The following is a 57,671-nucleotide window of genomic DNA, read 5'->3' on the forward strand; positions in this document are numbered from 1 at the left end:
TTTTTCTTTGGAAAAACAACTCGCTTCGCTCAGACATCTTTTTCCGGCAGAAAAAGACATCCCCACCCCGCACCGGCATAACAATTTTGCTGACGCCCGTCAGGACTCGTTTGCTTCTGTGTTTTCTGGTTGGTCGTCCCATCTGGGGCGATTGGCCCTTATTTTTCTGACTTCCTGCATCCAGCCTACCCCGTCGATCAGTTCGCCGGTTTCGTGGTCGATGGGCGGATACGGCAGGTTGCGGTCGTCGCAGTAGCGCTTAACCGTCGGCTGACACCAGCAAAACAGCAGACGGTTGTATTCGTCATCCGGCATCCGCCGCTGATCAAACATACCCGCCAGCTTCCGCTGACGCTGGGCTTCAGAAAGGATAATCGAACAGGCTGAAGACACATTCAGCGATTCCACCATGCCCATCATCGGAATCACAATATGCTCATCCGCCTGCTCGGAGGTGACCGGGTTCACGCCATCCACCTCGTTACCCATGATAATCGTGCAGGGCACCGTAAAATCCACTTCCCGAAAATCCACCGCCCGGTCCGACAACTGCGCGGCATAGAGCTTGTGGCCCTGCGCTTTCAGCTCGGTGACGGCATTATCCATGGTGGGATGGGTGTGGGTTGTTACCCAGTGAAAGCTACCCCCGGCGGTCTTACGAAACGCCCGAAAACCCTCCTTCGGCCACACCACGTGCATGTTCGCCACACCGAAAGCGTCACAGGAGCGGATGATGGCGGAAAGGTTTCGGGGTTTATGCACCTGATCCGTCAGCACCCGCAGGTCGGGTTGGCGGGTGTTAAGGACTTGTTTGATTCGGGCGAGGCGTTCGGGAGTCATAGGTATATTGGCTAGCGATGATTTTCCGGTTCCCACAAACCAACAATCCAGCTTGTAGAATCCAGTACAGGTGTCTGGGAAGGGTTTTGGGGTGGGCTTTCCAAAAATTTCGAAGGCCATGGATGGCCTGAGAGAAGCGCACATGGATGTGCTCGTAGCGGTTTTTGGAAAGCCCACCCCAAAAGCCTTCATGCACACAAGCGGCGAATAATAGCACAAGGGCAAATGAGGAATACCGAGACAACGGTGGTTGATGTTTAAGCACCCCGTTATAATGTGCAGTCCATTTTTGCCAGCGCCCCACACCACCCCGGCGCCAACACACCAAACTACGTGAGACCCATGGCCAAGAAGCTGTTCATCAAAACCCACGGCTGCCAAATGAACGAGTACGACTCTGCCCGCATGGCAGACCTGCTCAAAACCGGCGAAGCGGTTGAAGTGACCGACAACCCGGATGACGCCGACATCCTCCTGCTGAACACCTGCTCCATCCGCGAAAAAGCCCAGGAGAAAGTGTTCCACCAGCTCGGCCGCTGGAAAAACCTGAAATCCAAAAAGCCCGACCTCATCATCGGCGTCGGCGGCTGCGTTGCCAGCCAGGAAGGCCAGGCCATCATCGACCGGGCTCCTTACGTAGACATGGTGTTCGGTCCGCAAACACTGCACCGCCTGCCAGACATGATTACCGAAGTGCGCACCAAGGGTAACGGCGTAGGCGTGGTAGACGTCAGCTTCCCGGAAATCGAAAAATTCGACAACCTGCCCGAGCCCGGCGCCGACGGCCCCTCTGCGTTTGTCTCCATCATGGAAGGCTGCAGCAAGTACTGCACCTTCTGCGTGGTGCCCTACACCCGCGGCGAAGAAGTCAGCCGCCCGGTGGACGACGTCATTGCCGAGGTGGCCCACCTGGCCGCCCAGGGCGTTCGGGAAGTGAACCTGCTGGGCCAGAACGTCAACGCCTACCGTGGCGACACCCACGACGGCGACCAGATGGACCTGGCGGAACTGATCGAAGTCATCGCCACCATCGACGGCATCGACCGCATCCGTTACACCACCTCTCACCCGGTGGAATTCAGTGATGCATTGATAGACGTCTACGAGCGGGTTCCTGAACTGGTCAGCCACCTGCATCTGCCGGTGCAAAGCGGCTCCGACCGCATCCTGGCGGCCATGAAGCGTGGCCATACTGCGCTGGAGTACAAATCCAAGCTCCGCCGCCTGCGCAAGATCCGCCCGGACATCAGCTTCTCCTCCGATTTCATCATCGGCTTCCCGGGTGAAACCGATAAAGATTTCGAAGACACCATGAAGCTGATCAACGACATCGGCTTTGATATGTCCTTCAGCTTCGTCTACAGCGCCCGCCCGGGCACACCGGCCTCAGACCTGCCGGACGATACGCCGATGGAGGTCAAGAAACAGCGCCTGAGTATTCTGCAGGACCGCCTGAATCAGAATGTGATGGATATCAGCCGGAAAATGGTGGGCTCTACCCAGCGGATTCTAGTGACTGGCCTGTCCAAGAAGGACCCGGGCGAGTATGCAGGTCGTACTGAGAACAACCGCATCGTAAACTTCCGCCACGAAAACCCTGAAGTGGTTGGCCATTTTATCGATGTGGAGATTGTTGAGGCCTATGCCAACTCTCTTCGCGGCGTGCCTGTTGGTTCTGAGTTTTACTGAGCTTTGGCTCCCATGGTTTCTGGTTTTGGGGGCTTGGTGACAGGGTGAGGGTGCCTCCCAAAAAACGCCCGCAAGTACGTCCCTGTAGGGCTTCGTCGCGCCTTCCCTGGCGCTCCAGATTTTTGGGAGGCACCCTCACCCTGTCACCGGCAGACTTCACAATGGCATGCCGTACAAATTGCTAACCAAACCCCGCCACAGACCAGTGATTACGGAATTGGCTCATCCAAACCACTTGTTTTTCGCCCTTTCGGCCTGCACATTGTTTAAACAGGTACGGGGCGGGCAGGGCCGTCAAAAAATCTGGAGCGCCAGGGAAGGCGCGACGAAGCCCTACAGGGATGTATTCACGGGCGTTTTTTTGACGGCCCTGCCCGCCCTGTACCGATAACTTCGCAGCCTGAAAAGCCTACTCCCCCACAGCAGAACCCCGGGGAGTAAAACGAAACGGAGCAAGATTGAACACTCACGATACCAGACAATTTGACCTGCACCCAGTCAACCAGCGCCGCCTGGCCACCCTCTGCGGCCAGTTCGACGAACACCTGAAGATGATCGAAAAACGTCTGCAGGTGAAAGTCGGCCGCCGGGGCCACCACTTCCGGGTGGAAGGCCACACCGAAAATGTAGCCGCAGCCACCGAAGTCATTCGGCACCTGTACCGGGAAACCGAAGCCAGCGAAGATATTCCGCCGGACACCGTACATCTGTTTATCCGTGAGACCGGCCTTGAACGCCTGCCGGATGATGTGCCCTACGACGAAGGCCAGGTCACGGTTATCAAAACCCCGAAGCTGACCGCCAAACCCCGTGGTCAGAACCAACAAAAGTACGTGCACAACATCCGCACTTACGACATCAACTTCGGCATCGGGCCTGCAGGCACCGGCAAAACCTGGCTGGCCGTAGCTTGCGCGGTCGAGGCGTTGAAAGACGAGCAGGTTAAACGGATTCTGCTGGTCCGGCCTGCGGTGGAAGCCGGCGAAAAGCTGGGTTTTCTGCCCGGCGACCTGGCCCAGAAGGTGGACCCCTACCTGCGGCCACTGTACGACGCCCTCTATGAAATGCTCGGCTTTGATCAGGTTACCCGCCTGATCGAGAAAAGCGTGATCGAGATTGCACCACTGGCGTTCATGCGTGGCCGCACCCTGAATAACTCGTTCATTATTCTGGATGAAAGCCAGAACACTACCCGGGAGCAAATGAAGATGTTCCTCACCCGGATTGGCTTTGGTTCAACGGCGGTGATCACCGGCGACACCACCCAGGTGGACCTGCCGCGCGGGCAGAACTCCGGGCTGATTCACGCCGCCAGCGTGCTCAGCAAGGTCCCCGGTATCGGCTTTACCCGATTTGAATCAAAAGATGTGGTTCGCCATCCTCTGGTTCAGCGCATTGTGGAAGCCTACGACTCGTTCGGTGATGGGGGCTCAACCAGCCCATGAGCAAACTGACCGTGGATTTCCAGGTAGTTTATGAGGGCACCGGTGTACCCGACGAAACACAGTTCCAGGTTTGGGCTGAAAAGGCATGGCTGGGCGAGGATCCGTCTGAAGTGACGATCCGTATTGTCGGTAACGACGAAAGTCAGAACCTGAATCACCAGTACCGGGGCAAGGACAAGCCCACCAATGTTTTGTCCTTCCCATTTGAAGCACCACCGGGTATAACGGTGCCATTGGCCGGAGATCTGGTGATTTGCGCGCCGGTTGTTGAAAAAGAGGCGCAGGAACAGCATAAAGATTCTGTTGCCCACTGGGCCCATATGGTGGTGCACGGTATGTTGCATCTCCAGGGCTACGACCATATTGAAGATAACGAAGCCGAGGCCATGGAAGCCCTCGAAGTCCGGCTGCTCTCGCAGCTTGGATTTGCTAACCCTTACGAAGCAGAGGAAACGGAACCAGACTCATGAGCGACGATCAGTCGAGTCGCAGCCAGGGCGGCAAGTCCTGGCTGGAGCGTATATCACAGGCCTTCTCCAGCGGGCCTGAGTCCGTCGAGGACGTGCTGGAGATTCTTCGGGATGCCGAATCTGAGAACATCATTGATGCAGATTCCATGAGCATTATCGAAGGCGCCATGCAAGTGATCGACATGCGGGTGGACGAGATCATGATCCCCCGCTCACAGATGATCACTGTCAAAGCCTCCCAGGAGCCGAAAGAATTCCTGCCGGAAATCATGTCGTCTGCCCATAGCCGCTTCCCGGTGATCGGCGAGAGCCAGGATGACGTTATTGGTGTGCTACTGGCCAAAGATCTGCTGCCTCTGGCGATCAACAACGAACTGAACTGGAACGGTATCCGGGAGATTCTCCGGCCACCCACGTTCGTGCCGGAGAGCAAGCGGCTGAACCAGCTGCTTAAAGAGTTTAAGGAAAACCGCAACCACATGGCCATTGTGGTCGATGAGTACGGCGGCACCGCCGGCCTGATTACCATCGAAGACGTGCTTGAGCAGATCGTCGGTGAGATCGAAGACGAACACGACTTCGACGAGGAAACCCACATCAAGGCTCGCGGCGATGGCACCTATGCCGTCAAAGCCGTCACCCCCATTGAAGACTTCAACGAATTTTTCGAGACCATGATGGACGAGGAAGAGTTCGACACCATTGGCGGCCTGGTTCTCAAAGAATTTGGTCACCTGCCCAGACGGGGAGAAACGGTTGAATTCGGCGGCTTGCAGTTTACTATTGCCAACGCCGATAACCGAGTCATCCGTTTGTTGCAGGTAACGCGAAGTGAATCATGAACCTGGCCTTGGTCGCCCTCTGAATCTGCGGTTTATTGACCACCCCTGGTTTGGCCCGGCAATCCTGCTGATTGCCGGTGCACTCCAGACCCTCACCTTTTCACCTTTTCATTTGTGGTGGCTTGGCCCCCTCTCGGTTTTTCTGATTGTCCTGGTAACACTCCACCAGGCCTCGGAAAAACTGTTTCGCGCCGGTTGGTTTATCGGCCTTGGCCTGTTCGGTTCTGGCGCAAGCTGGATTTACATCAGCATCAGCGAGCACGGGAACACCCCAGTGCCGGTGGCCGTCCTGCTGATGGTCCTTTTTATAGCAGGGCTGGCGCTGTTCCACGGCCTTGCCTTCTGGTTCTGGGGCAAACTGGCCAAAGAAAGCATGATCCGGCGCCTGCTCCTGTTCCCGGCTATCTGGATATTGGGGGACTGGCTGCGGGGCTGGCTGCTCACAGGCTTTCCCTGGCTGTACCTGGGTACTGCACACACGGATGGACCACTTGGCGGCCTTGCACCGCTCACCGGCGTACATGGCATCACGTTCTGGATCACGGTCACGGGTGCGGCCGCCTACGCCATCTGGTGGCTCTTGTTGTCGGGTCGGCGAAAATCAGCCGGGGTAGCCGCAGTCCTCACCCTGCTGCCCTGGTTCATTGCGCCTGCCATGAAACAGGCCGACTGGACAGACCTCAGCAGTGAGCCGGTCACTTTTGCTGCCATGCAGGGTAACATTCCCCAACAGATCAAGTGGGACCCGGACTTCCTCCGGGACCAGATTGTCGCCTACCTGGGTATGACCGAAGCCCACTGGCAACGTGACCTCATTCTATGGCCGGAAACCGCAATACCGATTCCCCAGGACCAAGCAGGCAAGGTGCTTGACCATATCCATGAGGAACTCGGTGACAAAAGCACTCTCATCACGGGTATTCCCTGGTACGGATACAGCGATCGTATCGACGACTTCACCTTCCACAACAGCATCATGACCATTGGCAACGGTGAAGGCATCTACCACAAGCAGAAGTTAGTGCCGTTTGGCGAATATGTACCGTTGCAGGGCATTCTGCGGGGACTGATCGGCTTTTTCGACCTGCCCATGAGCAGCTTCACCCCCGGGCCAAAGTACCAGTCTCCGCTGGTGGCCAACGGCATCAACATCATGCCGTACATCTGCTACGAAGTAGCCTACCCGGACTTTGTCGCCTTCAATGCCCGTAACTCCGGCTTGCTGTTAACCATCAGCAATGATGGCTGGTTCGGTGATTCCATTGGCCCGTTGCAGCACCTTCAACTGGCCCGCATGCGCGCCCTGGAAACCGGCCGCTATATGCTCAGGGGCACCAATAACGGCGTTACCGCGATCATCAACGAAAAGGGCGAGATCACCGAACGGATTCCGCAGTTCCAACGGGCAGTACTGACCGGTGAGGTCTTCCCCGCCACCGGCAGCACGCCCTACATGCAGACCGGTTCATGGCCGGTGCTGACCCTGGCGGTGATCCTGATCGTGTTTGTGCGGGAGCGGGTGATCCCGAAAAACCCTACTCCTTAGGCGGCCAGCGGCTGGTTACCCGCTCGAAGTAATGGGACCCGCAGGCCTCGCACGGGTGCAAGTGGCTGGTTTTGGTCAGGCACACCATATGGTTGCAATTCATGCACCGGAACATACCGGCGGTGGCCACCTCGCCCGATATGTAGTGGCTGACGTCCTGGTTCTCCAGTTTCTGTTTGAGTTCCAGGGTGTCCACCAGGGTTTTGTCGGCTACCGAAAGCAGTCGATCCGCCAGGGTGTGCTCCAGTAACGAGATATCCAGCTGCAACCATTCTCTCAGGCCCTCACCGGTTTCCTCGACAAAGTTCAGCAGGTGCTCCAGGTCCCGCTCAAGGTAGGCGCCGAGCAGGTCGGCTTCCTCACGGGTCATTTCTTCCAGTTCGTATTCAAACTCAACCGCTTTCTGAACTTCTTCCTCCAGAGTCTGAAGTGAGGTTTCCTGGAGCTCATGCAAACGGGTTTGTACCCGCTCCAGCATTCTGTCGTAAGCCTCGAGGGCCTTGCCTGAAAGGTGATTGCGTTCTGGTTCCGTCATAGTCTTCCCGCCTGTTTTCTAGTTTTGGTGCAAGGGTCAGGATGTGGTACCTCTTTCCGGGACACGCTGTAAATACGTCCCTGTACGCTTGACTGCAGCATCCATGCTGCAGTCAGTCCCGGAAAGAGGTACCACATCCTGCCCCCCGGACATTCTCCCTGCCTTTAGCTAATCGCAGTGGAGCAAGCGCTTCTCTCCAAGAGTACCCTTCGCAAGTTTGGGGTGCTGCCGGGGATGGCTTCCCGGGACTATGCGCAGCATGGATGCTGCGCTCAAGCCCCCAGGGATGGGTTCACGGCGTGTCCCGGGAAGCCATCCCCGGCAGCAACCTGCACCAAACCCACGAATAACCTCCATACGGGAAGTCTGGCACAAGTCTGCGAAATTGGCAGACTACCTGTTAAGCCTTGGGTGCGTTAGAATGTTCGGCCCTTTCGAACCTCATTTTCACACAGGGTAATTTTGGTAATGGCAGGAATGGACGAACAATACAACCCACGTGATGTAGAGCAGACCGCCCGCGACTTCTGGGAAACCAACGAAACCTTCAAAGTGAAGGAAGAACCCGGCAAGCCCAAGTACTACTGCCTGTCCATGTTCCCCTATCCCAGCGGCAAGCTGCACATGGGCCACGTTCGCAACTACACCATCGGCGACGTGATTTCCCGCTACCAGCGCATGCAAGGCAAGAATGTCATGCAACCCATGGGCTGGGACGCCTTCGGTCTGCCCGCCGAGAACGCCGCCATTGCCAACAAATCCGCCCCCGCCAAGTGGACCCGGGCGAACATCGAATACATGAAGAAACAGCTCAAGCAGTTGGGCTTCGGTTACGACTGGGGCCGTGAGTTGGCCACCTGTGATCCCGAATACTACCGCTGGGAACAATGGTTCTTTGCCCGTCTTTACGAAAAGGGCCTGGTATACAAGAAAATGTCCACCGTAAACTGGGACCCGGTCGACCAGACGGTTCTGGCTAACGAGCAGGTGGTGGATGGCCGGGGCTGGCGCTCTGGTGCGCTGGTTGAGCAGAAGAAGATTCCCCAGTGGTTTATCCGCATCACCGATTACGCCGAAGAACTGCTGAACGACCTGGACCAGCTCGAAGACTGGCCCGAGCAGGTCAAGACCATGCAGCGGAACTGGATCGGCAAGTCTGTAGGTACTGAGCTGACGTTCCCGCTGAAAGACCGGGAAGACGGCCTGACCGTTTACACCACCCGTCCGGACACCCTGATGGGAGTCAGTTACATGGCGGTTGCTGCGGAACACCCGCTCGCCAAGGCCGCGGCTGAACGGCACCGGGATGTCGCTGAGTTTGTCGAGCAGTGCCGCAACAGCAAGGTGGCGGAAGCCGAAGTGGCCACCATGGAAAAGAAGGGCATCGACACCGGGTTCAAAGCCATTCATCCGCTGACCCAGGAAGAAGTGCCGGTATGGGTCGCCAACTTTGTATTGATGGACTACGGCACGGGCGCACTGATGGCCGTTCCCGGCCACGATGACCGCGACCACGAGTTTGCCCTGAAGTACAAGCTGGCCATCAAGCAGGTCATTGCGCCCAATGACAGCCGTGATATCGACGTTCAGGAAAAAGCCTTTACCGAGAAAGGTGTACTTGTATCATCCGGCAAATACAGTGGACTGACCAGCGAGGAAGCCTTCGACGAGATCGCGCAATACCTTGAAGACAACGGTATCGGCACGCGCACCGTCAACTACCGCCTGCGTGACTGGGGTGTTTCTCGTCAACGGTACTGGGGCGCTCCCATTCCCATGATGACTCTGGAAGACGGCACTGAAATGCCGGTGCCGGATGACCAGCTACCGGTTCGCCTGCCGGAAGATGTCGAGATGGACGGCGTTCAGTCACCGATCAAGGCCGATCCGGAGTGGTGCAAAACCGAATTTAACGGTCAGGCGGCTACTCTTGAGACCGATACCTTCGACACCTTCATGGAGTCATCCTGGTATTACGCGCGCTTCTGCAGCCCTAATTACGACAAGGGCATGCTGGACCCGGCAGCGGCCAATTACTGGCTGCCGGTGGATCAGTACATCGGCGGTATCGAGCACGCGATCCTGCATCTATTGTACGCCCGTTTCTTCCACAAACTGCTGCGGGACGTTGGCCTGGTCAACAGTTCGGAGCCGTTCAATCGCCTGCTCTGTCAGGGCATGGTGCTGGCTGAGACCTACTATCGGGAAGATGAGTCCGGCAAGATCACCTGGATTGCCCCGGCCGATGTCACGGTCGAACGGGACAACAAAGGGCAAGTGGTGAAAGCGGTCCACAATGAAGACGGCCAGCCGGTTCAGATCGGCGGTGTCACCAAGATGTCCAAGTCCAAGAACAACGGCATAGACCCTCAGGCGATCATTGACCAGCATGGCGCCGACACCGTTCGTCTGTTCATGATGTTTGCTGCGCCGCCAGAACAGTCCCTCGAATGGTCTGACAGCGGCGTGGAAGGCGCACACCGCTTCCTCAAGCGGCTGTGGCGCCTGGTCAATGAGCAGACCGCCGGTGGCCAGGTGCCTACCCTTGAGGCTGGCAGCCTGAACAGCGCCCAGAAGGATCTGCGCCGCAAGACCCACGAAACCATTGCCAAGGTCAGTGACGACATCAGTCGTCGCCTCACCTTCAATACGGCTATCGCCGCTGTGATGGAACTGCTGAACGAAGTCAGCCGACTGACAGACAACGAGCCCCAGAGCCTCGCAGTTCGCCAGGAAGCACTGGAGGTGGCGGTTCTGGTGCTGTCGCCCATCGTGCCGCACATCAGCCATACTCTCTGGCAAGCTCTTGGCCACGCAGAACCCGTGGTTGATGCCAGCTGGCCGGTTGCCGACGAAAGTGCCATGGTCCGCAGTGAGATTGAGGTTGTGCTGCAGGTCAACGGTAAAGTACGGGCAAAAGAAAGCGTGCCCGCGGACATCGGCAAGGCGGACCTGGAAAAACTGGCTCTGGAGAACGAAAACGTTATGCGCTTCACTGATGGCAAAACCGTGCGCAAAGTCATCGTTGTACCCGGAAAGCTGGTTAACGTGGTGGCTAACTGATATGGCTTCGGTGCCTTTTTTTCTGAAAGCCCTCCGGCTACTGTTACTGGCAATACTGGCTACCGCCACGCTTGCCGGGTGCGGCTTTCAGTTACGGGGCACCTCACCGGTGCCGGCTTCTCTGCAACCCCTGGCAGTAGACTGCCCCGAGTCCTTGCCCGGGCGTTTCTGCCAGTCGGTGCGGGATCAACTCAGGCTGGGGGGCATTGATCTGCAGGATGCTTCATCTGCGGACTACGTGCTTCGGCTGAGAAGCTACCAGCAGGACCGCCGGGCATCCGCCATTACCGCTCAGGCCGCCGCGGCAGAGTACATACTGCGACATCAAGTCACTATGGAGTTGCTGACCGCAGACCGGATCCCGCTGATTGCCGCAACCGATCTGACCACCAACGAGACCTATCGTTACGATGAAACCAATGTGCTGGCCAAGCAGCGGGAAGAAGAGGAACTGAGGCAACAGCTGGGAGACCGGCTGGCGCAACAGGTACTCTTCAGGCTGGCGCCGATGACCCGGGAGCGGATTGACGCGGCCATCGCAGAGTACGAAACAAGCCAGAAACAAGCCGATGCGCCATGAAGACCCAACCCGGCCAGCTCCCCCAGTTGCTCAAGAAAGGTCTGGCTCCGGTCTACCTGATTTCCGGTGACGAGCCCCTGCTGGTGCAGGAATGCTGTGACCTGATCCGAAAGACGGCCCGGGACTCGGGGTATCAGGACCGCCTGACCTACCACGCCGACCATCAACTGGACTGGAATGCCGTTGCCGATGAATGCAACGCCATGTCCCTGTTTGCCGAGAAGCGGCGTATCGAGATTCACCTGCCAACGGGCAAGCTCGGGGATGGCCGAAAGGTTCTTGAACAGGTTCTTGAGGCACCACCCGAAGACGTTATCCTGCTACTCATCAGCGCCAAACTCGACGCCGCAGAAACCAAACGCAAGTGGTACAAGGCTCTACAAGGCTGCGGTGTCCATGTACCGGTCTGGCCGGTTGAGCCCGATAAATTTGCAGGCTGGCTGCAACAGCGGGCCAGCGGGCAAGGCCTGAGTCTTACCCGCGGGGCCCTGGGCATGCTCACGGAGCGGCTTGAGGGGAATCTTCTGGCTGCCAGCCAGGAACTGGACAGATTGGCGTTACTGACGGCTGGCAAAACCATCGACGAAGAGACCATCGAGCAAGCGGTCCAGGACAGCGCCCGCTTCAATGGCTTTGAGTTGGTCACCGAGTTACTCGCCGGTAAAGCTGCCCATGCGGGAAAGATCATCGGAATCCTTCAGCAGGAAGGTGAAAACCCGCTGGGTTTGTTGAGTGTGCTGGTGCGAGACCTGCACATCATCATCGAACTGAAAACCGCTTTGCCCCCGGGGGACAGTCCAGCAGGTTTCCTGAAAAAACGCGGAGTGTTCCAGCCCCGGCGAGCGTCCGCTATCCAGCAGGCAGCCCGTCGGCTGAATATGCATCAACTGCACCGCGCCATCAGTCTGTGCAACGCCACAGACCGATCCGCCAAGGGGTTTGATAGCCTTACCCCCTGGCATCACCTCAGGGATTTGTCGGCGGTTCTTGCCGGTGCTCGCCCTAACTGATCCAGGTCAATCCAGTACGAACCTTCGCAAAACCCTGACTTTCACCCTCTTGACAGTTTTTTACATTCCGGCGCATTGTAGACTTCCCAACTCATCAGGGAAGGAGAATCGCTATGAGCCTGCAAGACGAATTCAACAAACTGTCGGAAAAAATCAAGCAGTACCGTGACGAAGCCCGTGTGCAACTGCATCTGGCCAAGGAAGATGTAAAAGATGAATGGGACGACCTGGAACAGGAATGGGATCGCTTCCGCCAGAAGCTGGATCAGGTTGTCCATGATGCGGAGAATGCCAGCCATGAGGCGAGAGACACGGCTCGCCAATGGGGAGAAGACCTCAGGACCCGCTATCAGGACATCCGCAACAAAATGAAATAGATTGTTAACGCGTTAACAATTTACAACATGAACGAGCCGCACAGGGGCTTCTCTATTTGAGCCTCTGTGCCATACTTCACAGAAAAGAGTGAACACTCCGTCATACTTTTGTCAGATTGTTCATTTTGCCATCAATCGCTCGTCGCGATGGCGACGGTATGTGCCGTGCAATGTGAGGTACAGCGGCCCTATGAAAAAAATAACGTTAGTTCCCATCACACTTACACTCGCCCTCTCAACCACCTTGGTTATTGGCCAGAATACCCGTTTCAGTGATCCAGAGACGGTCGTGAAAGATCAGTTCTGGGGCAATCTCTATGCAAACGGCGGAACGTCGTTTTTCTGTGATGCGCCGTTCACCAGCAAGGGGTTTGTGATGACGGATGGCTATGTCTATCCGCCGGCCGATATCCGTAGCGCGCTGACTTGCGGCACTACGAGTCAATGCAAGCAGGATAATCAGTACCGTCAGATTACGTCGGATCTTCACAATATGGTGCCGGTGCGTTCGCGGGTTGAGATGCGCAGGCGGAACGCCCGCTATGAGAATCTGGGCGATGCGACGCGGGCGGATGACTGTGGTATTCGGGAGAGTGCACAATTTTTTGAGCCGCCGGAGCATGTGAAGGGGGATGTTGCCCGCACGATGGCTTATATGGTGGATACCTATGGGTTGCCGTGGCTTGGGGCGACTTCGGTGTTCCAGGGCTGGAGTGAACTGGATCCACCGGATGATCGGGAGTTGGCGCGGCACCAGCGTATTGCCGAGATTCAGGGTAACGAGAACCCGTTTGTGGTTAATCCTGGGCTGATTAATCGCCTTTGAGGTTTTGATCTCGCTTTGGTGCAAGCGCCGGTCAGGGTATAGCTATCCAAAACACGCTGTGAATACTTCCCTGTACGCTCTGCTCCGCCATCCCTGGCTCCGCAAGGTTTTGAATAGCTATACCCTGACCGGCGCCCATAATTTTTTATTAGCTCTCTCCGATGTCTCAGTAAGAGCTAATTAAACACGCCGATAGACTTCAGTTCGCTAGCAACAAAAAAGCAGGCCCCTTGGGCCTGCTTTTTTGCTATCTGGAGTAACAAATCTGAATCAGATTTCGTTAGCCGCCAGAGCCATCATCGCATCGCTGCCACTGCGGATACCTTCGGCCAGAGACACGGTCTTTGGCAGCAGGCGGTCGAAGTAGAAGCGTGCTGTTTTCAGCTTGCCGGTGTAGAAGCCGGAGGTATCGCCCTCGGCTTTCGGAGCGGCGGCTTTGACGGTTTTGGCCCACATGTACGCCAGGGCGGTGTAGCCAAACATGTCGAGGTAGTCGACAGCAGCGGCGCCGATGGCGTTGGGGTTGTCGCCGGCTTGCTTGATGACGTGCTCGGTGACGTCAGACAAGCGCTCCAGGGAGGCGGCCAGCGGCTCGAGGTAGGGCTTCAGCGCGGCATCGCCGGTGTTCTGTTCGATGAACGAAGCGACGTCCTGCACGAACAGTTCGTACAACTTGCCCTGGCTGGCAACGACCTTGCGGCCCATCAGGTCCATGGCCTGGATGCCGTTGGTGCCTTCGTAGATCTGGGTGATACGGCAGTCACGTACCAGCTGCTCCTGGCCCCACTCGCGGATGAAGCCGTGGCCGCCAAAGACTTGTTGGCCAATGATGGTGGTGTCCAGGCCACGGTCGGTCAGGAAGGCTTTGGCGACGGGGGTCAGCAGGGCAACCATGCCTTCGGCGTGTTTGCGCTGTTCGTCGTTGTCAGAGTATTTGGAGATATCCAGCCACTGGGCAACGTAGGTGGAGAATGCACGGCCACCCTCTACGTAGCTCTTCATGGTCAGCAGCATGCGACGGACGTCTGGATGTACCAGGATCGGGTCGGCGGCTTTTTCGGGCTGCTGGGCACCGGTGGGGGCGCGGCTCTGGATACGCTCGTTGGCGTATTCGCGGGCGCTCTGGAGGGAGGCTTCGGCGGCGCCGATGCCCTGGATACCCACACCCAGGCGCTCGTAGTTCATCATGGTGAACATGGCGGCCAGGCCTTTGTTCTCTTCACCAACCAACCAGCCTTTGGCGCCGTCGAAGTTCATCACACAGGTAGCGGAGGCCTTGATACCCATCTTTTTCTCGATGGAACCACAGCTGAACTGGTTGCGCTCGCCCAGGGAACCATCGTCGTTCACCATGAACTTGGGCACCAGGAACAGGGAAATACCCTTCGGTCCTTTGGGAGCGTCCGGGAGCTTGGCCAGCACCAGATGGATGATGTTCTCAGCCATGTCGTGCTCGCCCCAGGTAATGAAGATCTTGGTGCCAGTTACGTTGAAGGAGCCGTCGTCGTTCGGCTCGGCCTTGGTACGGATAATGCCCAGGTCGGTGCCAGCGTGGGGCTCGGTCAGGTCCATGGCGCCAGACCAAACGCCGGAGTACATGTTCGGCAGGTATTTCTCTTTCAGCTCCTGGCTGCCGTGAGCGTCCAGGGCCAGGCAGGCACCGGCGGTCAGCATCGGAGCCAGGCCGAAGGCCATGTTGGCGCCCTGCATCATTTCTTCAAACTGGGCCACCAGCGTTTTCGGCATGCCCATACCGCCAAAATCGGGGTTGCCGCCGAGGCCGTTCCAGCCACCTTCCACGATGGTCTGGTAGGCTTCTTTGAAACCTTCCGGAGTGGAAACTTCGCCTTCGTTCCACTTACAGCCCTGCTCGTCCGCTTCGCGGTTCAGGGGTGCCAACACGCCACTGGTGATCTTGCCCGCTTCCTCAAGGATCGCATCTGCGGTGTCGGGATCTACGTTTTCTGCAATCTTAGGCAGTGATGCCCAAAGCGCCGGGGCATCAAATACTTCGTTCAGAACGAAACGCATGTCACGAAGGGGTGCCTGATAATCAGCCATGTAAAACTCTCCAGAAATTCAGTCAGTCACTTGGGGGATGTGGAAAACGCCTTCTCGATGAAGGTCTGATAATCCCCCGCTCGGCTATGTGTCCGAAACAAGGTTGTTGTTCTATAGCGCGCTATTCTACCTCAAAACACGCCCGGGACTCATGAAAAAAGCCCGCCTCCGGACGGAGAACGGGCTTTTTCTGTGCCATCAACCAGATAGCAACCCCGCCTTAAATAGCGAAGGCTTCTTCCGGCATATCCAGCAGGCTGTCAGAGCCGGCCAGCATGGTTTCTGCGTGGGTCTTGGTGCGAGGCAGCAGACGCTTGAAGTAGAAGCGTGCAGACTGAACCTTGGCGTTGTAGAACATCTCTTCGGAGGTGCCGTTAGCCATCTTGTCCAGTGCCACTTTGGCCATTCGGGCCCACAGGTAGGCGAATACCGCGTAACCGGAGTACATCAGGTAGTCCACCGCAGCGGCACCGACTTCTTCACGGTTCTTCATGGCGGTCATACCAACCTTCATGGTCAGGTCGCCCCACTCCTTGTTGATCGCAGCCAGCGGCTCGATGAACTCTTTCAACTGCTCGTTGTCGGCGTTCTCTTTGCAGAATACGTGAACCTGCTTGGTGAACACTTTCAGCGCTTCGCCCTGGGTCATCAGGACCTTACGGCCTAGCAGATCCAGTGCCTGGATACCGGTAGTACCCTCGTAGATCATGCCGATGCGGGAGTCACGTACGTTCTGTTCCATGCCCCACTCAGTGATGAAACCGTGGCCGCCGAATACCTGCATACCCAGGTTGGCAGACTCGTAACCGATTTCGGTCAGGAACGCCTTGGCGATCGGGGTCAGGAAGCCCAGCAGCGCGTCAGCGTGCTTACGCTCTTCTTCAGTCTTGCCACTGTGAACTACGTCCACTTGCTGGCCAGCCAGGTAAATCAGGGCGCGGGCGCCTTCAGCGACAACCTTCTGGGTCAGCAGCATGCGGCGTACGTCCGGGTGCACGATGATCGGATCAGCGATGCCGTCCGGGTTCTTCGGACCGCTCAGGGAGCGCATAGCCAGGCGATCCTTGGCGTAGGCCAGGGAACCCTGGAAGCCAAGCTCAGCGGCACCCAGACCCTGGATGGCGGTACCGATACGGGCAGTGTTCATAAAGGTGAACATGCAGTTCAGGCCCTTGTTCTCAGGCCCGATCAGCCAGCCCTTGGCGCCGTCGAAGTTCATGACGCAGGTAGCGTTGCCGTGGATACCCATCTTGTGCTCCAGGGAACCACAGGATACCGCGTTGCGCTCGCCGGCAGAGCCGTCTTCGTTCGGCAGCTGCTTAGGCACGATGAACAGGGAGATGCCCTTGGTGCCTTCCGGTGCGCCCGGCAGACGTGCCAGTACGATGTGGACGATGTTCTCGGCCATGTCGTGCTCGCCGGCAGAGATAAAGATCTTGGTGCCAGTGATGCTGTAGGTACCGTCAGCGTTCGGCTCGGCCTTGGTGCGCAGGGTGCCCAGGTCAGAACCACAGTGCGGCTCGGTCAGACACATGGTGCCGGTCCACTCGCCGCTGATCAGCTTGGTCAGGTAGGTCTGCTTCTGCTCTTCGGTACCGTGCTCTTCGATGGTGTTGGTGGCACCGTGGCTCAGGCCAGGGTACATGCCCCAGGACCAGTTGGAAGTCCCTACCATCTCACTGACCACCAGGCCGATGGAGTGTGGCAGGCCCTGGCCACCGTAGTTGGGGTCGGCAGTCATGGACGGCCAGCCACCTTCAACGTACTGCTGGTAAGCCTCTTTGAAGCCGGTCGGGGTTTTTACACCGTCTTCGCTCCAGGTACAGCCTTCCTGGTCACCCACCTGGTTCAGCGGAGACAATACCTGCTCACAGAACTTTGCACCTTCCTGGATGATGGCATCGACCATATCCGGAGTTGCATCTTCGGCACCTTCCAGATTGGCGTAGTGCTGCTCGCTGTTCAGCAGCTCGTTCATTACGAATTTGATATCACGCAGGGGCGCTTTGTACTCAGGCATGGAATCCACCTCGGTTTTCGGACTCGGCTGAAACAGATAACAGCCTTTGGCCTTGGGTTTGCTCAGACACTGTGACACATCGCATCACAGCCTTAATTAAACACTTGTTTGAAACATACGTTTTGCGACACAGAATTGTCAATAGCCTCGGCTAAAAATTGTGTTGCATTGTGTGTTCACCAATGCGGAAAACACCGCCACAACAACGATAGGAAACCGCCGGAGCTGACGGATTGAGAGAAGGAACAGTCAGGTAATTCAGGCAAATAAAGACGTTGGCTCGCCGAACACGCCTTCGGCACCCTGCATGGCAGAGACGCTGCGGTAGGTTTCGTCTGCCTGGCGGGCAAAGCCGGACTGGCCCTGGGCTGTCTCGTCCGGTGCCGTTTCGGAACCAGGCGCTGGCTCAGGCTCGCCTTCACCGACCGCCAGTTCAGACTGCGCCTGCAACATGGTCTGCATGGCCTGGGCTGCTACCGCACGATCCTGCGCTGAGGGTTGTGCCGGCGCCATGGCGGCCGCCCGCACTACACGCATTTTCTCGATAGTTGCCTGCGGATCGCCGGCGACCGGGGAGACATCGATGGGGACTTCACCGCCCACGGCGTACTGGGCACCGTCAGGGCCCCGCTGATAGGTAAACGACATGGCTCCGGCGTACTGACCGCCGACTGCCTGGTGCGCCGCCTCATGAGCCCGAACCTCTCGGTCCCTGGCTTTCAGCTCGCTCAGCTGTTTGAGCTCGGCTTCGGTCAGCCCCTGCAGGTCAGCCTTCGCATCCGCTTCACCATCGACAAATCGGGAGGTTGATCTGGCGTCGGAGGACTGCTCAACACCCCGGGTACGATCATCAGCATCGGTAGAGAAGCCTTCACCAGGCGCTGCCGAGGAAACGCCACTCGGCGGAATGCTGCCGGTCGCGGACGCAGCACCGGAAGCCACCGGATAAACAGGGGGGATCGAAGAGAGGATATTCACCGCTTAATGGCCAGTGTCAGGCGCGGATGTCCAGAAGTGTTCCCAGTGTTTCGTCAGCCGTCTTCACAACCTGCGCGGACGCCTCAACACTGCGCTCGTAGAGCGTCATTTCAATGATTGGCTCAGCCAGGTTACCCGCACCCTCAGCAGAACCCTGCGGGCCGTCAACACCGCCACGGGCGATTTTGCGAGCCGCATTTTCCATGCCCGCCATACCATCCTGAATACCTTGAATACCAAGAGAGAGGGTGTTGTTAATCATATCCAAGCCACCTGTGACGACCCATTGGCTCTATTTACTCACATAACTGGTCAAATTTCAATCAGTGGACGGATATTCAGAAATCTCGCCAGCACTTTCGGCAACTGATCGGTCGGGGTGTCGTCCAACCAGGGCAAGACACCCAGACATGGCGCCCCGAGGTGCGTGGTCAGGTAGTTGAGAGTCTCCTGTTCGCAGCTCATCACATTCCCGTCAGGATGATTGGCAACCCATCCTGCCACAAACAAACCATCGGCCCTGATGGCTTCAGCGCTGAGCATGGCATGGTTAATACAGCCAAGTTTCAGAGGCACAACCAGAACAACATCCAGCCCTAGCTCCCGAGGCACCGCGGCGTAGGTTTCCCGATCGTTTAGGGGAACCCGCCAGCCACCTGCACCCTCGATCAGCATCAAATCAGCAGGCCGGATCTGCAGGCCGCGACAAAACCCAACAAGACGCTGGGCAGTCAGGTGTTTGTCAGCCTGTTGCGCCGCAACGTGGGGGGCAATTGCCGGCTCAAGGGCAATGGGGTTAATCGCATCGTAGGCAAGCTCTTCGGTCATGGCCGCCTGCAGCATCAAGGCGTCTTCATTACGCAGCCCCTCAGGGGTCTGCTCACATCCGGACGCTATCGGCTTCATCGCCAGTGTACGTTTGCCTAACTGCCGGGCGGCTTCCAGAATGGACGCTGCCACCACAGTCTTGCCAACCTCGGTATCCGTGCCGGTAACGAAATAGGTTTTCTTTGCCATTTCCTGAGATTCCTGCTGCATCTGCTTTAAATATGTTTTTCCCAATACAACCATCCAGCATGGTAGCTGGCAATGACCTCGCCGTTTTCCGCGCTCGGATAAGCAGCACACATTGCCTTGAATCTGCCCGGGGCGGTGATGGTTCTGCGGCGCTCTTCGCCTTTGAACACGGCGCCGAGGTGTTTGAGCTCCCGGTTCAGGGCCATGGGAGAATCATAAGGCAAAGTCAGGATTGCCGTGTCCACGATGGAGCCGGGTAGCTGCTCGCCGGACAATCGCTTCCAGTCGGCAGGGTGGGTAAAGCGGTTAACATGAGGCTGGCCGGGGTCGGCGGAGGCCCAGGCTTGCTTAAGTTCTGCCAGAGTGCCATCCAACAAGGTTGAGATTGCAAGGATGCCACCGGGTTTGAGGATTCTTTGGCATTCGGCCAGGACAAGTTCCGGGCGGGTGCTCCATTGGATCATCAGGTTGCTGAAGATCAGGTCAGCGCTGTTGTCCGCCAGCGGGAGCTGTTCGGCGTCTGCGTTGAGCCAGCGAATGGTCTCGGAGCTGCGGTCTTTGGCCTCTTGCAGCATACCGGGAGCCAGGTCTGCACCGGTGATGGCGGCGTTCGGAAATCGACTCGCCAGTTTGCGGGTGAACCAGCCAGTACCGCAGCCAAGGTCCAGTATACTCACCGGCTCCAGGTTTTCCGGTAGGCGGCCGAGCATGGTGTCGCCCATGACCTTTTGCAGGCGAGATGCACTGTCGTAGGTCTGGCTGGCGCCCCCGAACCCCCGGGCAATGCAGCCTTTGCTACCGGTTCCGCCTTCGGCCCGGGTTATTGCCGCCAGATCGCTGTAGGCGCTCATACCGCAACAGGCTCCCGGGCGGCCTGCTCCGGTAACAGGGAACGGCACTGGGCCAAAGCTTGCAACAACCGATCAAGCTGCGCTTCGGAATGCGCCGCGCTCAGCGTTACCCGCAACCGGGCCTCACCTTCCGGCACCGTGGGCGGGCGGATGGCCGTGACCAGTATGCCCTGCTCCTCCAACGCCCGGCTTAACGCCAAAGCTGCATGGTTATCCCCCACCATAATGGGCTGGATGGGCGTGTGCGACGGCATCAGTTGATAGCCCAGCTGCTGCGCCCCCGAACGGAACCGAGCAATCAGGGCCTCCAGGTGCACCCGGCGCTGGTCATCCCGTTCGATCAAATCAATGCTGGCGCAACTTGCCAGCGCCACCGCCGGCGGCATGGCAGTCGTGTAAATATAGGTTCGAGCCTTCTGTACCAGATAATCCATCAGCACCTCCGGCCCGGCCACAAACGCACCACTGGTGCCCACCGCCTTGCCAAGAGTACCAATCAAAACCGGCACCTCATCCTCCGACAACTCGGCCTCCAGCACACTGCCCCGCCCCTGGGGGCCAAGCACGCCGATACCATGGGCATCATCCACCACCAGCAGGGCATCATGGGCCTTACACACCCGGGCAAGCTCTCTCAGCGGCGCGATATCACCGTCCATACTGAACACACCATCGGTCACCACCAGCTTATGCCCGGATGTCTCCGCCAGCATCCGCTCCAGGGCTGCGACATCCCCGTGCCCATAACGCCGAACCCGAGCCCGGCTGAGAATGCAGCCATCAATAATCGACGCGTGATTCAAGCGATCCGAAAAAATCGTATCCCCACGGCCAGCCAACGCCGAAATCACACCCATGTTCGCCATGTACCCGGTGGAGAAAAACAACGCCGAACTGCGCCGGGAAAACGCCGCCAGCCGCTGCTCCAGCTGATGATGGGCGTCATGGTGACCACACACCAGATGAGAAGCCGCCCCACCCAGCCCGGTCACCGGCAACGCATCACGCAGCGCCTTCATATTGCCTGCGTGATTGGCCAGCCCAAGATAATCGTTGCTACAGAACGACAACAGCTCCGCCCCGTCCGCCACCAGCTCCGGCTTCTGCGGCCCGGAAACCAGGCGACGGGACCGGTACAAACCGTCCCGTTTACGCTGTTCAATCTCCAGGGCGAAATCACGCATTGAAAAGGTACCTAAATCAGCTGTTGTTGTACGGAATCCACGAACGGCATTTGGCGTAAAGGTCGGGTAAGGCTTTCCGGAACTATAAAGGGCCAGGGATGGCCCGTCCTAAGCGCACATGGACGTCTTGAGCGTGTTTCGGAAAGTCTTACCCGACCTTCACCCGCTCCGCACAAAACGCCCAAAACCAGAAACCTTAGGCAGACTCCCGAGTAGCGTCATAAAACATATGCCGAGTAGCCTCATACTCCACCGCCTCGGCCAATGCCTCAGTCTCCTGCTCCTCGGTAGCACGCTGCTCCCGCTGCTCCGGCCGAATACCCAGCTTGCGGAACAACTGCATATCCGCATCCGCCTCAGGATTGGACGTGGTCAGCAACTTCTCGCCATAGAAAATGGAATTGGCACCCGCCATGAAACACAACGCCTGCATCTGCTCATTCATCTGCTCCCGACCTGCAGACAACCGAACGTGGGACGCCGGCATCATAATCCGCGCCACCGCAATCATCCGGATGAAATCAAACGGTTCCAGATCCTCCACATCCTCCAGCGGCGTACCCTTAACCTTCACCAGCATGTTCACCGGCACACTCTCCGGGTGCTGCGGCAGGTTCGCCAGCTGAACCAGCAAACCGACCCGGTCATCTTCGTCTTCACCCATACCCATGATGCCGCCACAGCAGACCTTCATGCCGGCCTTGCGAACATTATCCAGGGTATCCAGACGGTCCTGGTAGGTGCGGGTTGTGATGATGTGGTTGTAATACTTCTCGGAGGTATCCAGGTTGTGGTTGTAGTAATCCAGCCCGGCATCGGCCAGTTCACGGGCCTCTTCTTCCTTCAGCATGCCCAGGGTCATACAGGTTTCCATGCCCAGGGATTTCACCTGCTTCACCATATCCAGAACATAGGGCATGTCCTTTTTGGAAGGACTACGCCAGGCCGCCCCCATACAGAACCGGGATGCGCCCTTCTCTTTCGCCGCCCGGGCCTCCGCCACCACCTTCTCGATTTCCAGCAGCTTTTCTTTTTCCAGCCCGGTGTTGTAATGGCCACTCTGGGGGCAATACTTGCAGTCTTCCGGGCAGGCGCCGGTCTTGATGGACAACAGGGTGCTCACCTGCACTTCGTTCGGGTCAAAGTGCTCGCGGTGCACAGTCTGGGCCCGGAACAGCAAATCGTTGAACGGCAGATTGAAAAGATCCCGGGCTTCCTGCAGCGTCCAGTCGTGACGCAGTGCTGTGGCGGTCATGGCAAAGTCCTGTTAACCTTCAGAAGGTTGTTGGTTTACGGATAAACCGAGATGATAAACGGACTGAAAACGCTGTCAACCTTCATTGAACGAAAGGTTAACAGCGCAAGCAGTGGAGGCCACTGCGTCACCTGCCTGTCACCCTTCGCATACCATGGTCTATGCCACGGCTGCCGGGAAGACCTCCCTGCCAATCGCTGGCACTGCCACAGTTGCGCCCTGCCCCTGGCCTTTGCCACACCGGGCATGCTCTGCGGCGAATGCCAGACACTGCCCCCGCCCTTTTCCCGATCGCTGATTCCCTGGCGCTACCAGTATCCGGTGGATGGCATGATTGGCCGTTACAAGTATCAGGGTCACCGCAAGTTCGCCCGCCCGCTGTTAACCGGTTTCGCCAGCTTTCTGGAACAACACCTTGAGCCGGAGCAGAGACCGGATGCGCTGATTCCCGCCCCGATGCACTGGCTCAGGCGCTGGCAACGGGGTTTTAATCAGGCCCAGGATATTGCCGAGTTTGTTGGCCCCCGGCTGGACATTCCGGTCGCCGCCGGGGTGGTGCGCCGGTCGCGACGGGTGAAGGCTCAGCGGAGTCTGAACAGGGCTGCGCGACTGCAGAATCTGCGGGATGTGTTTGAGGTGCGAGGGGCGGTGCCGGAGCGGGTGGCGATTGTTGATGACGTGGTTACCACGGGGGCTACGGTCAGGGCTCTCGCGGATACCCTAAAGAAAGCTGGCGCCCAAGAAATTCAGGTTTGGGCTTTGGCTCGGACTCCTGGCTAGGAGGTCCGGGAAACTGGTCGGGGACCTTTGTCTGGTGTCAGCAGCGATGAGGTCGCCCTCTCCGGGACACGCTCAAGGCATCCTGCTCGCTTAGGACGGGCCATCCATGGCCCTTTATAGTCCCGGAAAGGGCGACCTCACCGCTGCACTAACGGCTGTGCTGGTTTCCCCGACCACCAAATGCAGCTCTCCCCTACACCCTACTTTTGGCCGCCTAATAGCAGTTTCACCTCTTCGGCTATTGCCAAGCAGGACGTTAACCCCGGAGATTCAATTCCAAACAGGTTAACCAGGCCGGGCAGTCCATGTTGTTCCGGGCCATCAATGCGGAAGTCGAAGAAATCGCCATCGGGGCCAGTGAGCTTCGGGCGAATACCGGCATAGGCTGGCTGAAGCCGGTCTGCATCCAGGCCTGGCCACCATTGCCGGATGCCTTCGGCAAAGGCGTGAACCCGGTCGGGATTCACCGTGTAGTCTTCCTCGGGAATCCATTCCACATCAGGGCCGAAGCGGGCCTGGTTAGCCAGATCCAAAGTCAGGTGCACGCCCAGGCCGCCAGGTTCGGGCAAGGGGTAGATCAGGGTGTTGAAGGGGTGTTTGCCGGCATAGCTGAAATAAACACCCCGGGCCAGCCATTGTTCCGGGCGGGCGGCTGCGGGTAGGCCCTGCCAGTGTTGGGCAAGCCGGGGGGCGCCCAAACCGGCGGCGTTGATGACTTCGGAAGCCTCGAGTACCACTCGCTGGTTGCCACCCAGGGTCAGGGTATGCTGTCGGCCGTCGGATTCAGCGGCCAGCACCGGGCTGTTTAACACCAACTGCCCACCCGCGTCTTCCAGCTCCCCCAGCAGCGACAGCATCAGGCCGTGGCTGTCGATAATCCCGGTTTCCGGGGACCAGAGACCGGCCCGGGCGTTGATGGCGGGAATGCCTCCGGTGATGTCTGCGCCGTCGCGAAGCTGCAACTCGACCCCATTGCCCGCCGCCTGTGCCTGGATGCTGGCAAGCCGTTCTGCCTGGGCAAGATCCGCTGCGATGATCCACTTGCCGCATTTGCGATGGCCCACCTTGCGGCTGTCGCAGTAGTCATACAACAGTTCGCGGCCACGGACGCAACAACGGGCTTTCAGGGAGCCTTGCGGGTAGTAGATTCCGGCGTGGATGACTTCGCTGTTGCGGGATGAGATGCCCTCGCCAAAACGGGAGGCCGCCTCCAGCACCAGGACTTCCCGGCCAGTCCTGGCCAGTTGCCGGGCAATGGCCAGGCCGATCACGCCGGCACCAATGACCACGGTCTGTACGCTAAAACGTTCTTCACTCACGGTTACGGGCCATTTATCAATTTCAAACGGGGAAATTACCGCAGATAGCCGCTGACTGCATTACCTCTACCCCCAGAACCGTTATACTTTACCCTATGGGTATCAGGATGCACGGAGCAGGGATTATGTCAGACAGGAAGCAGTTCATTACCGTTATGGTGGTTGCCGCGCTGTTCGTTAGCTGGATTGGCTGGCGAGGCTTTGAAGTCATTAGCCTGAACAACCAATTGATGGCCGATAAAACCGTGGCCAGTTACCCGTACCAGCACAGGGTGCTTCGGGTGGAAGGGGATACAGCAGTGATCAGTTCACTTCGCTCCCATTCCGTCTCTACTCAGCAGGCATTATCTGCTGTTTTCCCGAACATGCGCCATCTGGCGGACACCCATCGGGAATGGCAGAGGGCCGAACGGGAGTTGGCGCAAGTACAGGCTCGGGTCGGTGACATGGTTCTGGCAACGTCCGGCGTCAATCGTGTTCGTTGGGAACTGGACGAAAACTGGTACCATCTGCAATCCATGAAATCGCGATACAACACGGCCTTCTGAATTTTATGCAACATGAGCCTCCGGAACTGACAACCTCCACGCACCCCTACGATAGCCTTACCCCGGAAGTGATCCTGGACGCTCTTGAGGAAGCAGGCTTTGCTGTCAGTGGCCGGCTGTTTGCCCTCAACAGTTACGAGAACCGGGTTTACCAGATCGGGCTGGACGACGGCCCGCCGGTAATTGCCAAGTTCTACCGCCCGGGTCGCTGGAGCGAAGCCGCCATCCGGGAGGAGCACGAATTCTCTCTGGCCCTGCAGCAAGCCGATATTCCGGTGGTCGCACCCCTGGTTATGCCCGCGGGCGATACCTTGGGTCAGCACCAGGCGTTTCTGTTTGCCGTATTCCCACAACGGGGCGGGCAGGCGCCGGATACCAGCGTAACCGACACGCTTTACCGACTGGGCCAGTGGCTGGGGCAGATCCATAACCTTGGGGCGCTGAAACCGTTCAGGCACCGGCCGGGGTTTGACCTGATCCAGGGGCTGGAAGAGCACAATGCGCTTTTGGTCAATGGAGGCTGGGTGCCGGACGACCTGCGCCCGGCCTGGGACAGCCTCATTCCGGATCTGATGGCAGGCTGCCGCCAGCGAATGGCAGACGCAGGAGACGTCGACACCCTGCGCATTCACGGCGACTGTCATGCCGGCAACATTCTGTGCCGGGATGAATCCATGCTGTTTGTAGACCTGGATGACTGCCGCACAGGGCCGGCCGTACAGGACATGTGGTTGCTGCTTAACGGCGAGGCCTCCGAACGCGGTGCCCAGCTTGGCGAGCTGATCGAAGGCTATGAGATGTTCCGGGAGTTCAACCGGCGGGAGCGCCATCTGATCGAGCCCCTGCGGTGTTATCGGCAAATCGCCCATTGCGCCTGGCTTGCCCGGCGCTGGGAAGATCCGGCCTTTCCACGATTCTTCCCCTGGTTTGCCCAGCCCAGATTCTGGTCAGACCAGATTCTGGCTTTGCGCGAACAACTTTCCGCACTTCAGGAACCGGCCATCAGCCTGCCCGGGCAATTCTGATCATCATTCAAAGAGGTATCCATGAGCGATAACGACGAAGCCCGCTATACCGTACGTAGTCTGATTGTGACCGGCATAGCATCGATCATTGGCACGGTGCTGGTGCTTGAGGCCTCCGGCCGGATTGACCACACCGAGCACAAAGACCATGTGCCGGTAGGTGACTTCAAAGCGATCCATATCCAGCCTGGTGACAGTTTCCGGATGTCCAGAAAATCCTCGGAGCTGCACGCTGTGTGCGAAAACGGCTATCTGGCTATCGCCGCCGACATTGACCCATCATTCAGAGGCATTCTGGTGGACTACAAGAATCGGGGCGTTCGCTGCCAACGGCCTTCGCCAACCGACCTTGACCCGGCTTCCGGTGCCCAAGAGCAAAGCGATGACTGACGATAAATCCCGAGCGCCAGAACAGCTGACTGACCGCCTGTTTGCCACCGAACGCAATCCGGAGGATTTCCGGTTTGACGCCTCGGTGGCCCGGGTATTTCCAGACATGATCCGCCGTTCTGTGCCTGGCTACACCACCATCATTCCGATGATCGAGGTGATCACCGAGCAATATGTGCAACCTGGCTCGCACTGTTATGACCTGGGCTGTTCCCTGGGGGCTTCTACCCTGGCCATGCGCCACGGCATTCCCCACCAGGACTGCACACTGGTGGGTGTGGACAACTCCAGCGCCATGATCGAGCGCTGTGAACACTATATTGCACTGGATGACCACGAGCTGCCGGTTACCCTGCGCTGTGAGGACATTCTGGAGACAGAGCTGAGCCGGGCGTCAGTAACCACATTGAACTTTACCCTGCAGTTCGTGCCCCCGGTGCACCGGCTGGCACTGCTGACACGAATTGCCAACGCCACTCTGCCAGGCGGCGTACTGATCCTGTCTGAAAAAATCCGCTTTGAATCGCAAACAGAGCAGGATATCCAGACCCGCCTGCATCAAGAGTTCAAGCGGGCCAACGGCTACTCCGACCTGGAAATCAGCCAGAAACGGGCTGCAATCGAGAAGGTCTTGATTCCGGAAACCCTGGCAGCCCACCATGACCGGCTTATGCAGGCCGGTTTTGATCAGGTACTGGTGTGGTATCAGTGCTTCAACTTTGTTTCCATACTGGCCCTCAAGAACCGCTGATTCCAGGACACCACGGACCCATGGCACTTTTCGACTGGCGCGCACACTATCTTCCGTTTATCGACTCCCTGCAGCAGACCGGGCATGGACCCTGGGCCGAGCTGCTCACCCGCCAATTGATTACCCGATTTGAAGACAACCCCCACGGCGATTTGCCACGCTGGCAGGGCGCGCTGGATCTACTACCGGAGGTGCCGGGCGCCGTCGGCGACCTGAACAAGTCCGCCGTCACCCTGTTCTCGAGCGAACCGCTGGCTCCGGAGCAGATCGCCAACCTCGAGCAGGGACTGCGGGGCCTGATGCCCTGGCGAAAGGGCCCGTTTGACTTCTTCGGCACCCACATCGACACCGAATGGCGGTCAGACTGGAAATGGGACCGGGTGGCTCCCCACCTGTCGGACCTGAAGGGCAGAACCATACTGGACGTTGGCTGTGGCTCCGGTTACCACTGCTGGCGCATGGCGGGGGCTGGCGCGGGGCGGGTTGTGGGTATCGACCCGGGCCTGTTGTTCATGTTCCAGTTTCTGGCGGTCAAGGGCTACCTGGGCGAGGTGCCGGTTGACCTGCTACCAGTGCGCATGGAAGATTTACCGGACAACCTGCAGATGTTCGACACCACATTTTCCATGGGCGTTCTATACCACCGTCGGTCACCCCTGGATCACCTTCTGGAACTGAAGGGCACGCTCCGCCCGGGCGGCGAACTGGTACTGGAAACTCTGGTAGTGGATGGGCCGGAAGGGTTCAGCCTGATGCCGGAAGATCGCTATGGCCAGATGCGCAATGTCTGGTTCCTGCCCAGTTGCCCTACTCTGCTGCGCTGGCTGGACCGTACCGGGTTCCGCAATACCCGGGTGGTGGATGTCAGCGACACCACCACCGAGGAACAACGGCAGACGGACTGGATGCGTTTCAACTCTCTGGCCGATTTTCTCGACCCAAATGATTCGAGCAAAACCATCGAAGGCTATCCGGGACCCAAGCGCGCAACCATCATCGCCGAGAAGCCCTGACGTAATACCCGAACATAAAAAAACCGCCTGAGGCGTGACAGCCAAAGGCGGTTTTTTGTTCTTGGAGCTTACTCTCCGAACGGATGGCGCAGAGTAATGGTCTCCACACGGTCTGGGCCAGTGGAGATAATATCGATCGGCGCTTCAATCTGCTCCTCCAGGAAGCGGATGTACGCCTTGGCGTTCTCCGGCAGCTGATCGACGGTGGTCAGGCCAACCGTGTTCTCGCTCCAGCCTGGCAGCTCCTCATAGACCGGCTCAATGTCCTTGTAGCTGTCGCAACCAATCGGCGGACGGGTAATCTCGCCATTCGGTGTCTTGTAGCCAACGCACACCTTCACCGTTTTCAGGCCGTCCAGCACGTCCAGTTTGGTCAGGCAGATACCAGACACGCTGTTGATCTGAATGGCGTGGCGCAGGGCCACCGCATCAAACCAGCCACAACGGCGGGCGCGACCAGTGGTGGTGCCGACTTCGTTACCTTTGACCGCCAGGTGCTGGCCCATGTCGTCAAACAGTTCGGTCGGGAACGGACCAGAACCTACGCGGGTGGTGTAAGCCTTGGTAATGCCCAGCACGTAGTCCAGGAACATCGGACCAAATCCGGAGCCGGTGGCGGTACCGCCGGCGGTGGTGTTGGACGAGGTCACGTACGGGTAGGTACCCAGGTCGATATCCAGCAGCGAGCCCTGAGCACCCTCAAACAGGATGTTTTCGCCGCGCTTGCGGTAGTCGTGCAGAAGATCGGTGACATCCGCCGCCATGGGCAGGATTTCCTCACCCATTTTCTTCAGTTCGGCCAGGGCCGCGTCAATATCTTCCGCCTCTTCCTTGAAGTACTCGGTCAGCACGAAGTTGTGATACGACATGATTTCCCGCAACTTCACTTCAAAGTCTGCCAGGTTGCACAGGTCGCCCAGACGCACGCCACGGCGAGATACCTTGTCCTCATAGGCAGGACCAATACCACGACCGGTGGTACCGATCTTGTCGTTACCCTTGGCGCGCTCGCGGGCCTGGTCAATGCGCACGTGAGTACGCAGGATGATCGGACAGGCCAGGCTGATCTTCAGGCGGTCGCGTACTGCCACCCCGTTGGATTCCAGTTCACGGACTTCCTTCAACAGAGCTTCCGGCGACAGAACCACGCCATTACCAATCATGCACTGGACATTCTTCCTGAGGATACCCGAGGGAATCAGGTGCAGTGCTGTTTTCTTGCCCTCGATCACCAGTGTGTGTCCGGCATTATGGCCACCCTGAAAGCGCACCACCGCAGCGACTTTGTCTGTCAGCAGGTCAACAATCTTGCCCTTGCCTTCATCACCCCATTGGGTGCCCAGCACAACAACGTTTTTACCCATGATTCTCTCTCAATTCAGACGAGCCGTAGGCTCAAGTCCTGCACATTAATTCGTTAAACCGACAACTAGCGATTCAGGCCAGTGCCTCGACAACCCACTTACCATCCTTTTTGACCATCTGACGATCGCAGCCACGCTCAGCCGGATTGCTGTCCGTGTCATCGGGCAGAGCCCGTACCACGGTTTCCGTCATTCTCAGGCCGGAGATCACACCTTCGAGGGCCGGGTCCGGGTCCGCAGGCGCCCAGATGGCCCCGGACCTATTGGATGGGCGCTCTCCCAGAGACACCAATGCCCGGATATCGAGACTGAACCCGGTGGCGGGGCGAGCCCGGCCAAAATCACTGCCGATGGCATCGTAACGGCCGCCTTTGCCCACGGCATCACCATGACCGGGCACATAGGCTGCGAACACCAGCCCGGTGTGGTAGTTGTAACCACGCAGTTCACAGAAATCGAAACCCAGACTCACTTCCGGAAAGTCCCTGGCCAGCATCTCCGCCACCCGGCCCAACTGGTCGAGGGCAGCGTCCAGGGCAGTTGAGGCACCACTGAGGATCCCACGGGCCTCGTCAAGTGCTTCAACACCGCCGTTGACCCGGGCAAGCTCACGCAGGCGCGCACCACCGGAGCCAGCGGGGCAATCACCCAGGAGCCGGTCAAGCTCAGGCACGGATTTGCGTGCCATGGCATCAAAAACAGCCGCTTCGGTATCCCGGTCAAAACCTGCATCGGTGATCAGGCTCTCGTATATCGAGACATGGGCCAGATCCATATGCACACGGCGCAGGCCGGCAACCCTGAGCGCCTCCAGCATCAGGCTGATCACTTCAAGATCGGCGGCTTCCGAGGCACTGCCAAACAACTCGCAACCTGCCTGAATCGGCGTTCGGCCAGTCAGCATATGACGCGGACGGGTATGCAAGACATGCCCGGCATAGCAAAGACGGGTGATTCCTTCCTGGCCCAGGGTGTGGGCATCAATGCGCGCCGCCTGGGGCGTCATGTCTGCGCGCACGCCCATCATGCGGCCGGTCAACTGATCCGTGAGCTTGAACGTCTGCAGCTCCAGGTCGTGACCGGTGCCGGTAAAGAGTGATTCAAGGTATTCAATGAGCGGCGGAATGACCAGCTGGTAACCCCAGCGTTGGCAGGTATCCATTACATCCCGTCGCAGGGATTCGATCTGTCCGGCCAGCGGCGGCAAAATGTCTTCCACCCCGTCAGGCAGTAACCAGCGATCAGATACAGTCATGAGATTCTGTTGTCCGTTTTTCCCGCACCGGCCAGTACTCCGGGGGAATGACTCAGGATTTAGGATGCCCGGGCCTGAAAAACCCAAAGCAAAACCGGCGAAATTCTACACCGTTGGCAGACACAAAAAAACCGGAATACCGAGGTATTCCGGTTTTTTGATCTTCAGGGCCGATCAGTTGGCGCCCATCGGGTCCTTCAGGAAGCGCATGAAAGCGCTGTCTGAGTCGATCACCATGATGTCATCTTTACCCGAGAAGGTTTTCTGGTAAGCCTGCAGGCTACGGTAGAAGCTGTAGAATTCCTCATTGGAACCATACGCATCTGCATAAATCTGCGCAGCTTCACGGTCACCGGCACCCCGGGTCTGCTCAGCTTCAGCAAACGCAGTGGCCAGGATGACCGTCTGCTGGCGATCTGCATCAGCCCGGATACCTTCGGCCAGCTCCTGACCGCGCGAACGGAATTCCTGAGCCAGCTTCTGGCGCTCTGCAGCCATCCGGCGGAACACGTTCTCACTGACCTGACCCGGCAGCTCAATGGCTTTGACACGGATATCAAGCACTTCGATACCGAATTCCCCCACCACATTGGAGTTGACCCGCTCACGGAGCTTGTTCATCAGCTCGTCACGCTGACCGGACACCACCTCATGCATAGTGCGAACACCGAATTCGTCTCGCAGGCCGTTATCAACCCGGGACAGAATCAGGGAACGGGCCCGGAATTCATCGCCACCGGTAGAACGGTAAAACTGGTCGACATTACGGATACGCCAGGCAACGTAGGAGTTTACATCCAATGGCTTTTTTTCCACCGTCAGATACTGCCGGGACGGCAGATCCATCGTCAGAACACGGATATCAAACTCACGAATCTGGTCGATGACCGGCACCTTGAAGTGCAGGCCTGCCGGAATGTCGGTCTGCACCAACTCGCCGAACCGCAGCTTAACACCCCGGTGGGTTTCCGGGATGATGTAAACACTAGACAGCACGAGCAGGACAACAATCAGAGCGCCTGCAAGGCCCACAACAGCTTTGGGTCCCATAACTTATCTGCTCCTCCGAATGTTGGTTTCCTGGCGCGAGCGTAACTCCTGCAGCACCTGGTCGGTCAGCATGCCGACATCAGCCTGGCTGCTGTTACTGGATGACCGGGAATTGCTGGATGCGCTTCCGGTGCTCTGCATCAGTCGATCCAGAGGCAGGAACATCATGTTGCCGCTGCTTTCGGTATCGATGAAGATCTTGCTGCTGTTCTCCAGCACCTGCTCCACCGCCTGAATGTACATACGCTCACGAGTTACAGCCGGCGCGATTTCGTACACCTCCAGCAACTGCGTGAAACGGGCGCTCTCACCGCGGGCACGCTCAACCACCTCTTCGAGATAGGCATTGGCCTCTTCAATCAGGCGCTGGGCCTGACCGCGGGCCTCTGGCACGATCCGGTTCCGATAGGTTTCTGCTTCTTCCTTCAGACGCTGTTCATCTTCCCGGGCACGCTGCACTTCGCGGAAGGCATCTTGCACGGCTGAGGGCGGCTGGGTGCTTTCCACGTTGACGCGCACGACCTCAAGGCCGGCACCGTATTCACGGAGGAAGCTCTGCAGGCGCTGCTCTACGCGAATGGCCAGCTCAGCACGGCCTTCGGTCAGAACCTCATCCAGCGTGGAGCTACCCACTTCGTGACGCAAGGCACTGTCAGTGGCAAACGAGAGGGCTTCATTCGAATCCCGGACGTTCAGGACGTAGTCTCGGGCATTGCTTACCCGGTACTGAACCTGCAGGTCAACTGTTACCAGGTTTTCGTCCATGGTCAGCATCTGGCCACTGGACTGGGCGGTACGAACGTTGGTTACCCCAACTTTGTACACCCGATCAATCAACGGCACCTTGAACCTCAAGCCTGGGTTCTCAGTGGTGCTGTACTCACCAAACCGGAGCACAACGGCCCGTTCCTGTTCGTCTACGGTGTAGAACGACTGGAACACCACATAGCCAAGCGCCAGGATGGCTGCCAGCGCAATGACCGCACCAAAACCACCGGCACTGCCGCCGGAGCTGCTGCCACCGGAATTACCTGAGTTGCCGCCTTTGCCACCCAGCATCCTGTTGAGCTTTTCGAGACCCTTTTTCAGCGCCTCGTCCAGGTCTGGTGGCCCCTGATCATTGCCGCGACGACCACCACCGGTTCCCCAGGGGTCGTTGTCGTTACGGTTTCCACCCGGTTCATTCCAGGCCATAGTTCTCTCCGTTCATGTATTATCGAATGGCTGCAAATACTAGGGATTTATCAACGCCCCGGCAATAGCTTGCAGCTTTCATGCTTATCGAATCTCCAGCCGGAGCGCCTCTTCCCTGACACCCGCCCGGCTCAGTAACTGCTTCCAGTCACGGTTTTGCAACCGCACCTCCAACACGGTATCACCGGTTTCCCGGTGTTCTTCACTCAGCACGGAACCTGCCTCGTGCAACAGGGCCCGGAGTTTGCCGTCGGCTGGCCCCAGCAGCACAAAGTGATGCACAACGTCTTCGGCCAACCGCTCAACCAACGCGTCAAACAGAAGCTCCAACCCCTGCCCCGTCACCGCAGACACCCAGGCACGGACAGGCACCCCCTCTTCGTTTCGGTCTATCCTGGGTTCAAAACCATCCAACAGGTCAATCTTGTTGAACACCTGAAGGACCGGTATTTCGTCCGCACCGATCTCTGCGAGCACGCTTTCTACCTGTTCCATGTTGTCATCGCGACGCTCGTCGTGACAGTCAATCACATGCAGCAGAAGGGTTGCCTGCGTGGTTTCTTCCAGCGTTGCTCGGAAAGCCTCTACCAGCTTGTGGGGCAAATGCCGGATGAAGCCGACAGTATCCGCCACTACGACCGGGCCAATATCCGGAAGTTCCAGACGACGCAGGGTCGGGTCCAGCGTTGCGAACAACTGGTCAGCAGCATATACGCTGGCCGTGGTGATTCGGTTGAATAGTGTGGATTTACCAGCGTTGGTATAACCCACCAAAGACAGCGTTGGAATATCAGCACGATTACGGGCGCGTCGGCCCTGATCACGCTGTTTGCGAACTTTTTCAAGCCGCTTGTGAATGGACTTGATGCGTTCCCGCAGCAATCGACGGTCGGTTTCAAGCTGGGTTTCACCGGGCCCCCGCAGACCGATACCGCCTTTCTGGCGCTCAAGGTGGGTCCACCCTCGAACCAGCCTGGTTGACATATGTTCCAGCTGAGCCAGTTCCACCTGGAGCTTACCCTCGTGGGTACGGGCGCGCTGAGCGAAAATGTCCAGGATAACGCCGGTACGGTCCAGCACCCGACACTTGAGCTCCCGCTCAATGTTGCGCTCCTGACTGGGCCTAAGGGCATGGTTGAAAAGCACCACGTCCGCCTCACTGGCGGCAACGGCATCGCGGATTTCGTCAAGCTTGCCTTCGCCAACAAAAAGCCGGGGGTTGGGCTGCTTGCGGGAGCCTGTCACCATCATCACCGGCTCAACGCCGGCGGAGGTCACCAATTCCCGGAATTCACCGGGGTCTTCGGTATCATCGTGGGCGGTGAATTCTATGTGAACGAGAACCGCCCGTTCTCCAACGTCAGGACGCTCAAACAAGATAGGTTAAACTCCATAAAAACAAACACCCGCGGCCAATCGAGCTCTCGGGCTGTCCTGGAACGCGGGTGTAGAAACCGGAAACTCCGGAAAGATCAGCCTTCAGACTCACCTTCACCTGCCGGGTTCTGCGGCGGAAGGCGCACATTGCGAGCAGGGACCACAGTGGAAATCGCATGCTTGTAGACCATCTGGCTGACAGTGTTCTTCAGCAGAATAACAAACTGGTCAAAGGATTCGATCTGGCCCTGCAGCTTGATGCCGTTGACCAGAAAGATGGAAACCGGAATGCGTTCCTTGCGCAATGCATTGAGGTAAGGGTCTTGTAAAGAATGCCCTTTTGACATGTGAGTTCTCCTGTTTATAAGTAAGTGCAGATCGTCATTTTTCTGATTTAAATGTGGTGCCAAAGCCGCTTTTTTTCAAGGCATTAACCACCACGTGCGGATCACCAGCGTTCAGCCAGTGAACATTCGGCCATTTTCGCAACCAGGTCAGCTGCCGCTTTGCCAGTTGTCGGGTGGCGGCCACGCCCTTGTCGACGAAAGTCTGGTAATCACAGCTACCCGTCAGGTAATCCCACGCCTGCCGATAGCCAACGCAACGCATCGAAGGCATGTCAGGATTGAGATCACCCCGCTTCATCAGAGCACGGACTTCGTCCAGAAACCCTGCCTTAAGCATAGCCTGAAAACGAAGACCTATACGCTGATGAAGCTCAGAACGCTCGGCTGGAGCCAAGGCAAACTGAAAAACAGTATACGGCAGGCTCGGGGTTTCGTCTGCCTGCCAACGGGTAAAATACGTGTAATCCTCAATACCTGACACCGCCTCCCGTTCAGAAGTTCCCGATTGTGCCTGCCAGATTTCAGAAATGGGCCTCCCCGTCAGGCGAATAACTTCCAGTGCCCGCATCAGCCGCTGGCGGTTATTTGGGTGGATTAGCCCGGCGGCAACGGGGTCAAGGCTTGTCAGTTCCCGATGCAGGTGCTCCCAGCCGTGCTCTGCCGCCTCCTGCTCGATGCGCGCCCGCAACTTCGGGTTAGCGGAGGGCAAGTCGGACATACCGTGCAACAATGCCTTGAAATACATCATGGTTCCGCCAACCAACAACGGGATGCGGCCGCGGCGGGTGATATCTGCCATCTCGGCAAGCGCATCACGGCGGAAATCCGCAGCGGAGTAACTGTCGGCGGGATCACAGATGTCGATCAGGCGATGAGGTGCTCTGGCCAGTTCTGCGGCATCAGGTTTTGCGGTACCAATATCCATTCCCCGGTAAATCATCGCGGAATCGACGCTTATGATGTCACATGGGAGCAAGTCACAGAGGGCGATGGCCATATCGGTTTTGCCGGAAGCCGTCGGCCCCATCAGAAAGATAGCCGGCGGCAGCGCATGCCCCGGTTGGTGCTCAGCGTCCGACATGGAGTGACTAACGCCCCCTCAGGAACAGTTTGTCGAGTTCTGACAGCGTGACCAGAGTCCAGGTGGGGCGGCCGTGATTGCATTGGCCGCTTCGCTCGGTGGCTTCCATATCACGTAACAGCGAGTTCATTTCGGGAATGGTGAGCTGCCGGTTTGCCCGAACAGAGCCATGGCAGGCCATGGTGCCCAGCAATTCGTGAGTGACGGCTTCTACCCGGTCGCTCTGCCCGTGCTCAATCAGATCCGCCAGCACGTCCCGAACCAGTTGTTCGGTGTCGGCGCCCCGCAATAGCGCCGGGATCTGTCTCACGGCCAGGGTCTCCGGGCCGATTCGTTCAATTTGCAGCCCCAGGTGCTGCAACTCCTCACCGTGAATTTCCGCCAGCGCAGCCTCTTTCTGGCTTACCGCCAGTGACAACGGCACCAGCAGGGGCTGACTTTTCAGGTCTTGCTCGGCCAGGGCGTGCTTCATACGCTCATAGATAATGCGCTCATGGGCAGCATGCATATCAACAACGATCAGGCCAGCCCGGCTCTGGGCAAGGATGTAGATGCCATGTAGCTGGGCTATGGCATAACCCAGGGGCGGCTCTTCATCGGTGTCCCGTGGAGGCGTGACCGCAACCGGCTGACTGACATTGTCAGGCCGGGAAGCGACACCCCCGCCCTCATTCAGGGATTGATAGAACGCCATCTGGTCACTGGCTTTCCATTCCTGCTGCGGCTGGGAAGCCGACCCAACACCAAAGCCGCCTCCGTTGGCATAACCACCAGCTACAGGCGGCGCCTGATCCGGGAGAGATGCCCCCATCCCAGCTGGATTACCGGCAGGGTTGGCAACAGCTGCCTCTGGCTCGCGCCCAAAAGACTGAGCGACCGCACCTCGCAGATGATCATCCGGGCGAACATCAGCCAGGGCCCGGTGCAGTGTGCGGAAGATAAAATCATGGACCAACCGACCATCCCGGAACCGGACCTCGTGCTTGGTGGGGTGTACGTTGACATCGACGGTGGCGGGATCCACTTCCAGATAGAGCACAAAGGCGGGGTGGCGGTTGTTGTAAAGCACATCCCGGTAGGCCTGTCGCACCGCATGGGCAGCCAGCTTATCCCGAATGACCCGGCCATTCACGAAGAAGTACTGCAGGTCCGCCTGGCTGCGCGAGAAGGTGGGCAATGCCACCCAGCCCCAAAGCCGCAGGCCGGTCGCTTCCGCGTCAATAATAACGGCGTTGTCTATGAACTGCTGTCCGCACAGCGAACCAATCCGTCGCTCCTTGTCGACCTCCGACTCCGCTGGCCGCAGGCTCTGAACCACACGCTGGTTGTGACGAAGGGTAAAGCCAGCATCAAAACGGCTCAGGGCCTGCCGGCGAATACACTCTTCCACATGATTAAATTCGGTTTTTTCCGTTCGCAGAAACTTGCGCCGGGCTGGCGTGTTGAAGAACAGGTCACGGACTTCGACGGTGGTTCCCACGGGGTGCGCAGCCGGAGAAATACGGGCATCCATATCCCGGCCTTCCACCTCCACTCGGGCAGCGGCTTCCTGGGCTTCGGTGCGGGACGTGAGTGCCAGGCGCGAAACGGAACTGATACTGGCCAGGGCTTCACCACGAAAGCCTAATGTACCGACCGCTTCCAGGTCATCGAGGGTCAGGATTTTACTGGTGGCATGGCGGCTGAGGGCCAGCGGCAGGTCGGCTTCATCAATACCCGAGCCGTCATCACGCACCCGGATCAGCTTGACGCCACCCTGCTCCACTTCAATATCAACCCGGCTTGCACCTGCATCCAGCGCGTTTTCCACTAACTCTTTGACGACGGACGCAGGCCGCTCCACCACCTCGCCCGCAGCAATCTGATTGGCGAGCCGGGGCGATAGCAACTGAATGTGGGGCATATCCGGGAACTACCTCTTGATCAGGATGAGGGGATGCGAATGGTTTGCCCTACCATAACACGATCATCGGTCATCCCGTTAAAGCGCATCAACTCGCTGACGGTGGTCTGGTTCTGCCGGGCCACACCAGACAAGGTGTCACCCCGCTGGATACGATATCGGCTAACCTGCCCGCCACCTTTCTGATTTTCCTTCTGCCATGCCAATAGCGTGCCCGGTGGCGGCGTTCGCTGAAAATACTCGTGGATACCGTCCATGATGGCGTTGGCCAGCCGATTGCGGTACCACTCAGTCGCCAGGTTCTGCTCTTCTTTCGGGTTCGAGATAAACCCGGCTTCCACCAGTATTGACGGAATATCCGGAGACTTCAGAACCGCGAAGGCCGCCTGCTCAACACCGGGCTTGTGCAACTTCGCAACACTGCCCAACTGCCCCAGCACAGAGCTCCCCACCCCGAGACTGGCATTGATACTGGCGGTCATGGAGAGATCCAGCAGAACGCCTGCCAGCATATCGTCGCGACCATCCAAAGAGACGCCACCAGCACCACCAATCAGATCAGAGCGATTCTCGCTCTGGGCCAGCCAGCGCGCGGTTTCACTGGTCGCTCCCCGCTGGGACAGGGCAAATACCGATGCGCCACTGGGCTGAGGTGTTCTGAAGGCATCTGCATGCACCGAGACGAACAGATCCGCGTTGTACTTGCGCGCCAGCAAGGTGCGATTCCGCAATCCGATGTAGTAGTCCCCGGTGCGGGTAAGTTTGGCGGTAAAGCCCGGCTGTTTGTTGATCAGGTCCATCAGGGTTTTGGACATTCTGAGCACAACATCTTTTTCCCGGGTGCCTCTGGGACCTATAGCGCCTGGGTCTTCACCGCCGTGGCCCGGGTCGATCACGACGATGATATCCCGCTTGCCGGCCGAATCCTGAGTGACCGTGGGGCTGGCAGCCCGTTCGAGACGGCTGCCTTTCTCGTCAATCAGGTCGACCACCAGCCGGTGCCCGTATTGCTGATTGGGCTCCAGCACGAAACTGCGGGGCTTGATGTCGCTTTTCAGATCCAGCACCACCCTGAGGTCGCTGCCATTGCGCGGAGCGCTGCGGATCCGCTCAATCGGACTGCCACTGAGGTCCACTTTGCTGAAATCCGCTTTCAGGGAGGTATTTTTCAGGTCGATAACCAACCTCGAGGGCCCGGATAGCGCAAACACGTTGTGCTCCACGCTACCGGCAGTATCAAGGACGAGGCGCGTGTGGTCGGGCGCGGGCCAAAGCCGCACGCCTTCAATCTGGGTAGCGGCCTGAGCGAGGTTAGCCGCCAGAGCCACCATCAAACACAGAAAAACTCTCATGAATCAGGCCCTATCAGCTCTATTTGATTCAACAGGGAGGCGCCGAACTCCGACCGGGCACGCAGTACTACCGAGCGGCCTTCTCCCTGCCGTTCCAGGTGGATTTCAAGATCCGGCTCTGGCAGAACACCCTCTCCCCGCTCCGGCCATTCAATCAGACAGAAACTGCCGCCCGAAAAGTAATCGCGGATTCCCATGTACTCAAGCTCCTCGGGATCGCCCAGACGGTAAAGGTCGAAATGGTATACCGGCGGGTCCAGGTCTTCATAGGGCTCCACCAGGGTATACGTTGGGCTTTTAACCGCCCCCACATGCCCGAGCCCTCTCATTACACCGCGGCTCAGGGTGGTTTTCCCCATGCCCAGGTCGCCATCCAGGAACACCACAATGCCCTGATCGGAAGCCTTCACCAGCCCGGCAAGCTCACCGCCCAGGCGCTCTGTTTCCGCCTCACTCTCCAGAAACAACCGGCGTTCATTGCCGAAAATGCTCATCACGCCTCCTGGTCGTCACGGCCGTTCACCTTTTCTGCTTCCGACAGCACCTTTGGCAAGGCGCTGATTACATCCGTGGGCGTCAGCCCCATATAACCATAAGTCCGCACTGCCTGGTCCGCCGCGGCCAGATGCAGAGCCGCAGCCATTGTCGTGGCCTGTTGAGGGTCCTTCAGCTGTGCCAGCAACGCGCCGGCGATGCCGGATAAAACATCGCCCATGCCCCCGGTCGCCAGGCCCGGATTACCACCAGGAACAATCACCGGAAGTGCCGAGCCACTGGCGATAACGGTACCCGCGCCTTTCAGCAACACCACACCGCCCAGCATGGTTTGCAGCCGGCAGGCTGCAGACAGCCGGTCCGCCTCAACATCAGCGACATCACAACCCAACAACCGGGACGCCTCGCCGGGGTGGGGCGTTAGTATATGGCTATCAGACACCACAGACACTCGCGCGGCCATCAGATTGAGCGCGTCGGCATCCAACACCCGCGGCAACCCACTTTGTTCGACCTGTTGCAGCATCTGCTGCCCCCAGGCCAGTTTACCCATGCCAGGACCACACACCACCACATCGGCCCTGGCCAATAATGGCGGCAATTCTGAGCCATGGATCAACCCGTGCACCATCAACGACGGGCAGCGGGCAAGCGCGGCCGTAACATGTTCCGGGCGGGTAGCCAGGGTAACCAGACCGGCCCCGGCCCGGGACGCCGCCTCGGCCGCCATGATACCGGCGCCACCAAAACCCCGGTCACCAGCAACCACCAACACGTGGCCAAAACGCCCCTTGTGGGCGTCAAGCGGACGGACAGGCAGCTGTTCCTTGCACTGGGCCCAGGATTGCAACCGGGCAAGCGGCGGCTGGCCACTGCCAGAGATATCGTGGCCGGTATCAAGAGCCTCAAACACCACCTCACCGCAAACACCAGCGCCGGCACCCGTGTACAAACCAGCCTTGGCGCCAATGAAAGTCACCGTTACCTTGGCCTGAATCACATCACCCACTGCAGAGCCGGTTGTAGCATTCAGGCCAGACGGCAAATCCACCGCCAATACCGGCAAACCCGATTCATTAACCCGCCGGATCACACCTGCAAAGGGCTCCCGGGGCGTACCCGTCACCCCTGTACCCAACATTGCATCCACCACCAGGGTTGCAGACGCCAGATATTTTTCCAATCCGTCTTCGCCCAGCTCACCGACATCTTCAACACTGACACCTACCGAGCGGGCATGGTTCAGCGCGTTAAGCGCATCCCCGGCCAACTTCCCCGTCGGTGCAACCGCAATGCACCGGGCAGTGATGCCATGCCTGTGAGCATTCGCGGCCACCAAGTAGCCATCGCCGCCGTTGTTGCCGGCACCGCAGAGCACCAGAATCGCCCCAGGGGCAGGCCAGTGACGCAACAACTGGCGAAAGGCCGCCCGGGCGGCGGCCTGCATCAACTCAAAACCATCAACGCCTTGCTGATCAATCAGGTAGCGGTCAATCTCTCGCACCGAGTCGGCGGAGTAGAGCGCTTCTGGTAGACTGCTTGCATTGCGTATTGGCATTCGCCAAGGCTCCAGCTAAAGAAACCAGTTTAAGAAAACTGGCCAGATACCTGTAAAGAATAGCAAAACAGGGAAAAAGGTCATAACTTAATCAAATTAAATCTTCGCAGGTTACACAGCCGACTTCTCCCATGACGTCAAACCCAGAGCCCCGCTCCGAGCAGTCAGAACATGAGGCACTGCACGCCCTGCCCGACCAGATCCGGGCCTGGGCCAGCGAGCTCGGCTTTGCCGACGCCGGTATCACCTGCGCAGATACCGGGCCCCACGCCGAACGCCTGAAACAGTGGCTGAAAGCCGGCTACCATGGCGACATGGCGTATATGGCAGACCACGGCGACAAACGCTACACCCCAGACTCACTGGTGCCCGGAACTACCCGCGTTATCTCAGTACGAATGGATTACCTGCCCGCTCCGGACAACCCGAAACAGGTACTTACTGACCGCGAAACCGCCTACGTGACTCGTTACGCCCTGGGCCGGGATTACCACAAACTGATGCGCAAACGGCTGGCCACCCTGGCAGCAAAGATTGATTCTGCGGTCAGCGGCTACGACTACCGCGCCTTCGTAGACAGCGCACCGGTTCTGGAACGCGGTCTCGCCCAACGGGCGGGGCTGGGCTGGATTGGCAAGAACAACATGCTGATTCACCCCAAGACCGGTTCATTCTTCTTTCTGGGTGAAATCTTTACCAGCGCCCCGTTGCCAGTAGACGACGCGTTTGACAGCCAGCATTGTGGCTCCTGCTCCGCCTGCCTGGAGGTATGCCCTACTGACGCCTTCGTTGGCGCTCACTTACTGGATGCCCGCCGCTGCATCAGCTACCTCACTATTGAGCTCAAGGGGCCCATCCCGGAAGAGCTGCGGTCAAAGATGGGCAATCGGGTATTCGGCTGCGACGACTGCCAGCTGGTCTGCCCCTGGAACAAATTCAACAAACCGACCCGGGAAAACGATTTTCAGCCCCGGCACGGCCTCGACAATAGCAGCCTGGCCGAGCTTTTTCTGTGGACAGAGGACGAGTTCCTGAAGCGCACCGAAGGCTCGGCCATCCGCCGTACCGGCTTCGAGAACTGGCTACGCAACCTGGCGGTGGGGCTGGGCAATGCCCCGAGCACCATTCCGGTGATCGAGGCCCTGAAACAGCGGGCAGACCACCCTTCCGAGCTGGTGCGGGAACATGTGGCCTGGGCTCTGCGACAGCACGGCATTACAGCTTGAAGAAGGTCTCCCGGTAATGGCGAAGTTCGTCGATGGAATCGCGAATGTCGTCCAGGGCCAGGTGACTGCCCTTCTTTTTCACGCCATCAAGTACATCCGGGCGCCAGCGACGGGCGAGTTCCTTGATGGTGGAGACATCCAGGTTACGATAATGGAAGAAGGCTTCCAGCTCGGGCATATACTTCACGAGGAAGCGGCGATCCTGGCCGATGCTGTTGCCACACAGCGGTGATTCGCCGGCGGACAGGTACTGTTTCAGGAAGGCCAGGGTTTCTTGCTCTGCTTCGGCCTCGGAGGTTTTGCTATCTTTCACCCGCTGGGTGAGCCCGCTGGCGCCATGGGTGTTCGTGCACCACTCGTCCATGGCGTCAAGCAGGCTGTCGGGCTGATGGATAGCAATCACCGGGCCTTCAGCCACCAGGTTCAATTCTGAATCGGTAATTATCGTGGCCATTTCGATGATCCGCTCTTTTTCCGGATCCAGGCCGGTCATCTCTAGGTCTATCCACACTAAACGGTTGTGGTTGGGCATTATTGCTTCCTATGCGGTTTGGTTTGGGTGCTGGTGCGTGTGTGGGTCGGCTTTCCGAAAACCGCTACGAGCACCCGCAAGCGGGTCCAGCCAGCAATCACAGATTGCTGTCGCTCTGCAGCGCGCAAAGCTTCGCTTCTACAGCGCTTGCTCCGCCCATGTGCGCTTCTTTCAGCGCCATCCTTGGCCTTCGAAATTTTCGGAAAGCCGACCCACACACGCACTCGAAACTGAGCAGGTACCGCCTGAGGCCCGCAGCTTGCACCAAGGTCTGAGTGCCGGGTTGGGGTGCCTTTTCCGGGAGTGTCTGAAGCCATGGATGGCTTCAGTCAAGCGCACAGGGACGTGCTTGTAGCGTCTCCCGGAAAAGGCACCCCAACCCGTCACAGGCACCCAAGTCTGAAATCAGGTTTAAGCGCCACACTCACAAGTCTAGAAACTCTGCCTATTGTCCATGATTCACGTATCATGTGTCACACCACTTCCCCGGAACATTTGAGAGCCGATGGCCAAAAGAAAACTGAACAAACGCCAGCAGTGGCGCATCGATAAAATCCAGAAGGAACGCACCGATCGCCTCGCCCGCAAGGAAAAAGCCGTCGAAGCACAGGCTGAAGCGGGGGAACTGGGGCCGGAGCAGGAAGGGTTGGTGATTGCCCACTATGGCCAGCAACTGGACATCGAAGCGCTGGAAGGTGACGACACCGGGCAGGTGTTTCGGTGTTTTGTGCGGGCCAATATCGACAGCCTGGTAACCGGCGACAGGGTTGTCTGGCGACAGGGCAAAAGCGAAACAGGCGTGATTGTCGCCCGCTGCGACCGCGACAACCTGCTGCAGCGGCCGGATAACTTCGGCGCCTTGAAGCCAGTGGCGGCGAATATCGATCATATTATTCTGGTGATTGCACCAGAACCGGAGCCTCACGACAACCTCATCGACCGCTACCTGGTGGCCTCAGAGAGCTCCGATATTCCGGCCGTTATCCTGCTGAACAAGACCGATCTGATCACCGACCAGAACCGGGCCCAGATTGATGCTCTGTTGGGTCGCTATGAAGCGCTCGGGTACCAGGTGGAACGTACGTCTGCCACTGCCTGCGCCGGGCAGCCTGCGCCAGAGGTGGAGTCACTGGTCCGGGACCAAACCAGTGTTTTCGTGGGCCAGTCCGGGGTAGGGAAATCGTCCATCATCCAGACATTACTGCCGGACGAATTACTCCGGGTGGGCGCGGTGTCGGAGAGCACGGGCAAAGGGGTACACACCACCACCACAGCCAAGCTGTTTCACCTGCCGGGCGGCGGCGACCTGATCGATTCTCCAGGCATTCGGGAGTTTGGCTTGTGGCATATGACACCACAGGAAGTGGAGTACGGATTTCGGGAAATTCGACCGCTGATCGGGCTTTGCAAGTTCCGCAACTGCCGCCACATGGGTGATCCCGGCTGCGCGCTTGATGCGGCCGCAGATGCCGGGACGGTGTCGAGGGAACGGCTACAGAGTTTCCACCGGATTCTGCAAGATATGTCGGAACAGCAAGCCAGAGGGCTTCGCATTTCCTGACAGATAAAGAGCCACTTATCGACACTCTCCTACCAGTTCAACTCACCGGGTGCTGGATCCGGTTGCTCTTCAAACCAATCGCCACTTTCAAGACGCTCGACCGCCTCCCGTTGCTCCAATTCGCTCGGCTCTGTGAGATCAATTAGGGGCTGATCGTAGTTGCCTGCATCTATTTCTATACTGTCTGCCGTTTTTTTATTGAGAACGATTATTGAAATCCGACGATTGACTGGTGCAGTTGGGTTGTCTTTATCGAACAACACAGAATCACTCAAACCAACCACCCGAGCGATTTGATCGGGCCTTACACCACCGGCTACAAGTGCCCGGCGGGCGGTATTCGCGCGGTCAGCAGACAACTCCCAATTTGTATAGCCAGGACGCCCAACAAAAGGCGTAGCATCCGTGTGACCGGTAATACTTACTTTGTTATTGACAGACCCAAGCTTTTTGGCCAATTCAAAAAGAATATCCTGTGAATAGTACTTGAGCTCTGCGCGACCACTGTCAAACATGGGCCGACCAGACCGATCAACGATCTGGACTCTCAAGCCTTCGTCAGTAATGTCAAGCAGAAGCTGGTCCTTGAATTCCTGCAAAGTTTCACTTTGTTCAATTTGCTCCTGAACCACCCCAAGCAAGGCCTGCATGCGACGGCGCTCCAAATCATCAGCCAGAAGGTCAACTGTTTCATCCTGTAAACTCACGGAGCCCTCAACCCGATCGGGCTGCATCTGGTCAGCCACAGAGGCTCTACCGCCCAAGTCAATCGGACTCGCAGAGCCTCCTTCTACAAAGCCAATGGGATCTTTAAAATAACCTTCAACCGCCAGCTTTTGTTCCGGAGACGCCGTGGCAGTGAGCCAGAGAACCAGAAAGAACGCCATCATGGCGGTGGCAAAGTCTGCAAAGGCCACCTTCCAGGAGCCACCGTGATGGCCCCCGACCACTTTTTTCTTGCGCTTGATGATGATCGGCTGTTCTTCCACAACTCAACTCCGGGCGATTAAGACGCAGCTCGTCACTTCGAACGAACGTGGTCGTTGAGTTCCTGGAAACCAGGTCGTTTATCCGTGGGTAACGACTTGCGGCCGAATTCAATGGCCATCTGGGGCGCCTGACCGGATACCGTCGCAACGATGGCGGACTTAACGCATTCATAAGCTTTGAGTTCATATTTCGCCGAGTGCTCCATAGAAATAGACATCGGACCAACGAAGCCGTATCCCATCCATATGCCAAGAAAGGTACCTACCAAAGCCGCTGCCACACTCATGCCAATTTTCTCCGGGCCCTCGGTGAGGAAATTCATGGTGATGACAATACCCAGTACCGCCGCAACGATACCAAGGCCCGGCAAGGCGTCGGCGATCTTGTTGACCGCGTGAGCGGGCTCTTCCAGCTCATGCTGACGGCTGTCGATCTCATTTTCCATCATACCTTCCAGCTCATGGGGCGCCATGTTGCCGGAGCTGATGATGCGCAAATAATCGGTGATAAACGCCAGCAAATGTTTAGACTTCATAATGACCGGATACCGGTTAAATATCTGGCTGTTCTCTGGGTTGTCGATGTCTTCTTCGATGGCCATTACGCCCTGCTTCCGGGACTTATCAAACACTTCATAAAGCAGGCTCAGCAAATCCATATAATAGGATTTGTTAAACGGCGATCCTGTCAGCAATCGCACAACGGCCTGTCCCACCTCTTTCACCGTGTGCATGGGGTTGGCAATGATGAAGGAACCAACCGCAGCGCCCCCAATGATAAGGACCTCGGTAGGCTGCCATAACACGGCAAGATTACCACCGTGCAGCACGTAGCCGCCAAGTACACTCGCAACAACTATTACCGCACCAATAATCAGCAGCATGGAAAGATATACGCCTTTTGTTATCTCGTTAACGACCGAGGTCAGTCACGGGTTCTCCACCCCGACCGGGGCGAGCTGTGCCGTGATAATAGCAAGGCTCTGAACGAACAGCGAAGGCGTGAAACAATTTCTATACACGGGGCCGGTTTTGTTACACTGCCGCCTCTGTTCTTACCGAGACTTATTGATGTTTGACAAACTGTTCGTGCTGAGCCAATACATTACGCCCCAACGCGCTGTCTCTCGCCTGGCAGGTCGCCTGGCCGACAATACGCGTGCCCCGGCCATGAAAAACCGCGTTATTAACTGGTTTATCGGCCGCTATGGCGTAAACATGAGCGAAGCAGCCGAGTCAGACCCTACCGCCTACCCGTCGTTCAATGCATTTTTTACCCGCGCTCTCAAACCCGGCGTCCGCACCGTGGCGGAAGGCAACGACGTCTTTGTCAGCCCGGTCGATGGCACCATCAGCCAACTGGGACAGATCAGCAACGACAGGGTTTTCCAGGCCAAGGGCCAGTCATTCGGGTTGACTGAAATTCTCGGCGGCGACGACAGCCGGGCGGCGCCTTTCCGGCACGGGGAGTTCAGCACCACTTACCTGTCGCCCAAAGACTATCACCGCATTCATATGCCCATGGCCGGCACACTGCGGGAAATGGTCTATGTTCCGGGCAAGTTCTTCTCGGTAAACCCGGTGACCGCAGAGCATGTTCCCAACCTGTTCGCCAGGAACGAGCGGGTTGTCTGCATTTTCGATACCGAGGCAGGTCCCATGGCCCTGGTTCTGGTGGGCGCGATGATCGTGGGCAGCATGGAAACCACCTGGGCCGGAGTAATTGCGCCGGAACCTGCACAGATAACCCGCTGGGTTTACCAGGGTGAAGACGCGATCCGTTTTGAGAAAGGAGAGGAAATGGGCCGGTTCCGCCTGGGCTCGACGGTTGTCCTGGCCATGCCCAAAGGCGCCGTAGCCTGGGATGCCAACCAGGTTCCCGGCAAAACCGTCCGCATGGGCGAAGCGTTTGGCAAGGTGACCAACAAAAACGCCTGAGCCGATGGCTCAGGCGCTCTCGACCGGAAACGCCAGCACATCTTCTATGCACTCAGCCCCGGTTTTCAGCATCAGCAAGCGGTCCAACCCCAGGGCCACACCGGAACACTCCGGCAGCCCGGCCTCCAGGGCTGCCAGAAAACTCTGATCGACAGCCATTTCCTGCTTGCCGGCCGATTTGCGCCGGCGGTTATCCTGCTCGAACCGGGCACGCTGTTCGACCGGATCGGTGAGCTCCCAGTAACCGTTACATAACTCAAGCCCGTCAATGTAGAGCTCAAATCGGTGTGCTACCGGGTAGCCATCTTCGTCTGATGCCACCCTGGCCAAGGCAGCCTGGCTAGCCGGATACCGGGTAATGAACACCGGGCGGCCCCGCCCCAACAACGGCTCAACCCTGAAGCTCATCACCAGGTCCAGGCAATCGTCGCGCCCCATGCCGGCCAACTGTTCCGGCTCAAGCCACTGCTGACAATACTGGTACAGATCGTGATCCGTGATGGTCATTGGATCCATTCCGGCAAGCGTCTGAAGCGCCTCGCGGTAGCTCAGAACATCCGGGCGCTCACAGCCCAGCCAGTCACACACCAGGTCAGCCACTTCGGCCATCATCGCCGTGTCGTCCAGGCCCACCCGGTACCATTCCAGCAACGAAAATTCGGGGTTATGGCGGCTACCACGCTCGCCATTACGGAATACCCGGGCAATCTGATAGATACATCCCGAGCCCGCCGCCAGCAGGCGTTTCATGTGATATTCAGGGGAGGTCTGCAACCAGCCGCCGGAAACTCCCGCAGCGTTGACCGCCGCCGCGATACCGTCGAGGTTGATATCGGTGACGCCATACCGGCCGAGTACCGGTGTTTCGACTTCAAGAACATCCCTTTCTGCAAAAAAGCCGCGCACCCAGGCTAGCTGTTGTGCACGGCTTTTCAGATGCTCCCGCGAGGCAGAAGGCTGCCAGACAGGCTGATCGGTCATTGTCGGATCAGCTGCTCTTGACGCGGTTAACGTACTCGCCAGAGCGGGTATCCACTTTCAGCACTTCGCCAATGGTGATGAACAAGGGTACGTTCACCACTGCGCCGGTAGACAGTGTTGCAGGCTTGGAACCACCCTGGGCGGTATCACCCTTCATACCAGGATCAGTATCCACCACTTCCAGCTCGACAAAGTTCGGCGGTGTGACGGTCAGCGGCGCGCCGTTATACAGAGTCACCGTGTATACGTCTTGCTCTTTCAGCCACTTGACGGTATCACCTACAGCCTTGGCATCGGCAGCGTACTGCTCGAACGAGCCGTCGGTCAGCATGAAATGCCAGAACTCACCGTCGGTGTACAGGTATTCCATGTCCTGGTCCATCACGTCCGCGGCTTCCAGACTCTCACCTGATTTGAACGTACGCTCCCAGACCCGGTTGGTCATCAGGTTGCGCAATTTAACGCGGTTGAACGCCTGCCCCTTACCGGGCTTGACGAACTCGTTCTCCAGCATGATACAGGGGTCGCCATCCAGCAAAACTTTGAGACCGCTGCGAAATTCGTTGGTAGAATATGAAGCCATGAAATGTCCACCTGACAGACTGTCGTTAAAATTTCAAAGGTCGCTATGATACAGCGAACCCCTGCCTGTATAGAAGCCCGTAACGAAGAGCCTTCATTGATCGCTACCGAACAGCGTCAACAGCCCCACGATTCAGCTAAAGGCTGGCAACAGATTCTGGCAGAATCCGTTACCTGCCCGGAGCAGCTGCTTGGGCGCCTGAACCTGCCGGCGGAGCCCTGGCTCAAGGGTGCCCGCGCGGGCCACCAACTGTTTCCCGTGCGGGTGCCCGAGCCGTTCATACGGCGAATGACTCTGGGCGACCCCAACGACCCCCTGTTGCGACAGGTACTGCCGCTGGCGGAAGAATCGCGACAACAAGCAGGTTATTTGCGCGATCCGCTGCAAGAGAACAACGCCATCCAGACCACAGGGCTGATCCGCAAGTACCAGAGCCGGGCACTGCTGATGGTAACGGGCCAGTGTGCAATCAACTGTCGCTACTGCTTTCGCCGCCACTTCCCCTATGAATCCCAGCGGCTCGGTCCGGATGACCGCCAGCAGGTTCTGGCGACCCTGAAAGCCGCCCCCGAAATTAACGAAGTGATCTTCAGCGGTGGTGATCCACTGGCAGTGAATGACCGGCTATTGGCGCAATGGGCCGAAGCCCTGGCAGGCATACCGCATATCAAGCGCCTGCGAATACACAGCCGGCTACCGGTCGTTATTCCGCAACGGGTGTGCGACGCCCTGCTGGACTGGCTTGGCAATTCGCCACTTCAGAAAATCCTCGTGGTGCATGTGAATCACCCGGCAGAGCTAGACTCAGACACACGAAAAGCCTTTGCGCGCCTTCGCGAAGTGGGGGTGACCCTGCTCAACCAGAGCGTGATTCTGAAAGGAGTCAATGACTCAGCCAGCATCCTGGCCCGGCTGAGTGAAGACCTGTTTGATTCGGGCGTTATGCCCTATTACCTGCACGCGTTTGATCCCGTTGCAGGCGCCCATCATTTTGATGTCAGCGACCAAGCGGCGGCGGCGCTGGTTCGGGCACTTATGACGCGGCTGCCGGGCTTTCTGGTTCCAAGGCTGGTCAGGGAACTGCCCGGGGAGACCAGTAAAACCCCTATTTTCACAGGCGACAATCAGGCCAACATCAGCGTAGCGTGAGACATGTCGCAAAAGCGGTCCCACTTACACTTGTCAAAGATTGTCAACTCATGATTTTCTCGCTTTTTGTTATTGGTTTGCTATCTTAAAGTTCTATAGGTAAAAACAATAAAAGCATGTATTTTCGACACTTTCGGTCGATACATACTCAAAGCGACTCAAACACTGGCGTGAGATGATGGAAGGCAATATTCTGAAACCTGAACTGAAGGTTCCTGAACAGAAAACCGCAAGCCTGTCGTTTTGCGATACGACACCCAAGGCCTTTCGTCTGTGGATTGACCAGCTACCGATGGCCAACATCGGTGAGGCATCCCGCCAGCTTTACCATGCGATTATAGAACTGAACCACCTGTTTCTGGCTCCGCAGCAACGAATGCAGTTCCTTGAGCTGGTTCGCGAGAAAATTCATTTTGTCTGCAACGAGTTGTCACGGCACTTTCTGGGCCTGGCCATCGCCCTGCCCGAGAAACAGCGCAAAATTGCCAACCTGGCCCAGGCCCTGCAGCTTCATCTGGCCAGCGGCTATAAACTGTGTGTACTGGAATATCTGGATAACGGCGGCCTGGACAAAAATCGCCGCCACGTTGCCGCCGCCATTCACCGCGCCACATCCGAGCTGGGCGCCACGATTGTCCGCTCCCATCAGCTCTATTGCCCAAGCCCGGCCCTGAGCTGGCTGGAATGCCACCGTCTGTACCGGTTTGCGCACCGGAACAAACTGGCCGCACTGGAAATCGATGACGACACCCTGACCCATCGCCGCGCCAGTACGGTGGCCGACAGTTACAAACGCATTCTCCTGCTGGGCTGCGCCCGCCCCAATCAACTCCGCCAGGCCGAGCTGACGCAGGTTTATGAGCTGTTCGAGTCCTGGACCGAGTTCTGCCAGTGCGGCCCGGACATTGGAACCGACAGCCTGTTCGTGATCAACATGGAACTGGACAACCCGCCAGTCTATCGGAGCTTGCTGGAAAACAAGCCGGGGGACGAGAGCTGCGGTTTTGACACCAAAGATCTTTCCACGCAGCTGGCCGAGGTGCTGCACGCCAGGCGCAGCCACGAGAAAGATACTACGCGGCTACAGGTATCGTCCAAAATCAGCGACACCCTGCTCACACATCTCAGCCAGGCGCTGGGTATTCTGGCCAAGCGGAATTTCAACCGCATTTCCAGCCAGGGCACGCTGGAGGTCTGCGTCGGCCTGACGGCCACCCACTATTTCGTCGCCGGTGAAAAGACCTTTGCCGAGTTCCTGAACGGCAACGAAACCATTGATCCCGAGCAGGAAAACCGGTTTGTCCGTAATGCCAACCGGAACACGGACGCCTGGGCCGGAGCCCACGACGCCGGCCCAAGTGAGGACAGGCTGCACGCGGCCGATGCCCCGATCAACTTCAAGTCGGCTACCGGGGCCGCCATACCCACGGGACAGGAGAAGAGCCGCCCCCGCTCCCATCATGCACTGCTGATCAACACCAGCCCGGGTGGCTACTGCGTTGCCTGGGAAACCAATGTACCGGCCTCCCTGCAGGCGGGTGAGATTCTTGGGGTACGGGAACAGAAATCCCATCCCTGGAGCATCGCCGTGGTGCGCTGGTTGCGTCAGGTCCGGAATCAGGGCACCCAGATCGGCATTGAGTTGCTGGCCCCCAGTGCCGCGCCTTGCGGGGTTCGATTGATCCAGAAAGTGGGCAACAGCAGCGCATACCTCCGGGGGCTGCTGCTGCCTGAAATCAGCGTCGTCAATCAGGCTGCGACCCTGATTACCCCAAGGCTGCCCTTCCAGAGTGGCAGCCGCATCTCATTGCTGCACGATGGCCGGGAAGATCAGGGACAACTGCTCAAGAAGGTCTCTGCCACCGGTAGCATCAGCCAGTTTGAACTGAAACTGCAGAATCCGGCGGCCCTGGCCAGTCCGAATGGCGCCCCGCCATCAACGCCCGGCGCCACGGAAGACGAATTCGACTCCCTGTGGCCATCACTGTAACGCCAAAGGTCGGAAAGACTGTGAACCACGGCTACTGCCAGGGTTGTTATTGATCGCCAACCCCTGCATCATTCAGCGGAAGTGACCGCATCCATGAGAAGTCTTACGAATGCAGAAAAAAAACGCGACCGTACACCTGCTGATTCTTGATCCATCTCAAAATGATGCTGAATCCATGGTCAGCCTGCTCCGCAACTCGGGCAAGGCCACCCGGGCACACCGTATAACCTCGGAAGAAGATCTGGAAGAAGCCCTGAAAACCAGCAACTGGGACCTACTGTTGGCCCGGGACCTGGAGCAGGAGTTCGGGCCGGATGACGCCCTGGCCATGGTCAAGCGCATGGACAAGGACATCCCCTTCGTTCTCCTGACCGAGGAAGTCAGCCGGGAAAGAACGGTGAACATTATCCGGGCCGGCGGGCAGGATGTTGTGCCGTTCGAGTACAAGGATCTGCTCGTGCTGGTGGTGAAACGCGAATTGGCCGCCCTGGAAGAGCGCCGCCGTCGTCGGGTTCTGGAGTCCCACCTGCGTGAGGCCGAACAGCGCTGCCAGCTGCTTCTGGAAAGCTCCAAGGACGCCATCGCCTACATCAACGATGGCATGCACATCTACGCCAACCAGTCCTACATCGAGTTCCTGGGCTACGACGACATTGACGACCTTATCTGCATCCCGGTGCTCGATACCCTGACCCCGGAAAGCCAGGACAAGTACAAAGACTTCATGAAGGCCTTTGCCGATGATGGCAAGGACGGCATGACCCTGAACTGCACCGCACGCCGCAGCGACGATCAGGAACTGAACGTAACCATGTCTGTCTCTGCCGCCACCTATGATGGCGAAGCCTGCACGCAGATTGTATTGCAGCCGGAACACAGGGATGCCGAGCTGGAAGAAAAGCTCAAACAGATCAGCAGCCAGGATCTGCTTACGGGCCTGTATAACCGTCAATACCTGATGGACGCTCTGGCCCAGGCCGTTGCCAATGCCGGCAAGAACAACCAGACCGGCGCCCTGGCCTACATCGCCCTGGACAACTTCATAAGCATGAAGGGCCAGGTCGGTATCGCCGGTGCCGATCTGTTGCTGGGTGATCTGGCCTCGCTGCTAAAAGAACAGGCCGGCGAGGAAGTGACGCTGGCCAGGCTGAGCGATGATGCCTTCTGCCTGATGTGCCTGCCCTGCGATGAGAAACATATGGAAAGCATTGCTGAGCGGGTTCGCAAAGCGGTTGAAGATCATCTGTTCGACATCAACGGCAAGACGGTACCGCTGACAGTGTCCATCGGTGTAGCCGCGATTACGGAGAATTCGCCCAAGGCAGAGGAACTGATGGGGCGTGCCCATACCGCCTCCGCTGAGGTTAAGAAGCTCGAAGGCCATGAACGTGGTAACGGGATCGTGGTCTATAATCCCGCCCAGTACGAAAGCCTGGATGATAGCAACTCCGTTGAGGCTATCCTCAGGGCCCTGGACGACAACCGCTTCCGGCTGCTGTTCCAGCCTATCATCAACCTGCGGGGTGAGGGCGAAGAGCATTACGAGGCCTTCGTTCGCATGCTCGACAAAGACAACGAGGAAGTCTCTCCCTACGACTTCCTGCCCCCCGTGGGGCCGAGCGACACGGCCATCAAGATTGACCGCTGGGTGATCCTGCAAACCATCAAACAGCTGGCAAGTCACCGGTCACGGGGTCATGACACCAGGCTGTTCCTGAACATCACCGCCGAGACACTGCAGGACAAAACCTTTACGCCCTGGCTCAGCGTTGCCCTTAAAGCCGCTCGCCTGCCTGGTGATTCGCTGATATTCCAGATCCGCGAGGGTGATGCTAATAACTACATGAAACAGGCCAAGGAATTCACCAAAGCCGTGCACGAACTCCACAGTAAGGTCTCCATTGCCCAGTTCGGCTGTGCCCTGAATCCATTCAACACGCTCAAGCACATTGACGCGGACTATGTGAAGATTGACGGCTCGTTCACCGAAGAGATCCAGAAGAGTGATGAAGCCAAGGAACAGGTCAAGGAAATGGTGAAGAGCCTGCAGAATGCCGGTAAGCTAACCATCATCCCGCTGGTAGAGAACGCCGGGGTACTGGCGACACTCTGGCAGGCCGGCGTAAACTATATCCAGGGCTATTACCTGCAGGCACCGGTACCGGAGATGAACTACGACTTCGGGGACAGCTGACCGGAAGGTTATGTCGGGAAGAACCACGAAGGGCGAGGCGTCAAAACCTCGCCCTTTGTGCGTTCACAGGCGGCTATTGCTCAGGGTCTGGTTGGTTTCGCTCTCACGGAAACCGATCAGGTACAGAATGGCATCCAGGCCCAGGGTGGAAATAGAGTGTCGAGCCGATTCCTTGACCAGCGGCTTGGCACGAAAGGCCACGCCGAGGCCAGCCTGGCTCAGCATCGGCAAGTCGTTGGCACCATCACCCACGGCGATGACCTGCTCCCTTGAGATATGCTCTTTTTCGGCAATCTCGAGCAGCAGCTCGGCTTTGCGCTTGCCATCCACGATCTGCCCCTTAACCTGACCGGTCACCTTGCCGTCGACAATGTCCAGTTCGTTGGCATAAACGTAGTCAATGCCCAGTTTTTGCTGCAGGTGGCGGGCAAAGTAGGTAAAGCCACCGGAAAGAATCGCGGTGCGGTAGCCCAGCGCCTTCAGGCTTCGGATCAGGTGCTCGGCCCCCTCTGTCATACGCAGCCGAGCGGCAATACTTTCAAGCACCGACTCATCCAGGCCTTTAAGCAGCGCCAGCCGCTCGGCAAAACTCTGGCTGAAGTCCAGTTCACCCTGCATGGCACGCTCGGTTATTTCCGCAACCTGCTCGCCCACGCCAGCCTCATGGGCCAGCTCATCGATCACCTCCGCCTCAATCAGCGTGGAGTCCATATCAAACACCACCAACCGGCGGTTTCGCCGGAAAATGGAGTCTTCCTGGAAGGCGATGTCCACGTTCATCTCACCGGCAATATGCAGGAAGTCCGCCCGAAGTTGTTCCAGGTCTGACGGCGTTCCCCGCACCGAAAACTCGACACAGGCAATGCGGTTCTCCCCCTGATTGAGCGACGGGCGTGCGGAAAGGCGGGTAATGTTGTCGATGTTCAGCCCATGCCGGGCGGTAATGGCCGATACCCGGGCGATCTGTTCCGCCTTGATGTCACGGGATAGCAGGGTAACGATGTAGCAGGCCCGGTTACGGCCTTCGGCCCATGCCTGGTATTCCTCCACCGTGATGGGCGCAAAGCGCACCTGAAGATCCAGGGCATGCAGCCGAAAAAGAAGGTCACGGATCACCGGGGACGATTTCGACTCATCCGGGATCTCGATCAGTATGCCCCAGGTCAGGTGGTCGTGAATCACCGCCTGGCCAATATCCAGAATCCGGACATCATACTGCCCCATGATCCCGGTGATCTCCGAGGTCAATCCGGGCTTGTCTCGCCCGGACACATTTACCAGAACCAGCTCACTCACTGTCGGTGCCCTCCACGTCCTGAGCTTCTTCCTGAGCACGGGCGGCAGACGGAATCACATCAATGCCGTCTACCCGCTGGAGCCCTCTGGGCAATTTGTGACCACGCCGGCCACGCTCACCCAGATAATGCTCCAGATCGGCAAAACGCAGACCCAGTTTGCGTTTGCCGGCCTTCACCTCCAGTTGGTCTTCTTCACCAAAGACGGCGGCAGCCACCACATATTCCTCACGATTCTGAACGCGGGCAGAGGGAATGCTGATGATCTTGTTGCCCTTACCCTTGGCCAGTTCCGGCAATTCGCTGAGCGGGAACACCAGCATGCGCCCCTCGTTGGATATGGCCGCCAGGTAAAGGGTTGTTGCTGTCTCTGGGATCAGCACGGGGGGCATGATTCGCGCCCCTTTGGGCACAGAAACCACCGCCTTGCCAGCTCGGTTCTTGCTGATCATGTCGTTCAACGAGGTCACAAAACCATAACCACCGTCAGTGACCAGCAGCGCTTTACGCTCCGGATTCCCCATCAGCAGACCAGAGAAGGTCGCCCCGGACGGTGGGTTGATCCGGCCGGTAAGAGGCTCGCCCTGCCCCCGGGCAGACGGCAGACTGTGAGCCATCAGGGCATAGGCCCGCCCAGTACTGTCGAGGAAAATGGCCTGCTGATTGTTTCTGCCCCTGGCAGCCAGCGCAAAGCGGTCGCCAGACTTGTAACTGAGCCCGGACGGATCAATGTCGTGCCCCTTGGCAGCCCGCACCCAGCCCTTTTCCGACAGCACCACAGTGACCGGGTCGTTGGACACCAGGTCAATCTCACTGAAGGCCTTGGCCTCTTCACGGGCAACAATTGGGGAACGGCGGTCATCACCGTAGGTTTCGGCATCCTGCTGCAGTTCGGTCTTTATCAGCTCGCGCAGGCGGTCTTCCGAGCCCAGAATGGCCTGCAGCTCATCCCTTTCCGCGGCCAGTTCGTCCTGCTCACCGCGGATTTTCATTTCCTCGAGTTTTGCCAGATGACGCAATTTCAGCTCAAGGATGGCTTCCGCCTGGTCTGCCGACAGTCCGAACCGGGACATCAATTCCGCCTTGGGCTTGTCTTCGGTACGAATGATCTCAATCACCTCGTCGATGTTGAGATAGGCAATCAACAAGCCTTCAAGAAGGTGCAACCGGGCCAGAACCTTATCCAGACGGTGTTGCAGGCGGCGGGTAACCGTGGTCTTTCGGAACGCCAGCCACTCGGTCAGGATCTGGTGAAGCCCTTTTACACCCGGGCGGCCATCGTTACCGATTACGTTAATATTGACCCGGTAGGTTTTCTCCAGATCGGTGCTGGCAAACAAGTGCGCCATCAAACCATCCAGATCCACCCGGTTGGACCGGGGCACGATCACCAGGCGGGTGGGGTTCTCATGGTCGGATTCGTCACGCAGGTCCGCCACCATGGGCAGCTTCTTGCCCTGCATCTGCTGGGCAATCTGCTCCAGCACCCGGTTACCGGATACCTGATGTGGCAGATCGGTAATCACGATCTCGCCACTTTCACGAACCCAGCGCGCTCTCATACGCAGAGAGCCGCGGCCGGTTTCATAGATCTGTCTCAAATCCTTGCGAGGGGTAATAATTTCCGCATAGGTGGGAAAATCCGGGCCCTTGATGTGTTCACAGAGCTGGTCAACGGTGGCTTCCGGGTCATCCAATAGACGAATGCAGGCGGCTGTGACCTCTCGCACATTGTGCGGCGGAATGTCAGTGGCCATGCCCACGGCAATGCCGGTGGTGCCGTTCAGCAGCACATGAGGCAACCGGGCTGGCAGAACGGACGGTTCTTCCATGGTGCCATCA

At 58.0% G+C, this 57,671-nt stretch carries 51 protein-coding genes (1 of these 51 running past the window's edge); 22 read left to right on the top strand and 29 right to left on the bottom strand.

What is annotated here, in order from left to right; translation table 11 throughout:
• Positions 1 to 99: 99 nt before the first annotated feature.
• Positions 100 to 840: a tRNA (guanosine(18)-2'-O)-methyltransferase TrmH gene (trmH, locus tag ACTZWX_RS10365; protein WP_444713861.1), complete on the bottom strand. Its 741-nt coding sequence runs from the start codon at positions 838 to 840 to the stop codon at positions 100 to 102.
• Positions 841 to 1,182: 342 nt separating this feature from the next.
• Between trmH and miaB the strand changes: the two genes are divergently transcribed.
• The 5 genes from miaB to lnt all read left to right on the top strand — a co-directional run bounded on the left by miaB (position 1,183) and on the right by lnt (position 6,832).
• On the top strand, positions 1,183 to 2,529 hold the full coding sequence (miaB, locus tag ACTZWX_RS10370; protein WP_444713862.1) for a tRNA (N6-isopentenyl adenosine(37)-C2)-methylthiotransferase MiaB: 1,347 nt from the start codon (positions 1,183 to 1,185) through the stop codon (positions 2,527 to 2,529).
• A 458-nt stretch (positions 2,530 to 2,987) separates the two neighbouring features.
• On the top strand, positions 2,988 to 3,974 hold the full coding sequence (locus tag ACTZWX_RS10375; protein ID WP_444713863.1) for a PhoH family protein: 987 nt from the start codon (positions 2,988 to 2,990) through the stop codon (positions 3,972 to 3,974).
• Positions 3,971 to 4,444, top strand: coding sequence for an rRNA maturation RNase YbeY (ybeY, locus tag ACTZWX_RS10380; RefSeq protein WP_444713864.1), 474 nt, complete (start codon positions 3,971 to 3,973; stop codon positions 4,442 to 4,444). The genes ACTZWX_RS10375 and ybeY overlap by 4 nt, the downstream gene beginning before the upstream one ends.
• Positions 4,441 to 5,286: an HlyC/CorC family transporter gene (locus ACTZWX_RS10385; RefSeq protein WP_444713865.1), complete on the top strand. Its 846-nt coding sequence runs from the start codon at positions 4,441 to 4,443 to the stop codon at positions 5,284 to 5,286. The genes ybeY and ACTZWX_RS10385 overlap by 4 nt, the downstream gene beginning before the upstream one ends.
• A 19-nt stretch (positions 5,287 to 5,305) precedes the next feature.
• On the top strand, positions 5,306 to 6,832 hold the full coding sequence (gene lnt, locus ACTZWX_RS10390; protein ID WP_444714115.1) for an apolipoprotein N-acyltransferase: 1,527 nt from the start codon (positions 5,306 to 5,308) through the stop codon (positions 6,830 to 6,832).
• Here the strand turns inward: lnt and ACTZWX_RS10395 are convergent.
• Positions 6,822 to 7,367, bottom strand: coding sequence for a zinc ribbon-containing protein (locus ACTZWX_RS10395; RefSeq protein ID WP_444713866.1), 546 nt, complete (start codon positions 7,365 to 7,367; stop codon positions 6,822 to 6,824). The genes lnt and ACTZWX_RS10395 overlap by 11 nt on opposite strands.
• A 477-nt stretch (positions 7,368 to 7,844) precedes the next feature.
• On the opposite strand from ACTZWX_RS10395, the gene leuS reads away from it, so the two are divergent.
• The 5 genes from leuS (at position 7,845) to ACTZWX_RS10420 (ending at position 13,223) form a co-directional block, all read left to right on the top strand.
• Positions 7,845 to 10,430, top strand: a complete 2,586-nt coding sequence (gene leuS / locus ACTZWX_RS10400) for a leucine--tRNA ligase (protein ID WP_444714116.1) — start codon at positions 7,845 to 7,847, stop codon at positions 10,428 to 10,430.
• Position 10,431: 1 nt separating this feature from the next.
• On the top strand, positions 10,432 to 11,010 hold the full coding sequence (locus ACTZWX_RS10405) for an LPS-assembly lipoprotein LptE (protein WP_444713867.1): 579 nt from the start codon (positions 10,432 to 10,434) through the stop codon (positions 11,008 to 11,010).
• A complete protein-coding gene (holA, locus tag ACTZWX_RS10410; protein WP_152438693.1) occupies positions 11,007 to 12,020 on the top strand; it encodes a DNA polymerase III subunit delta in 1,014 nt (337 codons plus the stop codon). The genes ACTZWX_RS10405 and holA overlap by 4 nt, the downstream gene beginning before the upstream one ends.
• Before the next feature lie 113 nt (positions 12,021 to 12,133).
• Entirely contained in the window at positions 12,134 to 12,397 is a 264-nt protein-coding gene (locus ACTZWX_RS10415; RefSeq protein ID WP_444713868.1) for a hypothetical protein, read from the top strand.
• Between the two features lie 190 nt (positions 12,398 to 12,587).
• Positions 12,588 to 13,223 carry an endonuclease gene (locus ACTZWX_RS10420; RefSeq protein ID WP_444713869.1) on the top strand — a complete coding sequence of 212 codons (636 nt, stop codon included), beginning with the start codon at positions 12,588 to 12,590 and terminating at the stop codon, positions 13,221 to 13,223.
• Between the two features lie 270 nt (positions 13,224 to 13,493).
• On the opposite strand, the gene ACTZWX_RS10425 is transcribed toward ACTZWX_RS10420, so the two are convergent.
• From ACTZWX_RS10425 to bioB, 8 genes are all read right to left on the bottom strand, one after another.
• Positions 13,494 to 15,284 (bottom strand): acyl-CoA dehydrogenase C-terminal domain-containing protein, encoded by a 1,791-nt coding sequence (locus tag ACTZWX_RS10425; protein WP_444713870.1) that lies wholly within the window; start codon positions 15,282 to 15,284, stop codon positions 13,494 to 13,496.
• 220 nt (positions 15,285 to 15,504) lie between these two features.
• Positions 15,505 to 17,304, bottom strand: coding sequence for an acyl-CoA dehydrogenase C-terminal domain-containing protein (locus tag ACTZWX_RS10430; protein ID WP_444713871.1), 1,800 nt, complete (start codon positions 17,302 to 17,304; stop codon positions 15,505 to 15,507).
• A gap of 258 nt (positions 17,305 to 17,562) precedes the next feature.
• Positions 17,563 to 18,282: a putative metalloprotease CJM1_0395 family protein gene (locus ACTZWX_RS10435; RefSeq protein WP_444713872.1), complete on the bottom strand. Its 720-nt coding sequence runs from the start codon at positions 18,280 to 18,282 to the stop codon at positions 17,563 to 17,565.
• Between the two features lie 16 nt (positions 18,283 to 18,298).
• Positions 18,299 to 18,544 carry a flagellar basal body rod C-terminal domain-containing protein gene (locus tag ACTZWX_RS10440; RefSeq protein WP_444713873.1) on the bottom strand — a complete coding sequence of 82 codons (246 nt, stop codon included), beginning with the start codon at positions 18,542 to 18,544 and terminating at the stop codon, positions 18,299 to 18,301.
• Positions 18,545 to 18,594: 50 nt separating this feature from the next.
• Entirely contained in the window at positions 18,595 to 19,299 is a 705-nt protein-coding gene (gene bioD, locus ACTZWX_RS10445) for a dethiobiotin synthase (RefSeq protein ID WP_444713874.1), read from the bottom strand.
• Between the two features lie 26 nt (positions 19,300 to 19,325).
• Positions 19,326 to 20,150 (bottom strand): malonyl-ACP O-methyltransferase BioC, encoded by an 825-nt coding sequence (gene bioC / locus ACTZWX_RS10450; RefSeq protein WP_444713875.1) that lies wholly within the window; start codon positions 20,148 to 20,150, stop codon positions 19,326 to 19,328.
• Positions 20,147 to 21,334, bottom strand: coding sequence for an 8-amino-7-oxononanoate synthase (gene bioF / locus ACTZWX_RS10455; RefSeq protein ID WP_444713876.1), 1,188 nt, complete (start codon positions 21,332 to 21,334; stop codon positions 20,147 to 20,149). Before bioF ends, bioC begins: the two co-directional genes overlap by 4 nt.
• A gap of 196 nt (positions 21,335 to 21,530) precedes the next feature.
• Complete coding sequence (gene bioB, locus ACTZWX_RS10460; protein WP_444713877.1) at positions 21,531 to 22,589, bottom strand: biotin synthase BioB; 1,059 nt, start codon at positions 22,587 to 22,589, stop codon at positions 21,531 to 21,533.
• 51 nt (positions 22,590 to 22,640) lie between these two features.
• Here bioB and ACTZWX_RS10465 point away from each other — a divergent pair, with 51 nt between their 5' ends.
• Positions 22,641 to 23,369, top strand: coding sequence for a ComF family protein (locus tag ACTZWX_RS10465; protein WP_444713878.1), 729 nt, complete (start codon positions 22,641 to 22,643; stop codon positions 23,367 to 23,369).
• Positions 23,370 to 23,569: 200 nt separating this feature from the next.
• Here ACTZWX_RS10465 and ACTZWX_RS10470 read toward each other — a convergent pair whose 3' ends face one another.
• Complete coding sequence (locus tag ACTZWX_RS10470; RefSeq protein WP_444713879.1) at positions 23,570 to 24,688, bottom strand: NAD(P)/FAD-dependent oxidoreductase; 1,119 nt, start codon at positions 24,686 to 24,688, stop codon at positions 23,570 to 23,572.
• A 125-nt stretch (positions 24,689 to 24,813) separates the two neighbouring features.
• On the opposite strand from ACTZWX_RS10470, the gene ACTZWX_RS10475 reads away from it, so the two are divergent.
• From ACTZWX_RS10475 to cmoB, 5 genes are read left to right on the top strand one after another with little or no spacing between them, the layout of a single operon-like run.
• Complete coding sequence (locus ACTZWX_RS10475) at positions 24,814 to 25,236, top strand: hypothetical protein (RefSeq protein WP_444713880.1); 423 nt, start codon at positions 24,814 to 24,816, stop codon at positions 25,234 to 25,236.
• A gap of 5 nt (positions 25,237 to 25,241) precedes the next feature.
• Positions 25,242 to 26,261 carry a serine/threonine protein kinase gene (locus tag ACTZWX_RS10480; protein WP_444713881.1) on the top strand — a complete coding sequence of 340 codons (1,020 nt, stop codon included), beginning with the start codon at positions 25,242 to 25,244 and terminating at the stop codon, positions 26,259 to 26,261.
• A 21-nt stretch (positions 26,262 to 26,282) separates the two neighbouring features.
• A complete protein-coding gene (locus ACTZWX_RS10485) occupies positions 26,283 to 26,651 on the top strand; it encodes a kinase (RefSeq protein ID WP_444713882.1) in 369 nt (122 codons plus the stop codon).
• Positions 26,644 to 27,402: a carboxy-S-adenosyl-L-methionine synthase CmoA gene (gene cmoA, locus ACTZWX_RS10490; protein WP_444713883.1), complete on the top strand. Its 759-nt coding sequence runs from the start codon at positions 26,644 to 26,646 to the stop codon at positions 27,400 to 27,402. Before ACTZWX_RS10485 ends, cmoA begins: the two co-directional genes overlap by 8 nt.
• A gap of 20 nt (positions 27,403 to 27,422) precedes the next feature.
• Positions 27,423 to 28,415, top strand: a complete 993-nt coding sequence (gene cmoB, locus ACTZWX_RS10495; RefSeq protein ID WP_444713884.1) for a tRNA 5-methoxyuridine(34)/uridine 5-oxyacetic acid(34) synthase CmoB — start codon at positions 27,423 to 27,425, stop codon at positions 28,413 to 28,415.
• A gap of 68 nt (positions 28,416 to 28,483) precedes the next feature.
• Here the strand turns inward: cmoB and ACTZWX_RS10500 are convergent, their stop codons facing one another.
• The 11 genes from ACTZWX_RS10500 to ACTZWX_RS10550 form a co-directional block, all read right to left on the bottom strand.
• Positions 28,484 to 29,779 carry an adenylosuccinate synthase gene (locus tag ACTZWX_RS10500; protein WP_444713885.1) on the bottom strand — a complete coding sequence of 432 codons (1,296 nt, stop codon included), beginning with the start codon at positions 29,777 to 29,779 and terminating at the stop codon, positions 28,484 to 28,486.
• A 73-nt stretch (positions 29,780 to 29,852) separates the two neighbouring features.
• Positions 29,853 to 31,034, bottom strand: a complete 1,182-nt coding sequence (locus tag ACTZWX_RS10505) for an ATP phosphoribosyltransferase regulatory subunit (protein ID WP_444713886.1) — start codon at positions 31,032 to 31,034, stop codon at positions 29,853 to 29,855.
• 174 nt (positions 31,035 to 31,208) lie between these two features.
• Positions 31,209 to 32,084 carry a protease modulator HflC gene (hflC, locus tag ACTZWX_RS10510; protein WP_444713887.1) on the bottom strand — a complete coding sequence of 292 codons (876 nt, stop codon included), beginning with the start codon at positions 32,082 to 32,084 and terminating at the stop codon, positions 31,209 to 31,211.
• A 3-nt stretch (positions 32,085 to 32,087) separates the two neighbouring features.
• Positions 32,088 to 33,278 (bottom strand): FtsH protease activity modulator HflK, encoded by a 1,191-nt coding sequence (hflK, locus tag ACTZWX_RS10515; protein ID WP_444713888.1) that lies wholly within the window; start codon positions 33,276 to 33,278, stop codon positions 32,088 to 32,090.
• A gap of 84 nt (positions 33,279 to 33,362) precedes the next feature.
• Complete coding sequence (gene hflX / locus ACTZWX_RS10520; RefSeq protein WP_444713889.1) at positions 33,363 to 34,655, bottom strand: ribosome rescue GTPase HflX; 1,293 nt, start codon at positions 34,653 to 34,655, stop codon at positions 33,363 to 33,365.
• A gap of 95 nt (positions 34,656 to 34,750) precedes the next feature.
• On the bottom strand, positions 34,751 to 35,002 hold the full coding sequence (gene hfq / locus ACTZWX_RS10525) for an RNA chaperone Hfq (RefSeq protein ID WP_444713890.1): 252 nt from the start codon (positions 35,000 to 35,002) through the stop codon (positions 34,751 to 34,753).
• Between the two features lie 34 nt (positions 35,003 to 35,036).
• A complete protein-coding gene (gene miaA / locus ACTZWX_RS10530) occupies positions 35,037 to 36,083 on the bottom strand; it encodes a tRNA (adenosine(37)-N6)-dimethylallyltransferase MiaA (RefSeq protein ID WP_444713891.1) in 1,047 nt (348 codons plus the stop codon).
• Between the two features lie 7 nt (positions 36,084 to 36,090).
• Complete coding sequence (mutL, locus tag ACTZWX_RS10535) at positions 36,091 to 37,986, bottom strand: DNA mismatch repair endonuclease MutL (RefSeq protein ID WP_444713892.1); 1,896 nt, start codon at positions 37,984 to 37,986, stop codon at positions 36,091 to 36,093.
• 20 nt (positions 37,987 to 38,006) lie between these two features.
• Positions 38,007 to 39,338 carry an N-acetylmuramoyl-L-alanine amidase gene (locus tag ACTZWX_RS10540; protein WP_444713893.1) on the bottom strand — a complete coding sequence of 444 codons (1,332 nt, stop codon included), beginning with the start codon at positions 39,336 to 39,338 and terminating at the stop codon, positions 38,007 to 38,009.
• Entirely contained in the window at positions 39,335 to 39,832 is a 498-nt protein-coding gene (gene tsaE, locus ACTZWX_RS10545) for a tRNA (adenosine(37)-N6)-threonylcarbamoyltransferase complex ATPase subunit type 1 TsaE (protein ID WP_058092074.1), read from the bottom strand. Before tsaE ends, ACTZWX_RS10540 begins: the two co-directional genes overlap by 4 nt.
• On the bottom strand, positions 39,832 to 41,391 hold the full coding sequence (locus ACTZWX_RS10550; protein ID WP_444713894.1) for an NAD(P)H-hydrate dehydratase: 1,560 nt from the start codon (positions 41,389 to 41,391) through the stop codon (positions 39,832 to 39,834). Before ACTZWX_RS10550 ends, tsaE begins: the two co-directional genes overlap by 1 nt.
• A 131-nt stretch (positions 41,392 to 41,522) precedes the next feature.
• On the opposite strand from ACTZWX_RS10550, the gene queG reads away from it, so the two are divergent.
• The gene (gene queG, locus ACTZWX_RS10555; RefSeq protein WP_444713895.1) at positions 41,523 to 42,617 is read left to right on the top strand and encodes a tRNA epoxyqueuosine(34) reductase QueG; all 1,095 of its coding nucleotides are present in this window, start codon (positions 41,523 to 41,525) and stop codon (positions 42,615 to 42,617) included.
• Here queG and orn read toward each other — a convergent pair.
• A complete protein-coding gene (gene orn / locus ACTZWX_RS10560) occupies positions 42,607 to 43,149 on the bottom strand; it encodes an oligoribonuclease (protein ID WP_058092077.1) in 543 nt (180 codons plus the stop codon). The genes queG and orn overlap by 11 nt on opposite strands.
• A 505-nt stretch (positions 43,150 to 43,654) precedes the next feature.
• Here orn and rsgA point away from each other — a divergent pair.
• Positions 43,655 to 44,710, top strand: coding sequence for a small ribosomal subunit biogenesis GTPase RsgA (gene rsgA, locus ACTZWX_RS10565; protein ID WP_444713896.1), 1,056 nt, complete (start codon positions 43,655 to 43,657; stop codon positions 44,708 to 44,710).
• Between the two features lie 29 nt (positions 44,711 to 44,739).
• On the opposite strand, the gene motB is transcribed toward rsgA, so the two are convergent.
• Complete coding sequence (motB, locus tag ACTZWX_RS10570) at positions 44,740 to 45,699, bottom strand: flagellar motor protein MotB (RefSeq protein ID WP_444713897.1); 960 nt, start codon at positions 45,697 to 45,699, stop codon at positions 44,740 to 44,742.
• Positions 45,700 to 45,731: 32 nt separating this feature from the next.
• On the bottom strand, positions 45,732 to 46,583 hold the full coding sequence (gene motA / locus ACTZWX_RS10575; RefSeq protein WP_444713898.1) for a flagellar motor stator protein MotA: 852 nt from the start codon (positions 46,581 to 46,583) through the stop codon (positions 45,732 to 45,734).
• A 187-nt stretch (positions 46,584 to 46,770) separates the two neighbouring features.
• Here motA and asd point away from each other — a divergent pair, with 187 nt between their 5' ends.
• The gene (gene asd, locus ACTZWX_RS10580) at positions 46,771 to 47,637 is read left to right on the top strand and encodes an archaetidylserine decarboxylase (protein WP_444713899.1); all 867 of its coding nucleotides are present in this window, start codon (positions 46,771 to 46,773) and stop codon (positions 47,635 to 47,637) included.
• Positions 47,638 to 47,646: 9 nt separating this feature from the next.
• Here asd and epmA read toward each other — a convergent pair whose 3' ends face one another.
• A complete protein-coding gene (gene epmA, locus ACTZWX_RS10585) occupies positions 47,647 to 48,618 on the bottom strand; it encodes an EF-P lysine aminoacylase EpmA (RefSeq protein WP_444713900.1) in 972 nt (323 codons plus the stop codon).
• A 7-nt stretch (positions 48,619 to 48,625) separates the two neighbouring features.
• Positions 48,626 to 49,201 (bottom strand): elongation factor P, encoded by a 576-nt coding sequence (gene efp, locus ACTZWX_RS10590; RefSeq protein WP_058092083.1) that lies wholly within the window; start codon positions 49,199 to 49,201, stop codon positions 48,626 to 48,628.
• A 45-nt stretch (positions 49,202 to 49,246) separates the two neighbouring features.
• On the opposite strand from efp, the gene epmB reads away from it, so the two are divergent.
• The 3 genes from epmB (at position 49,247) to ACTZWX_RS10605 (ending at position 54,534) form a co-directional block, all read left to right on the top strand.
• Positions 49,247 to 50,350, top strand: coding sequence for an EF-P beta-lysylation protein EpmB (gene epmB, locus ACTZWX_RS10595; RefSeq protein WP_444713901.1), 1,104 nt, complete (start codon positions 49,247 to 49,249; stop codon positions 50,348 to 50,350).
• A gap of 178 nt (positions 50,351 to 50,528) precedes the next feature.
• Complete coding sequence (locus ACTZWX_RS10600) at positions 50,529 to 52,340, top strand: GTPase (protein ID WP_444713902.1); 1,812 nt, start codon at positions 50,529 to 50,531, stop codon at positions 52,338 to 52,340.
• Positions 52,341 to 52,449: 109 nt separating this feature from the next.
• Complete coding sequence (locus ACTZWX_RS10605; RefSeq protein ID WP_444713903.1) at positions 52,450 to 54,534, top strand: EAL domain-containing protein; 2,085 nt, start codon at positions 52,450 to 52,452, stop codon at positions 54,532 to 54,534.
• A 63-nt stretch (positions 54,535 to 54,597) separates the two neighbouring features.
• On the opposite strand, the gene serB is transcribed toward ACTZWX_RS10605, so the two are convergent.
• Together serB and parC are read right to left on the bottom strand one after the other, a co-directional pair.
• On the bottom strand, positions 54,598 to 55,830 hold the full coding sequence (gene serB, locus ACTZWX_RS10610; protein ID WP_444713904.1) for a phosphoserine phosphatase SerB: 1,233 nt from the start codon (positions 55,828 to 55,830) through the stop codon (positions 54,598 to 54,600).
• On the bottom strand, positions 55,823 to 57,671 hold the 3' portion of the coding sequence (parC, locus tag ACTZWX_RS10615; RefSeq protein WP_444713905.1) for a DNA topoisomerase IV subunit A. Its footprint extends 458 nt past the window's final position; 1,849 of the gene's 2,307 nt are visible here — the last part of the coding sequence; the start codon falls outside the window, past its right edge — the gene reads right to left on this strand; it ends in the stop codon at positions 55,823 to 55,825. The genes serB and parC overlap by 8 nt, the downstream gene beginning before the upstream one ends.

This window comes from Marinobacter sp. NSM (genome assembly GCF_052380025.1).
Taxonomy (GTDB): Bacteria; Pseudomonadota; Gammaproteobacteria; order Pseudomonadales; family Oleiphilaceae; genus Marinobacter.

What these genes read in the sequence shown, in the direction of transcription:
- trmH (WP_444713861.1), bottom strand. Translation starts at nt 840, where the DNA reads ATGACTCCCGAACGCCTCGCCCGAATCAAACAAGTCCTTAACACCCGC.
- miaB (WP_444713862.1), top strand. Translation starts at nt 1,183, where the DNA reads ATGGCCAAGAAGCTGTTCATCAAAACCCACGGCTGCCAAATGAACGAG.
- ybeY (WP_444713864.1), top strand. Translation starts at nt 3,971, where the DNA reads ATGAGCAAACTGACCGTGGATTTCCAGGTAGTTTATGAGGGCACCGGT.
- ACTZWX_RS10385 (WP_444713865.1), top strand. Translation starts at nt 4,441, where the DNA reads ATGAGCGACGATCAGTCGAGTCGCAGCCAGGGCGGCAAGTCCTGGCTG.
- ACTZWX_RS10395 (WP_444713866.1), bottom strand. Translation starts at nt 7,367, where the DNA reads ATGACGGAACCAGAACGCAATCACCTTTCAGGCAAGGCCCTCGAGGCT.
- leuS (WP_444714116.1), top strand. Translation starts at nt 7,845, where the DNA reads ATGGACGAACAATACAACCCACGTGATGTAGAGCAGACCGCCCGCGAC.
- ACTZWX_RS10405 (WP_444713867.1), top strand. Translation starts at nt 10,432, where the DNA reads ATGGCTTCGGTGCCTTTTTTTCTGAAAGCCCTCCGGCTACTGTTACTG.
- holA (WP_152438693.1), top strand. Translation starts at nt 11,007, where the DNA reads ATGAAGACCCAACCCGGCCAGCTCCCCCAGTTGCTCAAGAAAGGTCTG.
- ACTZWX_RS10415 (WP_444713868.1), top strand. Translation starts at nt 12,134, where the DNA reads ATGAGCCTGCAAGACGAATTCAACAAACTGTCGGAAAAAATCAAGCAG.
- ACTZWX_RS10420 (WP_444713869.1), top strand. Translation starts at nt 12,588, where the DNA reads ATGAAAAAAATAACGTTAGTTCCCATCACACTTACACTCGCCCTCTCA.
- ACTZWX_RS10425 (WP_444713870.1), bottom strand. Translation starts at nt 15,284, where the DNA reads ATGGCTGATTATCAGGCACCCCTTCGTGACATGCGTTTCGTTCTGAAC.
- ACTZWX_RS10430 (WP_444713871.1), bottom strand. Translation starts at nt 17,304, where the DNA reads ATGCCTGAGTACAAAGCGCCCCTGCGTGATATCAAATTCGTAATGAAC.
- ACTZWX_RS10440 (WP_444713873.1), bottom strand. Translation starts at nt 18,544, where the DNA reads ATGATTAACAACACCCTCTCTCTTGGTATTCAAGGTATTCAGGATGGT.
- bioD (WP_444713874.1), bottom strand. Translation starts at nt 19,299, where the DNA reads ATGGCAAAGAAAACCTATTTCGTTACCGGCACGGATACCGAGGTTGGC.
- bioC (WP_444713875.1), bottom strand. Translation starts at nt 20,150, where the DNA reads ATGAGCGCCTACAGCGATCTGGCGGCAATAACCCGGGCCGAAGGCGGA.
- bioF (WP_444713876.1), bottom strand. Translation starts at nt 21,334, where the DNA reads ATGCGTGATTTCGCCCTGGAGATTGAACAGCGTAAACGGGACGGTTTG.
- bioB (WP_444713877.1), bottom strand. Translation starts at nt 22,589, where the DNA reads ATGACCGCCACAGCACTGCGTCACGACTGGACGCTGCAGGAAGCCCGG.
- ACTZWX_RS10465 (WP_444713878.1), top strand. Translation starts at nt 22,641, where the DNA reads ATGATAAACGGACTGAAAACGCTGTCAACCTTCATTGAACGAAAGGTT.
- ACTZWX_RS10475 (WP_444713880.1), top strand. Translation starts at nt 24,814, where the DNA reads ATGTCAGACAGGAAGCAGTTCATTACCGTTATGGTGGTTGCCGCGCTG.
- ACTZWX_RS10480 (WP_444713881.1), top strand. Translation starts at nt 25,242, where the DNA reads ATGCAACATGAGCCTCCGGAACTGACAACCTCCACGCACCCCTACGAT.
- ACTZWX_RS10485 (WP_444713882.1), top strand. Translation starts at nt 26,283, where the DNA reads ATGAGCGATAACGACGAAGCCCGCTATACCGTACGTAGTCTGATTGTG.
- cmoA (WP_444713883.1), top strand. Translation starts at nt 26,644, where the DNA reads ATGACTGACGATAAATCCCGAGCGCCAGAACAGCTGACTGACCGCCTG.
- cmoB (WP_444713884.1), top strand. Translation starts at nt 27,423, where the DNA reads ATGGCACTTTTCGACTGGCGCGCACACTATCTTCCGTTTATCGACTCC.
- ACTZWX_RS10500 (WP_444713885.1), bottom strand. Translation starts at nt 29,779, where the DNA reads ATGGGTAAAAACGTTGTTGTGCTGGGCACCCAATGGGGTGATGAAGGC.
- ACTZWX_RS10505 (WP_444713886.1), bottom strand. Translation starts at nt 31,034, where the DNA reads ATGACTGTATCTGATCGCTGGTTACTGCCTGACGGGGTGGAAGACATT.
- hflC (WP_444713887.1), bottom strand. Translation starts at nt 32,084, where the DNA reads ATGGGACCCAAAGCTGTTGTGGGCCTTGCAGGCGCTCTGATTGTTGTC.
- hflK (WP_444713888.1), bottom strand. Translation starts at nt 33,278, where the DNA reads ATGGCCTGGAATGAACCGGGTGGAAACCGTAACGACAACGACCCCTGG.
- hfq (WP_444713890.1), bottom strand. Translation starts at nt 35,002, where the DNA reads ATGTCAAAAGGGCATTCTTTACAAGACCCTTACCTCAATGCATTGCGC.
- miaA (WP_444713891.1), bottom strand. Translation starts at nt 36,083, where the DNA reads ATGTCGGACGCTGAGCACCAACCGGGGCATGCGCTGCCGCCGGCTATC.
- mutL (WP_444713892.1), bottom strand. Translation starts at nt 37,986, where the DNA reads ATGCCCCACATTCAGTTGCTATCGCCCCGGCTCGCCAATCAGATTGCT.
- ACTZWX_RS10540 (WP_444713893.1), bottom strand. Translation starts at nt 39,338, where the DNA reads ATGAGAGTTTTTCTGTGTTTGATGGTGGCTCTGGCGGCTAACCTCGCT.
- tsaE (WP_058092074.1), bottom strand. Translation starts at nt 39,832, where the DNA reads ATGAGCATTTTCGGCAATGAACGCCGGTTGTTTCTGGAGAGTGAGGCG.
- ACTZWX_RS10550 (WP_444713894.1), bottom strand. Translation starts at nt 41,391, where the DNA reads ATGCCAATACGCAATGCAAGCAGTCTACCAGAAGCGCTCTACTCCGCC.
- queG (WP_444713895.1), top strand. Translation starts at nt 41,523, where the DNA reads ATGACGTCAAACCCAGAGCCCCGCTCCGAGCAGTCAGAACATGAGGCA.
- orn (WP_058092077.1), bottom strand. Translation starts at nt 43,149, where the DNA reads ATGCCCAACCACAACCGTTTAGTGTGGATAGACCTAGAGATGACCGGC.
- rsgA (WP_444713896.1), top strand. Translation starts at nt 43,655, where the DNA reads ATGGCCAAAAGAAAACTGAACAAACGCCAGCAGTGGCGCATCGATAAA.
- motA (WP_444713898.1), bottom strand. Translation starts at nt 46,583, where the DNA reads ATGCTGCTGATTATTGGTGCGGTAATAGTTGTTGCGAGTGTACTTGGC.
- asd (WP_444713899.1), top strand. Translation starts at nt 46,771, where the DNA reads ATGTTTGACAAACTGTTCGTGCTGAGCCAATACATTACGCCCCAACGC.
- epmA (WP_444713900.1), bottom strand. Translation starts at nt 48,618, where the DNA reads ATGACCGATCAGCCTGTCTGGCAGCCTTCTGCCTCGCGGGAGCATCTG.
- efp (WP_058092083.1), bottom strand. Translation starts at nt 49,201, where the DNA reads ATGGCTTCATATTCTACCAACGAATTTCGCAGCGGTCTCAAAGTTTTG.
- epmB (WP_444713901.1), top strand. Translation starts at nt 49,247, where the DNA reads ATGATACAGCGAACCCCTGCCTGTATAGAAGCCCGTAACGAAGAGCCT.
- ACTZWX_RS10600 (WP_444713902.1), top strand. Translation starts at nt 50,529, where the DNA reads ATGGAAGGCAATATTCTGAAACCTGAACTGAAGGTTCCTGAACAGAAA.
- ACTZWX_RS10605 (WP_444713903.1), top strand. Translation starts at nt 52,450, where the DNA reads ATGCAGAAAAAAAACGCGACCGTACACCTGCTGATTCTTGATCCATCT.